General features: G+C 67.6%; 53 protein-coding genes and 1 tRNA gene (1 of these 54 only partly in view). 22 read left to right on the top strand and 32 right to left on the bottom strand.

Annotation, left to right across the window (positions count from 1 at the left end; genetic code table 11):
- Positions 1–29: 29 nt before the first annotated feature.
- The 3 genes from CGK74_RS07535 to CGK74_RS07525 all read left to right on the top strand — a co-directional run bounded on the left by CGK74_RS07535 (position 30) and on the right by CGK74_RS07525 (position 2,541).
- Positions 30–530, top strand: a complete 501-nt coding sequence (locus tag CGK74_RS07535) for a hypothetical protein (RefSeq protein WP_094267858.1) — start codon at positions 30–32, stop codon at positions 528–530.
- 87 nt (positions 531–617) lie between these two features.
- Entirely contained in the window at positions 618–1,403 is a 786-nt protein-coding gene (gene yaaA / locus CGK74_RS07530; protein ID WP_094267857.1) for a peroxide stress protein YaaA, read from the top strand.
- 4 nt (positions 1,404–1,407) lie between these two features.
- Entirely contained in the window at positions 1,408–2,541 is a 1,134-nt protein-coding gene (locus CGK74_RS07525) for a M14 family metallopeptidase (protein ID WP_094267856.1), read from the top strand.
- A gap of 27 nt (positions 2,542–2,568) precedes the next feature.
- Here CGK74_RS07525 and hpnE read toward each other — a convergent pair whose 3' ends face one another.
- The 3 genes from hpnE to hpnC are packed head-to-tail and all read right to left on the bottom strand — an operon-like array spanning position 2,569 to position 5,562.
- A complete protein-coding gene (hpnE, locus tag CGK74_RS07520) occupies positions 2,569–3,894 on the bottom strand; it encodes a hydroxysqualene dehydroxylase HpnE (RefSeq protein ID WP_094267855.1) in 1,326 nt (441 codons plus the stop codon).
- A 4-nt stretch (positions 3,895–3,898) separates the two neighbouring features.
- On the bottom strand, positions 3,899–4,732 hold the full coding sequence (gene hpnD, locus CGK74_RS07515) for a presqualene diphosphate synthase HpnD (RefSeq protein WP_094267854.1): 834 nt from the start codon (positions 4,730–4,732) through the stop codon (positions 3,899–3,901).
- Positions 4,729–5,562 (bottom strand): squalene synthase HpnC, encoded by an 834-nt coding sequence (hpnC, locus tag CGK74_RS07510; RefSeq protein WP_094267853.1) that lies wholly within the window; start codon positions 5,560–5,562, stop codon positions 4,729–4,731. The genes hpnD and hpnC overlap by 4 nt, the downstream gene beginning before the upstream one ends.
- Positions 5,563–5,817: 255 nt before the next feature.
- Between hpnC and CGK74_RS07505 the strand changes: the two genes are divergently transcribed.
- The 6 genes from CGK74_RS07505 (at position 5,818) to CGK74_RS07480 (ending at position 13,774) form a co-directional block, all read left to right on the top strand.
- Positions 5,818–6,495: an ABC transporter ATP-binding protein gene (locus CGK74_RS07505; RefSeq protein WP_094267852.1), complete on the top strand. Its 678-nt coding sequence runs from the start codon at positions 5,818–5,820 to the stop codon at positions 6,493–6,495.
- Complete coding sequence (locus CGK74_RS07500; protein ID WP_094267851.1) at positions 6,492–9,044, top strand: ABC transporter permease; 2,553 nt, start codon at positions 6,492–6,494, stop codon at positions 9,042–9,044. Before CGK74_RS07505 ends, CGK74_RS07500 begins: the two co-directional genes overlap by 4 nt.
- A gap of 112 nt (positions 9,045–9,156) precedes the next feature.
- A complete protein-coding gene (locus CGK74_RS07495; protein WP_094267850.1) occupies positions 9,157–10,236 on the top strand; it encodes a lipocalin-like domain-containing protein in 1,080 nt (359 codons plus the stop codon).
- Between the two features lie 69 nt (positions 10,237–10,305).
- Entirely contained in the window at positions 10,306–11,376 is a 1,071-nt protein-coding gene (rfbB, locus tag CGK74_RS07490) for a dTDP-glucose 4,6-dehydratase (RefSeq protein ID WP_094267849.1), read from the top strand.
- Entirely contained in the window at positions 11,373–12,260 is an 888-nt protein-coding gene (gene rfbD / locus CGK74_RS07485) for a dTDP-4-dehydrorhamnose reductase (protein WP_094267848.1), read from the top strand. Before rfbB ends, rfbD begins: the two co-directional genes overlap by 4 nt.
- A 68-nt stretch (positions 12,261–12,328) precedes the next feature.
- Complete coding sequence (locus tag CGK74_RS07480) at positions 12,329–13,774, top strand: mannose-1-phosphate guanylyltransferase/mannose-6-phosphate isomerase (protein ID WP_094267847.1); 1,446 nt, start codon at positions 12,329–12,331, stop codon at positions 13,772–13,774.
- 123 nt (positions 13,775–13,897) lie between these two features.
- Here CGK74_RS07480 and CGK74_RS07475 read toward each other — a convergent pair.
- The 4 genes from CGK74_RS07475 to CGK74_RS07460 all read right to left on the bottom strand — a co-directional run bounded on the left by CGK74_RS07475 (position 13,898) and on the right by CGK74_RS07460 (position 17,281).
- Positions 13,898–13,982, bottom strand: a tRNA-Leu gene (locus tag CGK74_RS07475).
- Between the two features lie 317 nt (positions 13,983–14,299).
- Entirely contained in the window at positions 14,300–14,821 is a 522-nt protein-coding gene (def, locus tag CGK74_RS07470; RefSeq protein WP_094267846.1) for a peptide deformylase, read from the bottom strand.
- Complete coding sequence (locus CGK74_RS07465; protein WP_094267845.1) at positions 14,818–15,168, bottom strand: hypothetical protein; 351 nt, start codon at positions 15,166–15,168, stop codon at positions 14,818–14,820. Before CGK74_RS07465 ends, def begins: the two co-directional genes overlap by 4 nt.
- Positions 15,169–15,247: 79 nt before the next feature.
- Positions 15,248–17,281: a sigma-54-dependent Fis family transcriptional regulator gene (locus tag CGK74_RS07460; protein ID WP_094267844.1), complete on the bottom strand. Its 2,034-nt coding sequence runs from the start codon at positions 17,279–17,281 to the stop codon at positions 15,248–15,250.
- Positions 17,282–17,502: 221 nt separating this feature from the next.
- On the opposite strand from CGK74_RS07460, the gene CGK74_RS07455 reads away from it, so the two are divergent.
- Positions 17,503–17,820: a hypothetical protein gene (locus CGK74_RS07455; protein WP_094267843.1), complete on the top strand. Its 318-nt coding sequence runs from the start codon at positions 17,503–17,505 to the stop codon at positions 17,818–17,820.
- A gap of 90 nt (positions 17,821–17,910) precedes the next feature.
- Here the strand turns inward: CGK74_RS07455 and CGK74_RS07450 are convergent, their stop codons facing one another.
- From CGK74_RS07450 to CGK74_RS07415, 8 genes are all read right to left on the bottom strand, one after another.
- Complete coding sequence (locus CGK74_RS07450) at positions 17,911–18,615, bottom strand: HAD family hydrolase (RefSeq protein WP_094267842.1); 705 nt, start codon at positions 18,613–18,615, stop codon at positions 17,911–17,913.
- Positions 18,612–20,513 (bottom strand): aminodeoxychorismate synthase component I, encoded by a 1,902-nt coding sequence (pabB, locus tag CGK74_RS07445; protein WP_094267841.1) that lies wholly within the window; start codon positions 20,511–20,513, stop codon positions 18,612–18,614. The genes CGK74_RS07450 and pabB overlap by 4 nt, the downstream gene beginning before the upstream one ends.
- A 19-nt stretch (positions 20,514–20,532) precedes the next feature.
- Entirely contained in the window at positions 20,533–21,066 is a 534-nt protein-coding gene (gene fae, locus CGK74_RS07440; RefSeq protein WP_094267840.1) for a formaldehyde-activating enzyme, read from the bottom strand.
- A 37-nt stretch (positions 21,067–21,103) separates the two neighbouring features.
- On the bottom strand, positions 21,104–21,931 hold the full coding sequence (locus CGK74_RS07435) for a formylmethanofuran dehydrogenase subunit C (RefSeq protein WP_094267839.1): 828 nt from the start codon (positions 21,929–21,931) through the stop codon (positions 21,104–21,106).
- Positions 21,928–22,869, bottom strand: a complete 942-nt coding sequence (gene fhcD, locus CGK74_RS07430; RefSeq protein WP_240498661.1) for a formylmethanofuran--tetrahydromethanopterin N-formyltransferase — start codon at positions 22,867–22,869, stop codon at positions 21,928–21,930. The genes CGK74_RS07435 and fhcD overlap by 4 nt, the downstream gene beginning before the upstream one ends.
- A complete protein-coding gene (locus CGK74_RS07425) occupies positions 22,866–24,539 on the bottom strand; it encodes a formylmethanofuran dehydrogenase subunit A (RefSeq protein ID WP_094267838.1) in 1,674 nt (557 codons plus the stop codon). The genes fhcD and CGK74_RS07425 overlap by 4 nt, the downstream gene beginning before the upstream one ends.
- Positions 24,536–25,831: a molybdopterin-binding domain-containing protein gene (locus CGK74_RS07420; protein ID WP_094267837.1), complete on the bottom strand. Its 1,296-nt coding sequence runs from the start codon at positions 25,829–25,831 to the stop codon at positions 24,536–24,538. Before CGK74_RS07420 ends, CGK74_RS07425 begins: the two co-directional genes overlap by 4 nt.
- A 133-nt stretch (positions 25,832–25,964) precedes the next feature.
- Positions 25,965–26,678 carry a HisA/HisF-related TIM barrel protein gene (locus CGK74_RS07415; RefSeq protein ID WP_094267836.1) on the bottom strand — a complete coding sequence of 238 codons (714 nt, stop codon included), beginning with the start codon at positions 26,676–26,678 and terminating at the stop codon, positions 25,965–25,967.
- Here CGK74_RS07415 and CGK74_RS07410 point away from each other — a divergent pair.
- The 3 genes from CGK74_RS07410 to CGK74_RS07400 are packed head-to-tail and all read left to right on the top strand — an operon-like array spanning position 26,659 to position 29,470.
- The gene (locus CGK74_RS07410) at positions 26,659–27,762 is read left to right on the top strand and encodes an ATP-grasp domain-containing protein (RefSeq protein ID WP_240498660.1); all 1,104 of its coding nucleotides are present in this window, start codon (positions 26,659–26,661) and stop codon (positions 27,760–27,762) included. The two genes, CGK74_RS07415 and CGK74_RS07410, sit on opposite strands and share 20 nt — an antisense overlap.
- Before the next feature lie 14 nt (positions 27,763–27,776).
- Positions 27,777–28,892 carry a hydantoinase/oxoprolinase family protein gene (locus CGK74_RS07405; RefSeq protein WP_240498659.1) on the top strand — a complete coding sequence of 372 codons (1,116 nt, stop codon included), beginning with the start codon at positions 27,777–27,779 and terminating at the stop codon, positions 28,890–28,892.
- Positions 28,892–29,470 carry an amino acid kinase family protein gene (locus tag CGK74_RS07400; RefSeq protein WP_094267833.1) on the top strand — a complete coding sequence of 193 codons (579 nt, stop codon included), beginning with the start codon at positions 28,892–28,894 and terminating at the stop codon, positions 29,468–29,470. The genes CGK74_RS07405 and CGK74_RS07400 overlap by 1 nt, the downstream gene beginning before the upstream one ends.
- 50 nt (positions 29,471–29,520) lie before the next feature.
- Here CGK74_RS07400 and CGK74_RS07395 read toward each other — a convergent pair whose 3' ends face one another.
- Genes CGK74_RS07395 through CGK74_RS07380 form a run of 4 tightly spaced genes read right to left on the bottom strand, consistent with a single transcriptional unit; the run spans position 29,521 to position 32,972 of the window.
- A complete protein-coding gene (locus tag CGK74_RS07395) occupies positions 29,521–30,237 on the bottom strand; it encodes a (5-formylfuran-3-yl)methyl phosphate synthase (RefSeq protein ID WP_240498658.1) in 717 nt (238 codons plus the stop codon).
- Positions 30,234–30,803: a DUF447 domain-containing protein gene (locus tag CGK74_RS07390; protein ID WP_094267832.1), complete on the bottom strand. Its 570-nt coding sequence runs from the start codon at positions 30,801–30,803 to the stop codon at positions 30,234–30,236. Before CGK74_RS07390 ends, CGK74_RS07395 begins: the two co-directional genes overlap by 4 nt.
- Positions 30,793–32,229: a DUF6513 domain-containing protein gene (locus CGK74_RS07385; protein ID WP_094267831.1), complete on the bottom strand. Its 1,437-nt coding sequence runs from the start codon at positions 32,227–32,229 to the stop codon at positions 30,793–30,795. Before CGK74_RS07385 ends, CGK74_RS07390 begins: the two co-directional genes overlap by 11 nt.
- Positions 32,208–32,972, bottom strand: coding sequence for a flavoprotein (locus tag CGK74_RS07380; RefSeq protein WP_240498657.1), 765 nt, complete (start codon positions 32,970–32,972; stop codon positions 32,208–32,210). The genes CGK74_RS07385 and CGK74_RS07380 overlap by 22 nt, the downstream gene beginning before the upstream one ends.
- 165 nt (positions 32,973–33,137) lie before the next feature.
- Here CGK74_RS07380 and CGK74_RS07375 point away from each other — a divergent pair, with 165 nt between their 5' ends.
- Positions 33,138–33,647, top strand: a complete 510-nt coding sequence (locus CGK74_RS07375) for a dihydroneopterin aldolase (protein WP_206186207.1) — start codon at positions 33,138–33,140, stop codon at positions 33,645–33,647.
- A 120-nt stretch (positions 33,648–33,767) separates the two neighbouring features.
- Here CGK74_RS07375 and fae (CGK74_RS07370) read toward each other — a convergent pair whose 3' ends face one another.
- The 7 genes from fae (CGK74_RS07370) to CGK74_RS07340 form a co-directional block, all read right to left on the bottom strand.
- Positions 33,768–34,277, bottom strand: coding sequence for a formaldehyde-activating enzyme (fae, locus tag CGK74_RS07370; protein ID WP_094267829.1), 510 nt, complete (start codon positions 34,275–34,277; stop codon positions 33,768–33,770).
- A 213-nt stretch (positions 34,278–34,490) separates the two neighbouring features.
- Entirely contained in the window at positions 34,491–35,540 is a 1,050-nt protein-coding gene (locus tag CGK74_RS07365; RefSeq protein ID WP_094267828.1) for an ATP-grasp domain-containing protein, read from the bottom strand.
- Entirely contained in the window at positions 35,537–36,544 is a 1,008-nt protein-coding gene (gene mch, locus CGK74_RS07360) for a methenyltetrahydromethanopterin cyclohydrolase (RefSeq protein WP_094267827.1), read from the bottom strand. The genes CGK74_RS07365 and mch overlap by 4 nt, the downstream gene beginning before the upstream one ends.
- Before the next feature lie 10 nt (positions 36,545–36,554).
- Positions 36,555–37,472 carry an NAD(P)-dependent methylenetetrahydromethanopterin dehydrogenase gene (locus CGK74_RS07355; RefSeq protein WP_094267826.1) on the bottom strand — a complete coding sequence of 306 codons (918 nt, stop codon included), beginning with the start codon at positions 37,470–37,472 and terminating at the stop codon, positions 36,555–36,557.
- A gap of 58 nt (positions 37,473–37,530) precedes the next feature.
- Positions 37,531–38,538, bottom strand: coding sequence for a beta-ribofuranosylaminobenzene 5'-phosphate synthase family protein (locus CGK74_RS07350; protein WP_094267975.1), 1,008 nt, complete (start codon positions 38,536–38,538; stop codon positions 37,531–37,533).
- 148 nt (positions 38,539–38,686) lie between these two features.
- A complete protein-coding gene (locus tag CGK74_RS07345; protein WP_276206047.1) occupies positions 38,687–39,634 on the bottom strand; it encodes a triphosphoribosyl-dephospho-CoA synthase in 948 nt (315 codons plus the stop codon).
- 82 nt (positions 39,635–39,716) lie between these two features.
- Entirely contained in the window at positions 39,717–40,928 is a 1,212-nt protein-coding gene (locus CGK74_RS07340; RefSeq protein WP_094267824.1) for an ATP-grasp domain-containing protein, read from the bottom strand.
- Positions 40,929–41,277: 349 nt separating this feature from the next.
- Between CGK74_RS07340 and CGK74_RS07335 the strand changes: the two genes are divergently transcribed.
- The 7 genes from CGK74_RS07335 (at position 41,278) to CGK74_RS07305 (ending at position 47,514) form a co-directional block, all read left to right on the top strand.
- Positions 41,278–43,050 (top strand): methanol/ethanol family PQQ-dependent dehydrogenase, encoded by a 1,773-nt coding sequence (locus tag CGK74_RS07335; RefSeq protein ID WP_206186212.1) that lies wholly within the window; start codon positions 41,278–41,280, stop codon positions 43,048–43,050.
- Positions 43,051–43,164: 114 nt separating this feature from the next.
- On the top strand, positions 43,165–43,572 hold the full coding sequence (locus CGK74_RS07330) for a c-type cytochrome (RefSeq protein ID WP_094267822.1): 408 nt from the start codon (positions 43,165–43,167) through the stop codon (positions 43,570–43,572).
- Positions 43,573–43,597: 25 nt separating this feature from the next.
- Positions 43,598–44,497, top strand: a complete 900-nt coding sequence (locus CGK74_RS07325; protein ID WP_094267821.1) for a substrate-binding domain-containing protein — start codon at positions 43,598–43,600, stop codon at positions 44,495–44,497.
- Positions 44,498–44,566: 69 nt separating this feature from the next.
- On the top strand, positions 44,567–45,295 hold the full coding sequence (locus CGK74_RS07320) for a hypothetical protein (RefSeq protein ID WP_094267820.1): 729 nt from the start codon (positions 44,567–44,569) through the stop codon (positions 45,293–45,295).
- Positions 45,295–45,651 carry a hypothetical protein gene (locus tag CGK74_RS07315; RefSeq protein WP_240498655.1) on the top strand — a complete coding sequence of 119 codons (357 nt, stop codon included), beginning with the start codon at positions 45,295–45,297 and terminating at the stop codon, positions 45,649–45,651. The genes CGK74_RS07320 and CGK74_RS07315 overlap by 1 nt, the downstream gene beginning before the upstream one ends.
- A gap of 69 nt (positions 45,652–45,720) precedes the next feature.
- Positions 45,721–46,617: a quinoprotein relay system zinc metallohydrolase 2 gene (locus tag CGK74_RS07310; protein WP_240498654.1), complete on the top strand. Its 897-nt coding sequence runs from the start codon at positions 45,721–45,723 to the stop codon at positions 46,615–46,617.
- Between the two features lie 12 nt (positions 46,618–46,629).
- Entirely contained in the window at positions 46,630–47,514 is an 885-nt protein-coding gene (locus tag CGK74_RS07305; protein WP_206186206.1) for a quinoprotein dehydrogenase-associated SoxYZ-like carrier, read from the top strand.
- 27 nt (positions 47,515–47,541) lie between these two features.
- On the opposite strand, the gene CGK74_RS07300 is transcribed toward CGK74_RS07305, so the two are convergent.
- On the bottom strand, positions 47,542–48,087 hold the full coding sequence (locus CGK74_RS07300) for a DUF3280 domain-containing protein (protein ID WP_094267817.1): 546 nt from the start codon (positions 48,085–48,087) through the stop codon (positions 47,542–47,544).
- Between CGK74_RS07300 and CGK74_RS07295 the strand changes: the two genes are divergently transcribed.
- Positions 48,067–49,089: an MBL fold metallo-hydrolase gene (locus CGK74_RS07295; protein WP_165770053.1), complete on the top strand. Its 1,023-nt coding sequence runs from the start codon at positions 48,067–48,069 to the stop codon at positions 49,087–49,089. The genes CGK74_RS07300 and CGK74_RS07295 overlap by 21 nt on opposite strands.
- A gap of 30 nt (positions 49,090–49,119) precedes the next feature.
- Here CGK74_RS07295 and CGK74_RS07290 read toward each other — a convergent pair whose 3' ends face one another.
- From CGK74_RS07290 to CGK74_RS07270, 5 genes are all read right to left on the bottom strand, one after another.
- Positions 49,120–52,284 carry a bifunctional diguanylate cyclase/phosphodiesterase gene (locus tag CGK74_RS07290; RefSeq protein ID WP_094267815.1) on the bottom strand — a complete coding sequence of 1,055 codons (3,165 nt, stop codon included), beginning with the start codon at positions 52,282–52,284 and terminating at the stop codon, positions 49,120–49,122.
- Positions 52,285–52,395: 111 nt separating this feature from the next.
- Entirely contained in the window at positions 52,396–53,301 is a 906-nt protein-coding gene (locus CGK74_RS07285) for a beta-propeller fold lactonase family protein (protein WP_094267814.1), read from the bottom strand.
- Positions 53,302–53,461: 160 nt separating this feature from the next.
- Positions 53,462–54,010: an SRPBCC family protein gene (locus CGK74_RS07280; protein WP_094267813.1), complete on the bottom strand. Its 549-nt coding sequence runs from the start codon at positions 54,008–54,010 to the stop codon at positions 53,462–53,464.
- 131 nt (positions 54,011–54,141) lie between these two features.
- Entirely contained in the window at positions 54,142–54,954 is an 813-nt protein-coding gene (locus CGK74_RS07275) for an ABC transporter permease (RefSeq protein WP_094267812.1), read from the bottom strand.
- 61 nt (positions 54,955–55,015) lie between these two features.
- A protein-coding gene (locus CGK74_RS07270; RefSeq protein ID WP_094267811.1) for an ABC transporter substrate-binding protein crosses the window boundary here: on the bottom strand, positions 55,016–55,793 show its 3' portion. 404 nt of this gene lie beyond the right edge of the window; the window shows 778 of its 1,182 coding nt (coding positions 405–1,182); its start codon lies off the right edge, out of view — the gene reads right to left on this strand; it ends in the stop codon at positions 55,016–55,018.

Here is a 55,793-nt window from a genome sequence, read left to right as displayed (position 1 = left end):
CACGCCGCAAGCGCCGAGGAGACAAGAGAATGACGGTTTTCACCAAGACCCCGAAAGGGCAGGAAGAGATCACCCATCGCACCGGTATCGTCGGCCAGCGTGCGCGCCGGCTCCTGATCCTGATCGACGGACACCGGGGTGCCGACGAACTGGCCGCCATGTCCGCCGACGATGACATTGCGACCACGCTGTCGCAACTCGAGGAGGCAGGGCTCATCGAGGCCGTTGCGAATGCAGCGCCGGTGGCTGTCGTCCCCGCGGCAGCGGCGGCTCCTGCTCAGGTCGCTGTTGAGGATGGACAGGCGCCCAAGACGGGTGACCTCCAGCTGGCGCGTGACTTCATGATGAACACCCTGCGCACCTTCCATGGCCCGTACGCCAAGCTCGGCCTGATGAAGCGCATCCAGTCCGCGTCCGACCGCGACGGACTGATGGCGCTCTATGAGGAATGGCTGGCTTCGATCACCGAGACGCGCATCGGACGCAAGCGCGCCGAGGAGCTGACCGGACGCCTGATGGCGGTGATCTGACGGCACGCACCGGACCGGTTACAGGGCGGCCGCCAAGGGTCCCGAGTTTGTTACCATCGGGGCCTTCTGCCGCTCGAAACCCGTTCCATGATCATCGTCATTTCGCCCGCCAAGGCGCTCGACTACGAGACGCCGCCGAGCACTGCCCACTTCTCCCAACCGGATTTCCTCGATCAAGCTGCCGAGCTGATCGAGATCCTGCGTCAGCGCTCGCCGGCCGAGATTGCCGAGCTGATGTCCTTGTCGGATCCGCTCGCCACGCTCAACGTCGCCCGTTATGTACAGTGGTCGCGTCCGTTTTCGCCCGACAACGCCAAGCAGGCGGTGCTGGCATTCGATGGCGACGTCTATGAGGGGCTGGATGCCCGGTCGTTGAGCGAGGAACAGCTGCAGTGGGCCCAGGATCACCTGCGCATCCTCTCCGGCCTCTATGGTGTGCTGCGGCCGCTCGACCTGATGCAGCCCTACCGGCTCGAGATGGGAACCCGGCTCGAAAACGCGCGGGGCAGGAACCTCTACGCCTTCTGGGGCGAACGCATCACCGACGAGCTGAACCACATGCTTGCAGCGGAGAAGGACGCCGGCCGCGAGCCGATCCTGTTCAACCTTGCCTCGGACGAGTACTTCAAGTCGGTCAAGCCCGCCAAGCTCAAGGGCCGGCTGGTCACCGCCGTGTTCGAGGACTGGAAGGGCGGTCGCTACAAGATCATCAGCTTCTACGCCAAGCGTGCACGCGGCCTGATGAGCCGCTACGTCATCCAGAACGGTATCGACGACGTCGAGGGGCTGAAGGGCTTCGACAGCGAAGGCTATGCCTTCGCCGCCGATGCGTCGGATGCCGACACCCTGGTGTTCCGCCGCCGCGAGGCCTGAAACCATGCGCATCAGCTCGAGCTTCGATGCAGGCGCGGTCGAGGTTCTCAGCCTCGACGATCCGCAAGACATCCGGCTGCGGCTGCGTGCCGACAATGCCGCCGACTTCCGCCAGTGGTTCCATTTCCGTCTGATGGACGCCGCCGGCAAGCCGCTGCGACTGGTGTTCGAGAACGCGGCCGAGGCAGCGTATCCGGACGGCTGGCCCGACTATCGTTGCGTGGCCTCCTACGACCGCCAGAATTGGTTCCGGGTTGCGGCCACGCGCTACGAGGACGGCCAGCTGATCGTCGAGCACACGCCCGAGCGCGACAGCGTCTACTACGCCTACTTCGAGCCCTACTCGCATGAGCGCCATCTCGACCTGCTGGCGTGGGCGGAGATGTCGCCCTTTGCCAGCGTGCGCAATCTCGGCGCGACGGTAGACGGTCGGGATCTGGATGTGGTGGTCGTGGGACGTCCAGGCCCCGCACGCCGGCCGGTGTGGATCATTGCCCGCCAGCATCCGGGCGAGACGATGGCCGAATGGTTTGTCGAGGGGCTGCTCGAGCGCCTGCTCGACGGAGCGGACGCCGTCGCCCGCAAGGTGCGCGAGCACGCCGTGCTGTACATCGTGCCCAACATGAACCCGGATGGCGCGGTGCGCGGCAACCTGCGCACCAACGCCGCCGGTCGCAACCTGAACCGCGAGTGGCGCGAGCCCGACCTGACGGCGAGTCCCGAGGTCTTCCTCGTGCGCGAGGAGATGCAGCGCACCGGCTGCGACCTCTTCCTCGATATCCATGGTGACGAGGCGCTGCCCTACGTGTTCTTCTCCACGGCGGAGGAGGTGCCCGGCTTCACCGCGGCGTCCGCGCGTCGGCAAGCGCGTTTCATCGAAGCCTTTGCCGCCGTGGCGCCGGATTTCCAGACCGAGGAGGGCTACAAGCCAGGCCGCTTCGGCGAGGAACTGCTGACGCTGGCGAGCAAGTGGGTCGCCAACCACTTCGGCTGCGTGTCGCTGACGCTCGAGATGCCGTTCAAGGACAACGCGAACCTGCCCGACGAACTGATGGGCTGGAACGGGGCGCGCAGCAAGCGCCTCGGGGCCGCCATGCTCGATCCGATCCGCACCCACCTGGCCGATACGTCGGCCTGAGCGCGGCCATTGCGCGCCCGGCGCGGGTCAGCCCGTGTAGCCGAGTTCGGCGAGGATGGACTGCGCACAGGCCACGCCGGAGCGCACCGCGGATTCGAGCGTGGCCGGATAGTCCGATTCGAGGTAATCGCCTGCCAGCCACAAGCCACGCATCGGTGTGCGGATGCCCGGGCGGAAGATGCCGGGTCGGCACGCGATGGTCGCACGCTTCTCGACAATGACCTGCGACCACTCGGGCGAGGGCAGGCGCCGGCCGAGATGGCGTTCGAGCTGGGCATGGGTCTGCAGGATCAGCTCGTCGCGCGGCAAGGCCTCGTGCGGGCCGCTGGCGCTGATCACGCAGGCCATCAGACCTTCCGGGCCGCCCAGTTGGCCGCGGTCGAAAGCCCACTGCGCGGGGCCGGCGGTGGCACCGTTCACGAGGCCAATCATCGGTTCGGGCAGCTTCTGATCCTTGCCCAGGGCGAGGTACACCGACACGATCGGTTCGTGCGGCAGCGCGTCGATCTGCGCCGCCAGGCGGTCGCAGTGGCCGGTCGAGGCGAGCAGCGTGTCCGCATGGTAGGGCGCGGTGGCCACCACGACGTGCGGCCAGGGCTGGCTGCCCGGATCGCCCTCGAGGCGGAAGCCGCCCTCGACCGGATGGAGCGCGTCGATGGCGTTGCCGGTGCGCAGCTTGCCGCGGCGCGTGGCGAGATAGCGTGCCGCCGGCACCGGAAAGAGTTCGGACAAATCGACGCGCGGGATCAGCAGTTCGCTGGCGCTGGCCGAAGCCGCCAGGCTGTCGCGCAACACGTTGGCAAAGATCTGCGCGGACGCGTCCTCGGCTGGCGTGTTGAGCGCCGCGACGCACAGCGGCACCCACACGAGCTCGATCATTGCCGGGGTCTGGCGCGTCTCGCGCAGCAGGCCTGAGACCGTCATCTCGGGCGGCAAGCGGAAGTCGCGTTTCTTCAGCCAGCGCATCATGCCGACCATCGCCACCTTGTCAGCCCATGACAGACCCTTTGCCCACAGCAGGCCCGTGGCCAGATGGAAGGGCGCGGGCAGCGCGGCGGCGGCCTTCAGGTGCAGGCGGCCGGGCACGTGCAGGGTCAGCGGCAGATGGGCGAGCTGCTTGGGCGAACCGCCGGTCAGACGCAGCAGTCGGGTGAGTTCGGTGTAGGCGCCGATCAGGATGTGCTGGCCGTTGTCGACCCGCCAGTGGTGGTCCTTGTGCACCACGCGTGCACGGCCGCCGAGGGTGTGCGAGCGCTCGAACACCGTTACGTGCACACCGGCACGAGCGAGTTCCACCGCGCAGGCCAGGCCGGCATAGCCGGCGCCGATCACCGCGACCACAGGCACGCTCATCGGATCAGCCCTTGAACCACGTCGTACCCGCCAGCCACACCTTGCGCAGTGGCGTCAGTGAGGTACGGCGGTCCAGCACCTGGAAGCCGTCGGCCGCGATCTCGCGCAGCAGCGTGCGGTAGATGGCCGCCATCACCAGGCCGGGGCGCTGCGCCTTGCGGTCGACCTGCGGCAGTTGGGCGAAGGCCTGCTCGTAGAACTGCTCGGCGCGATCGGCCTGGAACTTCATCAACGCGCGAAAGGCGTCGGAATAGCGCGCCTCGAGGATGTCCTTGGCCGGCACATTGAAGCGTTGCAGGTCCTCGATCGGCAGGTAGATGCGCCCGCGACGGGCGTCCTCGCCGACGTCGCGGATGATGTTGGTGAGCTGGAAGGCGAGGCCCAGGTCGTGGGCGTATTTCAGCGTCTGGCGGTCCTGGTGGCCGAAGATCTCCGCTGCGAGCAGCCCCACGACGCTGGCAACGCGGTAGCAATAGAGCTGCAGGCCCTTGAAGTCGAGGTAGCGGGTCTGCGAAAGGTCCATCGCCATGCCGTCGATGATCTCGAGCAGTTGTTCCTGCGGCAGGTTGAAGCGCGTCAGCACGTCCATCAAGGCGTGGCCGACCGGATGGGTGGGCGTCCCGGCGTAGGTCCGCGCCACTTCCTTGCGCCACCATTCGAGCTTGGCCTGGGCCAGCGAGACGTCATGGCACTCGTCCACCACGTCGTCCACCTCGCGACAGAACGCGTACAGCGCGGTGATCGCCTGGCGTCGCTCGGGCGGCAGGAACATGAAGCTGTAGTAGAAACTCGAGCCGCTCTTGGCAGCCTTGTCCTGGCAGTAGTCGTGCGGATTCATGCGATGTTCCGGTAGTTCAGGGCGCGCCAGGCCAGGCGCAGCCAGTCGCCCTTGGCGAGCACGGGGCGGTGGCGGAAGACGTCGTATGCAGTGGCTTCGATGCACTCGAGGATGCGCAGTCCGCCCAGCACGATCAGGCGCAGCTCCCAGCCAATGCGGCCGGGCAGGGCGCAGGCGAGCGGGGCACCGTCGAGCATCATGCGGCGCGCGCGTTGCACTTCGAAGTCCATCAGCGCGCGCCAGGCGTCGTTGCTGCGGCCAGCGGCGATGTCGTCCTCGGTGACGCCGAAGCGCGCCATGTCGTCCAGCGGCAGGTAGATGCGTTCCTTCTGCCAGTCGACGGCGACGTCCTGCCAGAAGTTGATGAGCTGCAGGCTGGTGCAGATGGCGTCCGAGCGGCGCAGGTTGTCCGGCGTAGCGGCATCGTACAGGCACAGGAGCAGGCGGCCGACCGGGTCGGCGGAGCGCCGGCAGTAGTCCTGCAGTTCGGCGAAGTCGCGATAGCGTGTCTTGCCCACGTCCTGTGCAAAGGCGTCGAGCAGGTTGCGAAAGGGCTGCAGGGGCAATCTGTGCGCGCGGATCGTGTCGCCGAGACGGGCAAACATCGGCGCCAGGATCTCGTCCCTGACCGCGACGCCACGGGCACAGGCCTCCAGCGCGAGCCGGTAGTCGTGCAGCCGCGCCAGTCTCGCGACCGCCGGGGCATCGCCTTCGTCGGCGACATCGTCAGCGCTGCGGGCGAAGGCATAGATCGCCTCGACTGGCTCGCGCAGGCGGGCCGGCAGCAGCAGGGAGGCGACAGGAAAGTTCTCGTAGTGATTGACCGGCATGCGGGGCGTGGGACGGGGAGGGGCGCCGTGGCCCAGGGCGCGCGCGGGCAGGCGGGCGGAGTATATACGCGAAACGGCGTCGGCCCGGGATTCGCGTCGCTTGCGGCCTGTCGCGCGCGTCGAGGCGTTCCGCTGCGCTCGATGGGCACGCCCGATGCAACCAATTCGCGTGCGGGATGACAAAATCGCGTTCCTCGCGGTCGAATTGCCGCCTTTGTTTCGTACCGGCGTGCCGCCGTCTCCGAGATCGCCCTCATGCTCAGCGTCCAGTCCCTCCGCAAGACCCTTCCCGGTGCTCCGCCGCGCCCGCTGTTCGACGACCTGATGCTGGAGGTGGCAGAGGGCGAATGCGTCGCGATCGTCGGCGAGTCGGGCACGGGCAAGTCGACGCTGCTCAACTGCATCGCCGGCCTCGAGCCGGTCGATGGCGGTCGCATCGTGATCGGTGGTCAGCGCATCGATGATCTCGACGATGACGCGCTTGCGCGGCTGCGGCGCGGTGCGTTCGGCTTCGTGTTCCAGGCCTTCCACATCCTGCCCCATCTCAGCCTGGTGCAGAACGTTGCCCTGCCGCTGTGGCTGCTGAAGGTGGCCGAGACCGAAGCCAGGGTGAAGGCGCGTGAGCTGCTGGTGCGGATCGGTCTTGGCGAACGGGCCGACGATGCGCCGCATACGCTGTCGGGGGGCGAATTACAGCGGGTGGCGATTGCGCGTGCGCTGGTGCATGCACCCCGCGTGGTGCTGGCCGACGAGCCGACCGGCAACCTCGACCCCGGTCGCGCGACCGAGGTGCTCGACCTGCTGCTGGCGCAGATCCGCGAGCAGGGGGCGGCGGGCGTGCTCGTGACGCACTCGCGCGCCGCTGCCCGACGGGCGGATCGGGTGCTCGAGCTCGCTGCCGGCGGGCTCGTCGACATCACGGGCCGCGCATGAGCGCACTGCTGGGGCGCCTGTTCCTCGCCAGCCTGCTGCGCCGGCGACTGGCGACGGCGTTGTCGCTGCTCGCCATTGCGCTCGGGGTGGCGCTTGGGTTGGCGGTGCAGCTGATCCATGCCGCGGCGCTGGACGAGTTCGGACGCGGGATGCGGCTGATTGCCGGCGAAGCCGACCTGCAACTGATCGGGCCGCGAGAGGGCTTCGATGAATCGATCTACCCGGTGCTGGCCTTGCGGCCGGAGGTGGCGGAGGCCAGTCCGCTGCTGGTCGTCGAGGCCCGCTTGCCCGGGCGCGAGGACAGCCTCGAGATCCTCGGCGTGGACCTGTTCCGCATTGCGCGGGTGCAGCCGGGGCTCTTGCCGCTGGCTTCCCGCGCTGGGGACGAGGACGGGCGCTTTGCGGCGCTGCAGCCGCACAATGTCTTCCTGTCGGCCGAGGCGCGGACGCGGCTTGGCGAGCCGCAGCTGCGCAGCGACGGCCAGTCCGCGCCGCCCGCCATACGCGAAGGCATGCTGTGGGTGCAATCAGGGGTGCGCAGCTTCGCCCTGCAGGTGGCCGGCGAGCTGCCGGGCGCGACTGGCCGGCTGGCAGTGATGGATCTTGGTGCGGCGCAGCAACACTTCGACCGCGTGGGCGTGTTGAGCCGGATCGACCTCAAGCTGGCCGAAGGTGTCAGCCCCGATGCAGCGCGAATGGCGCTGGCGCCGCTGCTGCCGCCCGGCCTCGCCCTGCGGGTGCCCGAGGCTGCGGCGAGCGAGGTCGGCGCGCTGTCGCGTGCCTATCGGGTCAATCTGACCATGCTTGCCGCGATTGCGCTGATCACCGGCGGTTTCCTGGTGTTCTCGACCCAGCTGCTGTCGGTGGCCCGCCGCAGGCGGGAATTCGCTTTGCTGCGCGCACTCGGGCTGGAACGCCGCGAACTGTTGCGCGGGCTGCTCGCCGAAGGGGCCGTGGTCGGACTGGCCGGTGGCGTGCTGGGCGTGGTGCTGGGCCACGGCCTGGCCATGGCGGCGTTCCAAATGGTGGGGGGCGACCTCGGGGCGGGATTCTTCCGCGGTACCCGGCCGCAGCTGCACTTCGACGGGATGCTGATCGTCGGCTATCTCTTCCTCGGTGTCGCCGCCGGTGTCGCAGGAACATGGCTGCCGGCCCGCGAGGCCTCGCGGGTGGCGCCAGCGCGCGCACTTAAGGCGGGGGAGGCGGCGCATGCGGGCTTGCCGCAGGCGCGCGGTCGGCCCGCAGTCGGTCTGAGCCTGCTGGCACTGGCTGCCATGGCCTGCCTGATGCCACCGGTGGAGGGCATTCCCGTCGGCGGCTATGCCGCTGTGGCGTGCCTGCTGACGGCCGCCGTGCTGCTTTTGCCTCAGCTGGCGCGTGCGCTGTTGCCGCTGCTGGGGAGGGGGCAGGGCGTGAGCTGGCGCCTGGCGCATGCGCGCCTGTCGGCCACGCCAGCGCAGGCAGTGGTGGCGGGCGCGGGCGTCATCGCCAGTGTGGCGCTGGCCTCGGCGATGGCGATCATGGTCAGCAGTTTTCGCGTCTCGGTCGACGACTGGCTGACGCAGGTGCTGCCGGCGGACCTTTACGTGCGTGCATCGTCGTCCTCCGGCAGCGGTTATCTGGATGATGCGGCGTTGGCCCGAATCGCATCCGTTCCCGGTGTGGCATCGGTCGACACGACGCGCCTCGTCAATCTGCGTGTCTCGGACGAGGAGCCGCTGTTCAGCGTGCTGGCGCGCCCGGTGCGGGGCAACTGGGGCCTGCCGCTTATCGCGGGTTCGACCGCGCGGCCCGCGGCGAGCGATGTGCCGCCGGCCTGGATCTCCGAAGCGGCGGCGGATCGCCTGCGCATCGGCGTGGGCGACCGCCTGAGACTGCCGCTGGGTGGGCAGATGCGCGAGTTCGTCGTCGCCGGCATCTGGCGCGACTATGCGCGCCAGCACGGCGCGGCGCTGATTGCGAGTGAGGACTACGTGGCGCTGACCGGCGACCGTCGCATCAACGATGCGGCGATCGAGGTCACGCCGGGTGCGGCGGTCGGCCAGGTGGCAGCGGCGCTGCGCGCGGCCTTCGGTGCAGAACATGTGACGATCGCGCTGCCGGGCGAGATCCGCGCGATCAGCCTGGAGATCTTCGACCGTACTTTCCTGATCACCTACCTGATGGAAGCAGTCACGATCATGATCGGCCTGTTCGGCGTCGCGACCACCTCTGCGGCGCTGGCGACGACCCGCGAGGGGGAGTTCGGCATGTTGCGCCACCTGGGCTTCACGCGAAGCGACGTGGGCCGCCTGATTGCCATGGAAGGCGCGCTGACGACAGGGCTGGGCGTGGTGTCCGGCCTGCTCGCCGGCGGCGCGATCGCGTGGATCCTGATCGAGATCATCAACCGCCAGAGCTTTCACTGGAGCATGGAGCTCGCGGTGCCGTGGGCTGCGCTGGCGAGTTTCGCGATCGGCTTGGTGCTGCTGGCGGCATTGGTCGCCAGGCTGGCCGGGGCGAGGGCGATGCGGCGGTCGGCAGTGCTGGCGGTGAAGGCGGACTGGTGAGGGCAGGGTGATGAGGACAGCCAGGCTGGGGTGGGGGGGGATGGCGTACCTGTGCAGGATGGTGCAGCGGGCTCGGCAGCTTTCGTGGGCTGCTGCGTCGGTCGGGGCGCTGATGATGGTCTTCACGGGCCCTGCCGTGGGGCAGATCGCGGCCCCCGCGGCGCCCTATCCCGCGGTCGTGCCCGATCAGCCACTGCAGTTTCCGCAGGACTTCGGCGCCCATCCGGACTATCGCACCGAGTGGTGGTACATCACCGGCTGGCTGAGGGATGAGGTGGGTGTAGAGCGCGGCTTCCAGCTCACCTTCTTCCGCGTGCGGACGCGGATTGGCGAGGACAACCCGAGCCGCTTTGCGCCGCGCCAGCTGGTGCTCGCGCACGCGGCCGTGGCCGACCCGGCGACGGGCCGGCTGCGCCATGCGGAGCGCGCCGCGCGCGCCTATCCTGGGCTGGCCGAGGCGGTGGAGGGCAGGACTGCCGTCCGGGTCGGCGACTGGTTCTTGGCGGGCGGCGAGGCAGCGCTTGCCGGCTATCGCAGCCGCATCGAAGCGGAGGATTTCGGCTTCGAGCTGGCGTTCGACCCGGGGCGCGCGCCCGTGCTGAACGGCAGCGCGGGGTTCAGCCAGAAGGCGCCGGATCCGCTCAACGCCAGCTACTACTATAGTCGCCCGCAGTTGAAGGTGTCGGGCACGCTGAAGCTGGACGGCAGGACCTTGGCCGTAACCGGGCACGCCTGGCTCGACCACGAGTGGTCGAGCGAGATCCTGCCCGAGGGTGCGCGTGGCTGGGACTGGATCGGCATCAACCTGCACGACGGCGGCTCGCTGATGCTGTTCCAGATGCGCGACGGCGAGGGGCGCGCGATGTGGGCAGCGGGCACGCTGGCCGATGCGCGGGGCGAGGCGCGACGCTTGCGACCCGACGAGGTCCGCTTCGAGCCGCTGCGGTATTGGCAGTCGCCGCGCACCGGTGCGCGCTACCCGGTCGAATGGCGCCTGCACCTGGCCGATGGCCGCATCCTGCATCTGGCGCCGCTGATGGACGACCAGGAACTCGACAGCCGCGCATCCACCGGTGCGGTGTATTGGGAAGGGGCCGTACGTCTGCGCGAGGCGTCGTCGGATGGCCAGGAACGTGAAACCGGACAGGGCTATCTGGAGATGACCGGCTATGCCGATCGCCTGAGGATGTAGCGCAAGGTGTAGACGATTCGCGCGGCAATGCGATAATCCCGCGCATTGCCATCGGGCGGAGCTTTCAACTTGATCCTCGTGACCGGCGGCGCCGGCTTCATCGGCGCCAATTTCGTCCTCGACTGGCTCGCCCGCAGCGACGAGCCCATCCTCAACCTTGACCTGCTGACCTACGCCGGCAACCTCGAAACGCTGGCCATGCTGCGGGGCGATGCGCGCCACGTCTTCGTACAGGGCGACATCTGCGATCGTGCCCTGGTCGAGCGCCTGCTGGCCGAGTACAAGCCGCGCGCGATCGTGCATTTCGCCGCAGAAAGCCACGTCGACCGCTCCATCCACGGTCCGGCCGCCTTCGTTCGCACCAACGTTGAAGGCACGTTCACGCTGCTCGAGGCCGCGCGCACCTATCGCTCGACGCTGGAGGCCGGGATACAGGCCGCGTTCCGCTTCCTGCACATCAGCACGGACGAGGTCTATGGCTCGCTCGGCCCGCAGGATCCGCCCTTCGCCGAGACCAAGACCTACGAGCCGAACAGCCCGTACTCGGCGAGCAAGGCGGCCAGCGACCACCTTGTGCGCGCCTGGCACCACACCTACGGCCTGCCGGTGCTGACGACGAACTGCTCGAACAACTACGGCCCCTGGCAGTTCCCGGAGAAGCTGATTCCGCTGATGATCGTCAATGCCCTGGCCGGCAAGCCGCTGCCGGTGTATGGCGATGGCCTGAACGTACGCGACTGGCTGTACGTCACCGACCACTGCAGCGCGATCCGCGAGGTGCTGGCGCGCGGCACGCCGGGCGAGACCTACAACGTCGGCGGCTGGAACGAGAAGGCCAACATCGACATCGTGCGTACGATCTGCGCGTTGCTCGACGAACTGCGGCCATCGCCCGAGGGCAGCTACGCACGCCTGATCACCCATGTCACGGACCGCCCGGGCCATGACCGCCGCTACGCCATCGATGCGCGCAAGATCGAACGTGAGCTGGGTTGGCGACCGGCAGAGACCTTCGAGACCGGCATCCGCAAGACGGTGCAGTGGTATCTCGACAACCCGCAGTGGATCGCCGACGTGCAGAGCGGGGCGTATCGCGACTGGGTGGCCGCCAATTACGGCGACCGGGGGCAGGGCGCATGAGGTTCCTGCTGCTGGGGAAGAACGGGCAGGTCGGCTGGGAGGCGCAGCGCGCGCTGGCGCCGTTGGGCGAGGTGGTGGCGCTGGACCGCAATGGTCACGACGGGCTGTGCGGCGATCTCGGTCAGCCCGATGCCCTCGCCGCCACGGTGCGCGCGCTCGCGCCCGCCGTGATCGTGAATGCTGCCGCCTACACGGCGGTCGACAAGGCCGAGAGCGAGCCCGAGCTGGCACAACGCATCAACGCCGATGCCGTGGGCGTGCTCGCGCGCGAGGCGGCTGCCCTGGGGGCACTGCTCGTGCATTACTCGACCGACTACGTGTTCGACGGCAGTGGTGAGCGGCCATGGCGCGAGGATGACGCCACCGGCCCCTTGTCGGTCTATGGCGCCACCAAGCTTGCCGGTGAGGACACGATCCGCGACAGCGGCTGCAGTCACCTGATCTTCCGCGCCTCCTGGGTGCATGCGGCACGCGGCGGCAACTTTGCCCGCACGATGCTGCGCCTGGCGGCCGAGCGCGAGCGGCTCACCGTCATCGACGACCAGATCGGCGCGCCGACCGGAGCCGACCTGATCGCCGACGTCAGTGCCCACGCCATCCGCAGCACGCTGGCGGACCGCAGCCTGTGCGGCACGTATCATCTGGCGACAGCCGGCCAGACGAGCTGGCATGGCTACGCCAGCTTCGTCATCGAGACGGCCCTTGCTGCCGGCAAGACCCTGGCTGTGCGTGAGATCGCACCGATTGCCACATCAAGTTATCCGACGCCGGCAGTGCGCCCGCTGAATTCCCGACTGGACACGAGCCGGCTGCGCACGCGCTTCGGACTGCATCTGCCGGACTGGCGTGAGGGCGTGAGCCGCATGCTGGCCGAGATCTGCTGACCGCGGGCCACCACTTCTTTCAAGACTTCAAGTAAAACACCTCGACGACAGCACAGGATCTTCCCGACATGATCATCAAGAGCGTCATCCTTTCCGGCGGTTCGGGCACGCGGCTGTGGCCGGCCTCGCGCGAAAGCTATCCGAAACAGCTCCTGCCGCTGACCGGCGAGCGTTCGCTGCTGCAGGAAACAGGCTTGCGGCTGAAGGACTTCGGTGCGCGCGAGGTCGATCCGCGTCCGCTCGTCGTCACCAATGAGGAATACCGCTTCATCATCGCCGAGCAGCTGCGCCAGATTGGCGTGCGCTCGCCCCAGATCGTGCTCGAGCCGTTCGGGCGCAACACCGCGCCAGCCCTGACGCTGGCCGCGCTGGCAGCGCAGGAGGAGGGCGATCCGATCCTGCTGGTGATGCCGGCCGACCATGTCATCACCGACGTCGCCGCCTTCCAGCGGTCGATCGCGGACGGCAGCGCCTTCGCCGCCGACGGCGCGCTGGTCACCTTCGGCATCGTGCCGGACCGGCCCGAAACGGGTTACGGCTACATCCGCAGCGGCGACGCGCTCGCCGAGGGCCGGCTTGGTCGAGCCCTGCTTGAATTCGTCGAGAAGCCCGACCGCGATACCGCGCAGCGTTACGTCGATAGCGGCGAGTACTTCTGGAATAGCGGCATCTTCATGATGAAGGCCTCGGTTTGGATGCGCGCGATCCGGCGCTTCAGCCCGGACATCGCGAGCGCCTGCGAGGCCGCCTATGCGGGTCGCAAGCCCGACGCCGATTTCATCCGCCTGGAGCAGGGCGCCTTCGAACGTTGTCCGAGCGACTCGATCGACTACGCGGTGATGGAGCGGCTCGCTGACGCGCCTGAGCTTGGTACGGGCGTGGTGGTACCGATGGCGGCCGGCTGGTCGGACGTCGGCGCCTGGGATGCGCTGTGGGCCGTGTCGGAGAAGGATGCTGCCGGCAACGCAGGGCGCGGTCAGGTGCTGTTCGAGGACTGCCGCAACACGCTGGTGCATTCGGGCAGCCGCCTGGTGGCGGCGGTCGGCTGCGACGACATGGTCGTGGTAGAGACGCCGGACGCGGTGATGGTGGCGCACAAGGATCACACGCAGGACGTGAAGAAGGTCGTCGCGCGCCTGAAGGCCGAAGGCCGCAGCCTGACCAAGAGCCACCGCAAGGTGTATCGCCCGTGGGGTTGGTACGACTCGATTGACGCCGGCGAGCGTTTCCAGGTGAAGCGCATCGTCGTCAATCCGGGCGCCAAGCTCAGCCTGCAGATGCATCACCATCGTGCCGAGCATTGGGTCGTGGTCAAGGGCACGGCCGAAGTCACCTGCGGCGAGCGGACCTTCCTGCTGGGCGAGAACGAGTCGACCTACATTCCGCTCGGCCATACGCACCGGCTTGCGAATCCCGGCAAGGTGCCGCTGGAGATCATCGAGGTGCAGTCGGGCAGCTACCTTGGCGAGGACGACATCGTGCGCTTCGAGGACACCTACGGCCGCAGCAGCTGATTCTCGGGCGGGTGCTGGCGAGAACCGGGTCGGCGTCGACCCGGTGTGCCAGATTTGCCCCGCAGGATCCTGCCTGGGCGTTGTGCGGCTGTACCGAATGCCTGGAAGCCTTGCGCTTTCAGGTGGTGCGGGGGAAGAGACTCGAACTCTCACGCCTTGCGGCGCTGGAACCTAAATCCAGTGCGTCTACCAATTCCGCCACCCCCGCATCGTTGGTGGGCCGAAGCGGGCAGCATTATACACAGCCCGGTGCGGCAGGACCGTGTCGCATCATTGCATGACCCAGTTCGATGGTGGGCGGTGGAGTTCGGTGGACGCAAGTGGCGCTTCGCAGGCCTGCCAATACCGATACCTGAAACAACGATAATTTGTGTTATGTGAACTACGAGATTGGATTAGATCTGGACAACTGTCGCCTCCAGGCGATGCGGGAATGCGGGATTCCGCCAGGACGCTATCGGTCGTTGCACTCTGGCTGCGCCCGCCATGCCCTTCAGAGCGCACACGAACCGGCACATCGGAGACTCACGACAGTTCCGGAAACAGCACCTCCGTGTAGCCAAAGCGTCGAAAGTCCTTGATTCGCATAGGATAGAGCACGCCAAGAAGGTGGTCGCATTCGTGCTGCACCACGCGCGCATGAAAGCCTTCGGCGATGCGGTCGATGGGTTGCCCCTGTGGGTCGAAGCCCTGATAACGGATCTTCACGCTGCGAGGGACCATACCCCGCAGGCCCGGTACGGACAGGCAGCCTTCCCAGCCCTCTTCCGTGACGTCGTCGAGAGGTGTGATGACCGGATTCAGCAAGACTGTCTGCGGTACGGGCGGCGCGTCGGGGTAACGCTCGCTGCGTTCAAACCCGAAGACAACGACCTGCAGGCCGACACCGATCTGCGGGGCGGCCAGCCCGACACCGCCACTGACGGTCATGGTGTCGAACATGTCCGCGATCAGCGCCTCGAGTTCGGGGGTATCAAACGCGGTCACAGGGGCGGCCGGCGCGAGCAGGCGCGGGTCGCCCATCTTCAGAAGGGCACGGACGGTCATGCCTGCGAACGCCCCTCGCCCGCCGGCTTGTCGGCGTCCACCAGCGCATAGGCGTCGGCGACATAGGCCGGTCCCTTCATAACGAAGACGATGAACGCGAAGATGGCGGCAGTGAACACGACCGTCCAGTGCAGCACGACGACGCCGGTGACGTAGATGTCGACCATGCCGATGCGCGTGAGCGCGGCGTGCGAAACGTCGCCCCAATCCAGAAGGCGAACGACGATCGAAGGCAGGATAAGCGCGATCGTTCCAAAGAGGGCGATGGCAGGCAGTTTCCGCAGGACGCGGGTCTCGAGGCCGGCCGGTGTGCGGGTGAAGCCGGGCAGTTTCCTGAAGCAGTTCATGGCGCCAATTCCTTTCAATGGATGCGTGTGGGGCATCCAGGGCCGAATTTTGCGCCAAGTCGTTCTGGAGCGCCCGGATTCAGCCGATCTTTCCGAGTTTTCGGTACAAGGTGTTGCGACTGATGCCAAGCCGGCGTGCGGCTGCTGACACATTGCCACCGACTTCGCGCATGACCGCCGCAATCGCTTCGAGCTCGATCTCGTCGAGACTGCGGGGGGCCGCGTTCGGTGCCGGCGACGTGTCCATGAGCGGCGGGACATTAGTTTCCTTGTGGACCTGCAGCGGCCGGATCGGTTCTGCGTCGTCCCGATGCGGATCGGCACCGAAGAGTTCCTCCGGCAGATGCACGGCTTCGATGACGTTCTCGTCGTCATCCAGCAGGGCAACGGCAACCCGGATCACACTCTGCAACTGGCGGATGTTGCCTGGCCAGGCGTACTGCTCGAAAAAGTGCATGACGTCGGCACCAATGGTGATCGGTGTGTCACGCAGCGACGCAGTCTCGGCCTTGAGGATGCGCTCGACGAGGCAGGCCACGTCGGTACGTTCGCGCAAGGCGGGCAAGGTGACGGTCAGACCGTTCACGCGATAGTAGAGGTCCTCGCGGAACTCGCCGCTGGCCACCGCCTCGCGCAGCACGCGGTGGGTCGCGCAAACGAGCGATATATCGACCGGAATCGTCTTCATCGAGCCAACAGGCGTAACACAGCGCTCCTGCAGCACCCGCAGCAGGCGGGTCTGCATCGGCAATGGCATGTCACCGATTTCGTCGAGGAACAGCGTTCCGCCGTGTGCCTGCTGCACCTTGCCGATGGCGCCTTCCTTCCGCGCGCCGGTGAATGCGCCGCCGGCATAGCCGAAGAGTTCGGATTCGATCAGGTTCTCGGGGATCGCCGCGCAGTTGAGTGCGATGAATGGGCCGTCCGCCCGCGGTCCGCTGTTGTGGAACGCCTGGGCAAAGATCTCCTTGCCCACGCCCGACTCGCCCTGGACGAGCAGGGGAATATCCTTGCCGGCAATGCGCCTGGCGCGTTGCAAGGCGCGCTGCATGCGCTCGTCGCCGGTGCACAGCGAGTCGAGATTGGGCTCGCGTGCCGCAGTGTGGCTGCCCTGGCGTACAGGATGGGGTAGCGATCCCCCCTGCTCTACCACGACCTGTGGGTTGGCCAGTGCAAGCGGGCGTTGCGAGCGCGCCTGAACGTAGATCTCGCCGCCCTTGCGCAGGTCCAGCCTGACCATCGAGTTGGGCGCCGCCTTGCAGCGATCGAGGATCACGCCCAGGCTGGGGCGGAAAATGTCAGACAGGTCGGCCGCCTCGAGCGACAGGCCCATGCCAGCAAACCAGTCTCGCGCGACAGGGTTCAGCCCCAGTACGGCCCCGTCCGGGCTGACGGCAATCATGCCTTCCTGCAGGCTGCCGATGTACTCGGGGCGCGAGTGGAAGGCCAGCAGGATGTCGTTGGAGAACTCCCCCTCGAAGAGGCGTTTCTCCAGCAGCTGCACCGACAGGCGTACGAGGCCCAGCGTGTGACGCTGCGGGTTGCGGTAGTCGCCCGAGATGTCGAACACACCCGCGAGCTTGCCGCGGGCGTCGAAGATCGGTGCCGCATTGCAGGCAAGAAAGATGTTCTTGTCCAGATAGTGTTCCGCGCCGAGCACCTCGATGGGCAAGCGTTCCGCGATAGCGGTGCCGATGCCATTCGTGCCGCGCACATCTTCGCTCCAGCATGCACCGGGTTGCAGTGAGACGCGTTCCGCGCGATCGACAAAACCCGCATCGCCCAGGCTGTGGATGATCATGCCGTCCGTATCTGCCAGCAGCACCATGCTGCCCGAGGCGCGGATCTGGTCGAACACGTGTTCCATGACGCCGCTGCCGAGTTCCAGCAGGCGGGCGCTGCGCTCACGGGACTCGGACAGGCGGCTGCGGCCGGCCGGATCGATCGCTTGAGATATGCGGTGATCGAGACCAGAGTCCCGGCAGCGCTCCCAGGAGCGCAGGATCAGCGGCGAGAGCTCATCGTCTTCGGGCATCTCGTCACGGAAGAAACGCTCGCGAGCAAGGGCCAGCCGCTCCTCGCGAGCGTCCCTGAGTTTGGGAAAACTCGTCATCTCCAGAATCTCCTCCGCGGGCTGTTTGCCAGCCTCATATGACTACGTCGAGCGTGTGTGCCAAAAAGTAGCACCTGCATTGCATTGACGCAAACCCTTGGGCATTGCGCCGGCGGGGGCGCCCGTTTTCCGGGTTGTCGATGCCTTGACAGCGGCCGTCCTGCCTGGAGGCACGACTGTTGCTTTCGACTCGCTACCTTCAGCGTATCGGGAGTCCAGCCATGACCGCCCTGTTTCCGCCCACCGATTCCATCCTGCGTCGGCACTTTGACCAGATCGCCGCCAGCGCAGGGCTTCCTCCCTTGCCGGAGGACTCCGTTCTGCGTCGGCATCACGCGCAATTGCTCGAAAGCCGCCTGAGCGCTCGGCGGGCGCCGGTGGTGCAGCAGACGCTTGTCCGTGAGGTGGAGAGAAAGACGCCCGAACCGGCCATCCAGCGCGTCGCTCAACCGAGCCTGCGACCGATCCCGGCCTCGTCGGCTGAACCGGCCCAATCAAAGGGGTGGCTTGGTCGCGTGCTCGACAAGTTGTTCGGTTGACCTGCCGAGGGGCCTTAGGGTTCGCCCGGAGGCTGCATCAGAAGCGTCCCTTGCGGTCCGTGAGCCAGAGCGCGCTGGCCCGTGCGGGTTTCAAAGAGGGGCGAGGCGCAGGTGTTCCAGCGTATCCGCCATGCGCCAGCCGTGTGTCAGCGCGTGGTCGCGAAGCCGTGCGTCGGGGCGTACGACCACGGGCTCGCGCACTTTCTGCAACAGGGGCAGATCGCTTGCCGAGTCGGAATAGAAGACGCTGTGGCCAAGGGTCTCCCACTGCAGCTCCTGGCCATGCAGCCAGCGCTCGACGCGGGCGATCTTCTCCCCGCCGTGGCAGACGGGGCCGGCCAGCCGTCCGGTGAAGCGGCCATCGTCTGTTTCGAACTCGGTCGCAAGCAGTCCGCCGACGCCCAGGGCCTGGGCGAGAGCCGACGCGACGAAACGGTTGGTCGCGGTGACGATGCAGCAGCGATGCCCCTGCCCCACGTGGTGCGCGACCAGCCGATGCGCCGCCGACGGGATCTCCGTGGCCACCTCGGCTGCGAAACTGCGCCGCAGTGCGTGCAGCCGAGCCGGGGCGAGGTCGCGGAAGGTCTGCGCGACGAAGTCATGCAGTTCGCCGGCCGTGGTCCTGCCCGCGACGTATTCCTGGCAGCGCGCGAGGTAATCGTCCACCAGGGCAGGCCGGGCTTCGCCGCGGCCGACGAGAAAGCGAAACCACGCCATGCCGCTATCGAACGGCACCAACGTATGGTCGAGGTCGAACAGCGCGATGGCGGGCGGCTGTCGAGACGGTGGACTCACGCGCTGTCCTCGCCGGCTTCGTCGTGCAGGACGGCGTCAACGGCGCCCCGCAGCGCATTGCAGACGACAATGCGCTCGGCACGGCGCAAGGCTTCCAGGGTGAGCGGCGCCTCGCGGGCACTCCACGCCGGATCGTCCAGCAGCACGCTGCGCATCACGCCGGGCAGCAGCCCAGCGCCCAGCGGCGGCGTGATCCACTGGCCGTCGACAAGTGCGAACACGTTGCTGCGCCCGCCTTCGGTCATCTCGCCGCGCTCGTTGTGGAAGATCATGTCGAAGGCGTTCTGGCGCACTGCTTCCGCGACGGCCGCATCGTAGACGCCGCGCATGGTCGTCTTGTGGCCGACGAAAGGATCGTTCGCACGCATCGGTGTCTTCGTCAGCAGGAGTCGGACCGGTCCCTCGGGCAAGGGGTCAAGGGCGGCGATCGCGAGCTCGGTGCTGCCATCCTTGTGCAGGGCGAGGCGGATGCGATGACACGTGTCCGGCGCCAGGCCGGCACACTGATCGGCCAGTGCCTCGATGATCGCCGCGCGCCGGCATGCGAAACCGAGCGCCGCCGCGCTGCGCTGCAGGCGGTCGAGGTGGCGGTCGAGGTGGCGGATGCCCTTCCCGCCTACGCCCAGCATGGTCTCGAACAGGCTGAAGCCCGGATCCAGACCGGTGAGGAAGCGGGCTTTCAGCAGGCACTCCTCGAATTCCTCGTCGGCCCGGCTGTCGATCACGATCCCTGCCCCCACCCCCATGCGCCCCGCACGCAGACCGGAAGCGTCGGGCGGATCGAGCGCCAGCGTGCGGATGGCGACTGACAGGCAGAAGTCGCCACAAGCCTGCTCGGACGAGGCTGGCGGCTCGATCCACCCGATGCTGCCGGTGTACAGGCCGCGCGGGGTGTTCTCCAGCTCGGCGATGAGCTGCATCGTGCGGTGCTTGGGCGCACCGGTGATCGAGCCGCAGGGGAACAACGCGCGCAGCAGATCGGGGAAGTTCGTGCCCTCGGCCAGCTCCGCGTCGACGGTCGAGGTCATCTGGAACACCGTCGAGTAAGGCTCGATGGCGAACAGCTTGGGCACCTTCACCGAGCCGGTGCGTGCGATGCGGCCGAGGTCGTTGCGCAGCAGGTCGACGATCATCAGGTTCTCGGCGCGGTTCTTGACGTCCTCGCCGAGCATGCGCGCGATTTCGCTGTCACCCTCGGGTACGCGAGCGCGCGAGGCCGTGCCCTTCATCGGTCGCGCTTCCAGCCTACCACCGCTGTTGCGCAGGAAGAGCTCGGGCGAGCACGAGAGGATATGGCCGCCACCGGACTCCACCGGCAGCGCGATGAAGGCACCGAAGGCCACCGGCTGGCGCGCGCGCAGCCTGCGATAGAGGCTGGTCGGCGCGCCGAAGCAGCGGAATCCGAGCCGGTAGGTGTAGTTGACCTGGTAGGTCTCGCCCTCGCCGACGTAGGCGTGGATGCGGTGGATTGCGTCGGTGAATGCATCGCGGTCGACGCTCGGGACGATGTCGATGACGCCGGCCGGCGCTGGCTGTCCCGCATCGATCTTCAGTTCGTCCGCTTCCCGCCGGGCAAGCCAGCCGCTGACGTCCTCGGCCGACAGGCGCGCCATGTGCTCGAACATCAGCACGCGCAGTGCGCCCGCAGCCCCAGGCGCGATCCGCTCGTGGCCGGCCTTCATCAGGCGTGCGCCCCATTCGTAATCGGCAAGTATCACGGCCTGCAGCCCATCTCGCATGTCGGCAGCCACTGCCGGCCACATCGTGTCCAGGCTGGCGGGGTCGTCGCAGCGGTGCTCGCGCACGAAGCCGGTGTAGAGCCTGCTGGTCGGCTGCGCCGCCGTGGCGTGGCAGTCGTCGAGCAGGGCGAAGCAGTCGGTGCCGGGGTGGGACGTCATCGGCAAGCTCCGTGCGCGGTCAGCTCCAGTCGTCGTAGTCGTGCTTGATCGTGTGGCGGTTCGCGATCAGCTCGTCGAAGCTGGGTTCGTTGTTCAGCGCGCGCTTGATTGCCAGCTTGGTCGCCTCGTAGTTGGTACGGTACATGTCCTTCTTGTCGAGGTTCGGGTCGGTCGCGCAGCGCGGGTCGATCCACACCAGGCTGATGATGCACAGGTCGTCGGCCACGTCGCGCGGGATGATGCCTTCGATGACGCAATCGAGCACCGCATCGGCGGTGGCCGATTGCACGACGCCACCGAACAGCTCGATGTTGGCGGTGTCCTTCAGCGTGACCTTGGGCACGGTGATCGTCGCCGGGCGCACCATCTGGTTGCAGGCGCGGATCGCGAACATGGCGGTGTGGCCCTTGCTCTGCGCCATCATGTTGGCGAAGGCCTGGCCGACCGGGCCGTCGGTGCGGCCGATCAGGATCTCGGGCATCGCGTCGGTGAACTGGCCCTCGGCAGCGAGGACGGTGGCTTCGCCGGCGTGGAATATGTAGTTCTTGCTCATGAAGGCTCCGTGGGGGTCTGAGTCAATCTGCATCGGGTCAATCCATCTGCGGCAGCAGCCATTCGCCCTTGCCGCCGGCCGCGAGGTCGCCGACCAGCCGGCGCGGCGTGCGTGCAGGCAGGGCCGCGAAAGGGCCGCCATGATAAGCCAGGCTGCGGCGCAGCAAGGCCCAGAAAACGGTGATGTCGTGTCGCGTCTCGACGAAGGTGGGCGGCGTCTCGGGCGCCGGGCCGGCGAACACCAGCGTGCCGCGGCGCATGCCGTAACCACAGTGCGCACCCGCCCTGCCCGCCAGTGCCACCGTGCCGGCCACCATGCGTGCGGCGAGGAAGTCGCCCGCATCGCCGTGGATGAGCAGCATGCCGCGACGCATGCGGTCGGCGCAACGCGCGCCGACATTGCCGCGCACGACCAGCGTGCCACCGCGCATTCCGTCCATGCCGCCGGGCAAGGCCCCGGCGGCGAAGTCCCCAAGACCGCCGCCGATCTCGATGCGACCGCCCCGCAGCTCGCAGGCGGCCAGGTCGCCAGCGTTGCCGCCGACGATGATCTCGCCTGCCAGCATCTCCGCACCGAGGTAGTCGCCGGCGTTGCCTTCAACTCGCAGCGTGCCGCCGTTCATGCCGCGGCCGATGTCGTCGATGCGGCGGCAGTCGCCCTCGATGACGAGTTCGGGCGTGGCATCGCCTGCGAGCGCCTGGGCGCTCACATCGAAGAGTTCGCCCAGCTCGACAGCCTCGCGGCCAAGCCAAAGCGGGCGTCGGGCGACCTCGGTGGCATCGGCGCCGGTCTCGGGCACGATGTCGTCCAGCGACACGCGCAAGGCCGGCGGCTGGCGCAGGCGAAGGTGCAGTCGCGTGCTCATGCCGCGCCCTCCCCGCCCAGGATTCGGCGCAGATGGAAGTGGAAGGGGCCGAGCTTGCCGCCATAGTTGCCGGCCGACAGGCGTGAGACGCCGGCCTCGGCGCCGCGTGCGACGATGGCGTCCATGCCGGCGCGCATCGCCGCGGACACGTCGGCCTCGGTCAGGCCATCGATGACGATCTCCATCACGCAGTTCACCCCGGGGTCGAGTTCGGTCTTGCGCGCGAGCGGTGTCAGCGCCGGGCAGAAGGCGTCGTTGGTCGAGGCGGACAGGCTGGCGTACTTGCTGCCGACCTTGGACCCCGAGCGCACCACGCCACCCGGAAACGGCATGATCACGCCCGGCACGGCGCGCATCGCCGCCACACCGGCTTCGGCCGCGGCCAGCGCGGCCTCGGTGTCGCGCGCGAGGATCAGCAGGTTGCCACCCCCGACCGCCTTGACCACGAAGGTCGTCTCCTCGCCGACGAACTCGCCGTCCATGGTGGGCACCCGCCAGTAGCGTGTGCCGTCGATCATCTTGGAGATCTGCCAGCCGTCGCCGAAGAAGCGCAGGTTCTTCGCCAGTGCGATCGGCTCGCCGTCCTTCAGGCCGGCATACACCGCAGTGGTCGGGCAGGTCAGCACGCACTGGCCGACGCGGCGCTCGACCTGCTTGGCGAGCTCCTTGCCGGACATCGAGAACAGCAGCACCGCCACGCCGGGCCGCCCGTCGGGCGTCTCGTCCGGCGACAGCGGGCGTTCGATGGCCGCCTCGCAGCCGCAGGCGATCACCGAGGTGGCGAAGCCGGTGGCGGCGATGGCGGCATGCTGCGCCCAGGTGTCGTTGTGGGCGGTGATGATCAGTCGCGTCGCCTTCATGGGGAAGGCTTCGGCGAAGGTGTCGTCGATGTCGATGCCGTTGCGTTGCATGCGGGTGGTCGTTTCCGTGGCGCTCATGTCCGCCCCCCGCCGTGCAGCTTGCAGGGCAGCAGGCTGCCGTGGTTTGAGCAGGAGCACAGTTCGTCCTTGCTGATCCTGGCGTGACGCCAGTCGATGGACATGTGCTCGCGGTAGTGGCGCTCGAGCGTTTTTTCGATGGCCGGGTCGTAGTCGGGCTCGACGAAATGGGTGCCACCGGTGGGCACCGCCTCCAGCCGGCCGCGGCGGGCGACCAGCGTGCCGTCCTTGAAGACGTATTCCGGCGTGGCGAACATCGCCTCGCGGTCGGCCTGCTCGCGATACACCGCGATGTCGGCTGCCGCGCCGACGCCGAGCTGGCCGCGGTCGGTGAGCCCCAGCAGCTTCGCCGGACCGGCGCGGGTCATGATGGCGATGTCGTACAGGCTGAGTTCGCGTCCGATCTCGCGCAGGTCGGCCATGGCCGCCACGTCGGGGTGCAGCCGAGCGAGCTGTTCGTCGCGGAAGGACTTGTCCATCAGCAGCTTGATGAGGTGCGGATAGCTGGTGAAGGGGCCGCCATTTGGGTGGTCGGTGGTCAGCACCACGCGCCAGGGATCGTCCATGCGCAGGAAGATCTCCAGCCCGATCGCCCACTGCAACGCGTTGACGTAGCTCTGCTCGCGGTAGCGGAAGGGCACGACGCCGCAGCCGGCATCGCACTCGATGTCGCCGCCGACGTACTTGCGCGGGCTGCCCAGGTCGGCATTGGCGAGCTGGCGCATGGTGTCGCCCGAGGCGGTGACGGTCTGGCCGAAGATGATCTGGCCGACGTCGATGCTGACGTTGGGCGCGGCCTTGAGTTTCTCGATCAGTTGTCGGGTGGCCGAGGAGAATTTCTTCGGCCCCTCGGTGCCGTAGGCGTGGAACTGGATGTGCGTGAGGTGGCCGGGCAGGCCCTCCAGCGCGTCGATGGTAGCGAGCGTGGATTCGATGTTGCCGGCCACGCCGAGGTTGCTGGCGTGGATGTGCAGCGGATGCGGCACGCCCAGCTCGCGCAGCGCGCGCGCCAGCGTATGCACCACCCGGCGCGGCGTGACCTGCCAGTGCACATGGTTCTCGTCGACGTCGAGCTTGCGCTGGTTGAACTTGAAGGCGGAGATGCCGCCGGGGTTCACCACCTTCACGCCCATCGCCTTGCTGGCGTTGATCGACCAGCCGACGTAGTCGCGGATGCGCTCGAAGTCCTCGCCGCGCGCCAGCATCTCGAGGAAGACCTCCTCGTTGCCCAGCATCACGTAGGCCCCGTGGTCGAGGATGGGGGTATCGCCCATCTCCATGTGCGCCTGACGCGCGTTGGCGGCCAGCATCGCTGGCTCGAAGGCCGCGGTGTAGCCCATCTCGGCGTAGCGGTAGCCGGTCTGCAGCGTGCCGGGCGTGCAGCAGCCGCCGGAGGCGAGTTCGAGCAGGTTGTCGCGCTCGCGCCGGGCGCGGTGGTCCTCGGGCAGCAACATGCGGGCGAGGTTCACCTTGCCGCCGCCGATGTGGGTGTGCAGGTCGATGCCGCCAGCCATGACGACGCAGCCAGCGAGGTCGTAGTCGTGGTCCACCTTCTCCTGTGGGTGGAGCTCGACGATGCGGCCATCGCGGATGCCGATGTCGCGCAGCTCGCCGTCGATGCCGTTGGTGGGGTCGTAGACCTGGCCGCCGCGCAGTCGGATCGTGCTCATCGTGCGTCCTCCGCGACCAGGGCGAGTCGCGCGTCGAGGGCGCGGGCGACGTCGGCGACGCCCGGCAGGCCGTCGTCGCGGATCGCATGCAGCGGCAGCGCCACTACGCCGTCGGCACGCAGCAGATGGCCGCTGGCATTGACGCCCGGGGTGGCGACCGGGATGAAGATCGTGCCCTTCTCCGCGCAGTGCGGCGCCTGCGTGGGGTGGCCAAGGACGATGCGGGGCACACCTGTGGGCGGTGGCGGCAGGTTTGGCCCGAAGCTGGCGACCCAGAGCAGCAGATCCACCTCATCACCGGCAAGGAGACGGCCGGTCGCGTACTGCAGCGGCTGGTGCTCGAGGCCCCGCGGACCGACACGGCTGCGCAGCGGCAGGCCGGACAGCCAGGTCATGGCGGCGTTGGCGGTCTGCGCGCCATCCAGTCCGCCCAGCGCGAACATGCCGGCGCGCGTGCTGCGGTTCAGGCTCATCACCAGACGCAGCAGGGTCTCGCCGATCAGGGCGCCGTGTGCGGGCAGTTGCGCCGGTTCCCAGACCAGCACGGCATAGCGTGCTGCGCGCAGGGCATCGGCTAGTTCCGCCAGTTCGGGCGCCGGCCGGGACACACGGCGCTGCTCGACGAGGGCGGCGAGTGTCGCCGCCGTGTCGAACAGGTCGCCCTGCCCCGTCACGGTCTCGACGCTGCTGCCTTCGATGGCCTGTGCTGGCGGGACGGTACTGACGAATACGGTGCGGCGCTGCAGTTCGCTGTTGGCCGTCGGCGCGCAGCGACGGAAAAACTCGGGATAGTTCGACGCGTCCGTGCCGAAGCACACCACCAGGTCGGCGCGCGTGCGGATCTCGGCAAGCGTGGTGAACATCTGGCCGCGGTCCTGCAGCGGGCGCAGCGCGTGCATCAGGGCGTCGCCGTGCGCGTGGTCGAGAATGGCGCCGCAGGCGTTGGCCAGGCGGTAGAGCTGGCGCATGCCGGCGACGTCGGTCGCCAATCCCCCGAACAGCGGCTGGCGCGCGCCCGCCAGACGGGCAGCGGCGGCATCCAGCGTGGCCTCCAGCGTCGCGGGCGCACCGTCGATGCTGGGAGTGACCGGCGCGGCGGGCCGGGCGAAGGCAGCAAGCGCCTTCGTGGCGCGAGGGCAGTCCGAACCGAGCAGCTGCGGCGGATCGCCATCCTGCAGGCCGAACCCGTCGCACAGCAGCGAACAGAAGGGACAGGTCCAGGGCGCGCAGGCGGCAAGCGGCGCCGCGGCGGACGATGGGTCGGGGGCGGGCGCGAGGGTGGTCGTATTCATGCGGGGCCTCTATGCAAGCCATGTGCCAAGGCTTGGAACGGAGAGACGGATGTGCCCCCTGTGCCGGCCCTTGTGGCCCGTCGTTCCGATCCGATACACCCGGCGCCGGGCGTGTGCCAAAAAGCCACGCTCGTCACCCTTGGGCACGCGGGATGCGGCGGTCGTGCAGGGCCGATGCGACCAGCCAGGCGTCGGCGCCGGCTGCCGCGGCGCCGGTGAGGTCGTCTGCATGGCGGATGCCGCCGGCGCCGATCAGGCGGGTGCCACCGGGAGCCTGCGCCCTCACCGACTGCAGCAGCTCGAGCGCCGGGCCGTCGTAGGCGCCGACGCGCTCCAGTGCCATCAGGATCAGGCGCTGCGGCCACAGTGCCGTCGCGCGCCACAGCCCGGCGGGGTCGAGCGTCTCCTCGCCGTGACGGTCGAGCGACAGGATGCTGCGGGTCCGATCGCGCAGCGCAGCGGCGGCCTGAGCTGGACTGGCGAGCGATTCGCTGGCGAACACCGGTACGACGCGCTCAGCGTCCGCGCCGAGCCGGGCGAGTTCCCCGCACAGCGCGTCGAACGCGGTCGCGTCGGCGAAGCCGGCATCCAGCCACAACGTGAGGCCCGGATCGTGCTTGAGCAGGCGCGACAGCAGCGCTGCCTGTACGGCCCCGCCCGTCAGTGCGTCGAGGTCGGCCACATACAGCGTGTCGGCCGCGGCGTAATCGAGCAGAATCGGCACCACCTCGCGCGGGTCGCTGCTGCCGCACAGCGGCGATTCGATGGGGGCGTAGTGCTGGCGCTCGCCGCGGATACCGCGAACGACCTGCCCGCGCAGGAGATCGATGACCGGAATGATGTGCATGGAACGGAAAACGAAGGTCCTGTTGTACGAATTAATCAGCGCCGGCGGGTTGGGCGCGGCGACCACGGCCCAAGCCTCGCTGCTGGCGCAGGGTATCAGCATGCGTGATGCCGTGCTGGCCGACCTGATGGCGCTTGCGGAGGTGGAAACGACCGCGGTGGATTGTGCGTTTGCGCCGCTTGAAGGCAAGCGAACGCTCCGGGTGCCGGCCGGGGCGCATGCGGTGGACTTTCTGCGCAGCGTTGCAGGGGATTTCGACCGCATTTGGGTCATCGCCCCGGAGAGCGACGGGATCCTGCTGCAACTGTGCGAAGCGATTGGCGCTGCGCGCTGGGTCGGCTGCGACGCGGACAGCATCCGTGTCGCCAGCAGCAAGCAGGCGACCTGCGCCAGGCTGGCGGCAGCCGGTATTGCCGTGCCCTGGGGCTGGACGCCCGGAGGGGAGGAGCCGTCCGCAGCCCTGCGGGCCGGACCCTGGATCGTGAAGCCCGACGATGGTGCCGGCGCCGAGCAGACGCGGGTTTTCGCGAGTTTTGCGCCGGCGCGGGACGAGGCCTTGCGACGGATCTCGTGCGGACAGCCGACGCGGCTGGAGGCCTGGGTGGGCGGGAATCTCAAGGACGCTCGCGACCACGGTGATGCGTTGAGCCTGTCACTGCTGTGCCGGCCGGATCGCACCGAACTGCTGAGCATCAACCGACAGCGCATAGTGCTGGCAGACGACGGCGCGGTGCAGTATCGCGGCGTCGACATCGACGCCATTCCGCTCGACTCCGCCCTCGGGGACGAACTGCGCCAGCTCGCCCAACGCGTCGGCGCTGCCCTGCCCGGCCTGGCCGGCTTCGTCGGCGTGGACCTCGTGCTGGCGGGCGAGCGTCGGGGCGGGTCAGACTCGGCGCCTTGTGATCCGGTGGTGATCGAGGTGAATCCGCGCGTGACCTGTGCCTATGTCGGGCAATCGGTGCGGCACGGGCGTAATCTCGCGGCTGAGATCCTCAGCGTCGCGCCCGCACCCACCCTGCTACCGCATGCGGCGCTCGAGCGGGCGCACGAAGCGTCCGTCGGTGCCCTGTCCGTCCAATGAACCCTGAAGTCTTCATGTCCAGCATGCCGCCTGCCAGTCCACTCGCCGCCGCCACACCGCTGGCCGTGGCGGGCAGCGCATCCCTGCCCGTCATCGGCTGGGACATCGGCGGCGCGCACGTCAAGGCCGCACTGGTGCTCGATGGCCGGGTGCGCGAAGTGCGGCAGTGCGCAGCGCCGCTCTGGCAAGGCCTGTCGCACCTCGATGCTGCAATCGACGAGATCCGCGCGCAGTGGCCGCTGTGCGACACCGCGCGCCACGCGGTGACGATGACGGCCGAGATGACCGATGGCTTCGCCAACCGCGAGGCCGGCGTGCGCGGGTTGGCGGCGCATTTATGTGCGCGTCTCGGCGACGGCGTGCGTTTCTTCGCAGGCAGCGAGGGCTGGGTCGAGGCCGCGACCATCGGCGAGCACTGGTCATCGATCGCCTCGGCCAACTGGCTCGCGACCGCATGGTGGGTGGGCGAGCGCATGCCGGAGGCGGTGCTGGTGGATATCGGCAGTACCACGACCGACCTGATTCCGCTGCGCGAGGGGCAGCCCGTGCCGCTGGGGCGCAACGATGCGGATCGCCTGTCGAGCGGCGAGTTGGTGTATCTCGGCGCAGTGCGCACCCCGCTGTGCGCCCTGGCGCGGCGCATCGCATTCGAGGGCCGCGAATACAACGTGATGAACGAATTCTTCGCGACTACGGCCGACGTCTTCCGCCTCACGGGCGAACTGGCGCCCGAACACGACCAGTACCCTGCAGCCGATGGGGCGGGCAAGGACGCCGAAGCCACCCGCCAGCGCATCGCCCGCATGATCGGTCGCGATGCCGGTGACGTCGATGCAGCCGCGTGGTTGCGCTTCGCGTCCGCTTGGCGCGAGGCGATGCTCGCCGAGATCGAGCGTAACCTGGCCAGCGTGCTGTCCGGGTTCTCCAGTCCGACGCCGGTGGCCCCCCGGCCGACCGTGGTCGGTGCCGGCTGCGGCCTCTTCCTCGGCGAGGAACTCGCCCGGCGCCACGACCTGCCCTTTGCGCATTTCGCTGGCCTGGTGCCGGCCGACGAGGCCTGTCGCGCCTGGGTCGATACCTGCGCGCCGAGCGTGGCGGTGGCGCTGCTGTTTGCACGGGCGGTGGGCTGATGTGGGTCGTCAAGCTCGGCGGCAGCCTCGATCGCAATCCCTTGTTGCGCGACTGGCTCGAGATGCTGGCGCTCGAGGGACGGGGCCGCGTGGTGATCGTGCCCGGCGGCGGCCGTTTTGCCGATGTCGCGCGCGAGGCGCAGCAGCACTGGGGTTTCGACGATCTGGCCGGACACAACCTGGCCGTGCTCGGGATGGCGCAGATGGCGCAGATGCTGAAGGGGCTCTGCCCCGCCCTGCGCTGCGCGCGCGATGAAACGGAAATTCGCGCCCAGCTTGCGGCGGGGGCCGTGCCGGTGTGGATGCCGCTCGATCTGCTGCGTGAGGCACCGGATGAACTGACCAACTGGGGCGTGACGTCCGACAGCCTCGCGCTGCGGCTCGCCGCGCGGCTTCAGGCCGAGGGCGTGATCATGGTGAAGTCCTGCGCCGTGCCGGCCGGGGCGGACGAGGATGAGTTCGTTCAGGCCGGCATCGTCGATACCGAGTTCGCCGCCTATCGCGCGCAGCTCGAGTGTCCGGTGCGGGTGGTTTCGGCAACTGACTGGGAGACGCTGCCCCGCTTGATGACGCCCTGAGACCGGGGCTGTGTCAGGCCGTCCTGTTGCCTCGTCCCGCTTTCCAGGTCTTACTCCGCGATCGCTTCGCAGAAGGCGGTGCGGTCCGCAGCCAGTCCGTCATGCACCGCCTTCAGGCGTGCGGGAACGAGGCTGCCGCTGCGTTCGCCCTCGCACACTGCGCTGCGAAACCCGGCAAAGGCCGGCTTCAGTTCGCGCAGCGCGGGCAGGTCGCGCAGTTGCAACGCCCCGGCGAGGCCGAAAGGCTTGCCATGCGCGCGGGCGGTGGCGACGAGCCGGGCGAGTCGCGCCGGCCCCATGCGCTCGACGAGGCTGCCGCCGAGCTTGGCCTGGGTGTCGACCATCAGCGCGGGGAATGGCAGCGTGCAGGCGATAGCGAACAGGCCCTCGTCGATGCCGTCGTCGGCGATCAGCACCGGCACGATCGGGCGTCCGCACAAGGCCACGCGTCCGAGCAGCGCATCGGCGGCCGCCCCGCCCTGCCCCGGAACGCCGACCTTCACCAGGTCCACGCCGGCATCGGCGACTTCGCGGATGGCGTGTTCGATCGCAGTCAGTTCGATGGCCTGCAGGTCGCCAATCGTGGCGCTGATCATCAGGCTCGGGTGCCGTGGCCGAACGGCGGCGAGGATGTCCTTGATCCGCGCAGTGTCGAGCCCGCCGAGCGCGCCGGCGGCCGGCTCCTTGAGGTCAAGGTAATCGACACCGAAGCCCGCGGCCTGCAGCGCCTCTTCGACAGAGCGCACGCTGACCAGCATCCGGATCATGCGCGCGTCTCCTGTTCGGCATGGAAGCGGTCGGCGGCGTCGGTCAGCCATTCCCAAGCCTCGAGTTCGTGCGGGCCGGCGGTCTTGTCGATGGCGATCTGCAGGTAGAGCATCTCCGACTCGACTTTCTCGCGTGGCAGCATGGACAGCCGGCTGACGAGCACCGCGCCTTCGATGACGGCGGCCTGGGCGCGGTTGAAGCCGGGGAAGGCGGCGTGGGCATGCTCGCCGACGCGCTGCATGTGCAGGATGGGACGCACATCGTGGTCCTGCGGCTTGACCAACTCCAGTTCGACGTGGGTCAGCGCGCTCGCCAGCCGGCGGCCGGCGAAACCCTCGAGTGCGATCGTGGGCCATTCGCGGCGGCCGGTGACGCAGCCGGCAAACACGCGCACGTCGGTGGTGAGGTTGAGCACCGCCTTGCCGGTCGCGAGCACGTTGTCGAGCGTGCGCGAGGGCTTGAACGGCATCATCAGCACCTCGTCGCCTTCGTAGCGGATGCCCATCGGCGCGAGATGCAGTTCGCCTTCCGGCGAGAGCGTGGTGACGATGGTTTCAAAGATCATGGGCTTGCGCCTGCAAGGGGGTTGGGGAGGCGTCGGGCCTGGGTGCCCGCTTCGTCTTCGTCGGGCCGGGCGCGCAGTGCGCCAGCAGGTCCTGCGGTGCACGCTCGACCGCGCAGCCCCAGTCGAGCGGCTGGTCCTGCATGTAGCGCTTGCCCAGCGACCAGGCGATCTCCGCGCGAGCGAGCTCGACGCCCATGTAGAAGGCGTGGCCGCCATCGTGCTGCAGGCCCAGCCTGGGCCAGAACGCGAAGGGATCGCGCGCGACGTGGTGACCGTCGCGGTTGTAGACGTGCAGGCCCTGCTCCGAGATCTGCACGCGGAAGTTCGGGTCGCGCACCGCCGCCGCGATCTCGGCGATCTCGGCCGGGCTGTCGGGGAAAGGCCGCTTGGCATGGACCGTCATCAGGTCGTCGCTCAGGCCCTTGGGCAGCGAATGCGTCTCGCGCGCGGCGTACATCACCCGCCGCGCCACGTCGGCCTCCTTGACCGCGCGGCGGGCGTGGCCGCTGACCTGGGTCGTGAGCACCGCGGCGATGCCGAGTTCGGCGCCGATGCCGAACAGCACGGCGTTGATGCCGCTGGTGTCGGCTTCGGTGAGTTCGGTGACGTTGCCGACGCCCATCATGATGTCGATGTCCGGGAAGCGCTCGCGCAGGCGCTGGTAACGGCACAGCGAGGCGAGCAGGCCATACGGGATCGGGTCGAGGATGGCGTCGGCCAGAAAGGGCTTGCCGCGCTTCAGCATGTGTTCCACCGCGCCGTGCAGCGAGGCTTCGTCCGCGGGCTCGCGCGGGATCAGCACCGGGATGGCGTCGGTCTCGTCCGCCAGCCAGAGGTGGTCGGGCGTCAGGCTAAGGAGGTAGTCGGCCCCCGCCCCTGCGCCGCGGCGCAGTTCGGTGAGGTCCAGCGAATCGACGCTGACTCGTAGGCCCTCGCCTTTCAGGGCTCGCACCGCGTCCTCCAGGTGGTCGAAGGGCGTCGCCGGCAGGCAGCCGAGGTCGATCACGTCGGCGCCGTCGGTGCGCAGCGCATGGGCGCGGGCGACGATGGCGTCGATGTCTAGCCGGGCGGCATCGACGATCTCGGCGAAGATCAGCGTGTCGTGGCGGCTGAGATCGACCGTGCGCGCGGCGCGGTTGAAATGGCGCGGGATGTCCTTGAGTTCTTCCGGGCCGCGCTCGACCGGGATGCCGTAGTGGCGCGACAGTTCGTCGAGGTCGCCGCGGCAGCGGCCGGGCACGAGGATACGGTCGGCGCGCACAGGGGCTTCTACGCGGCGGCGGATCATGTCGGCGGTCATCAGCCCTGCGACCTGCAGGCCGATTTCGCGCACCTCCCAGGTGAAGGGCGCGGGCTCCATGCCGTGCAGCACCTTCTCGAGGTTGCGCTGGGCGAGCCGGCCGGTCAGGAAGACGAGGTGTTCCATGTCAGCGCAAGTTCCCTAAGACGGGCGTCGAGCAGCGCCTCGAGTTCGTCGGGCGATTCGACGACGCGGCAGAAGTCGACCCGACGCAGGCGCTCGACGTTCTCGAGGTCGATGTTGCGCGGCTTGAGTTCCACCCATTCCCGCGGCGCCTTGGTGATGACCACCGGCTTGGTGTCGCAGGCCAGCACGATGCCGGGGATTTCAAGTTTTCCTGCCTGGGCGAAGATGTTGGTCGGCAGCGTGTCCGAGATGCCGAGCGCGCACTTGGCCACGGTATTGCTGGTGGCGGGCGCGACGATCACCGTGTGATAGACGTCGTCGTAGAGCAGGCCCACGGGAACCGAGCTGGCCGTCTTGTCGCGGAACACGCGACAGCGATCCTTCAGCTCGGAGAGCCCGAAGTCGTACATCGGCAGCACTTCCTCGGCCGCGGCGGACAGGAAGAGATCCACATTCGGCAGGCGCAGTGCCAGCGCCATGCATTCGTCAAGATAGTGGCCCGAGCCGGTGATCGCCCAGGCAAAGCGGCTGCGGCGTTCAGGGGTGCCCGCGGTGCCGCCGGTGGGCAGCAGGTCGTCGTGTGCGTCGGTGTATGGCAATTCGTTCGAGTGTTCCAGAAGGGCGCAGCCCTGTGGTTTGCTGCGCGAATGCATCGATGATAACGGCTGTCGCATGGCGCGGGCGGTCTCGCGCAGCCAGGTTTCTCGGTTAGCCAGCAGGATACGTGCCGACTGGCGTATCATCGCGCCCGCTCGCGCTGTCTGCGGTCGCCTGGCAGGGTCCCGTGGTCCCTGGGCCCTTCTGCTGCCCATGGTCCGTTTCTCGCTTTGGTCCGGTCGAGGTCCTGCCGCGCTCGACCGCAACGGGCGATTCCGCCCGCCCCGTCCTTCCCAGGAGAATTCGCGACGATGCATTCCGACCCGCTCGCCCGCCTGATGTCCCAGCCGCTGCCCACCGATGGCAGCACCGCCACCACAGCCGCGCTCGACATCATCTTCATCCATGGTTTCGTCGGTGAAACCGTGATCGGCATCCACGACAACGAACTCGACGTCACCCAGCCGATCCGCATCGACCTCGCCGCCGGCCTGCCGCGCAGCCTGGCTTGTAATACCGACCGCATCGGCGACACGATCGACTACAGCGTGGTGCGCAGCGCCCTGCTCGACATGCTGCAGAACCACCGCTACCAGCTGCTGGAGGCTTTCGCCGAAGGCGTGGCGGCGATGCTGCTGAACGATTTCGGCGCACATTGGGCGCGCGTCGGGGTGACCAAGCCGCGCAAGTTCGACGACGTCGATGGCGTTGGCGTGCTGATCGAGCGCAGCCGTCCGCCACGTGCGCGGCGCGAACATGGTCCCGGCGCGGAAGTATTGAGCCTGCTGGGCGCCGGCATGGTGCCGGGCGGCCAAGGCTGACGCCGGTGCGGGTCGGCGGGCCGCGGCCCTGGGTGAGATTCGCCGCGCCGGTGAACGAAAAATGCCGAGGCGAACCTCGGCATTTTTCTTTCCGGCCCCCAATGGGGCTGGACGGGACGATCAGTTCGCCGCGAACGGGTGGGCGGCGGTGCTCTTCTTCGACACGACCTCGGCCGCTGTGGGCTGGCCGGAGACGGCGCGCTTGATGGACTCGCGCGTGGCCTGGTAGTTGTATTCCTGGATCTTCTTGTCGTCTTCGGCCAGCCAGTGGATGAAGACGCCAACGCAGATGAAGATGTTGTCGGCTTCATCGGCCGGGATGGTGCCGTCCTCGACGCTGTCGGCGACCGCCATCGCGACCGCACGCTGGGCCGGGCCGAACATCTGCACGGCCTGCTTGGCACCCTTGATCGTGACCTTGTTGAACATCACGGTGGCGGGCTTGCACAGCAGGTTGGGTGCAACCACGGCCAGCAGCGAAGTGAAGCCGTCCTTGTTGTTGGTCAGTGCGGTGGCGAAGGCGGTTTCTGCGGCGCTACCACGAGGGCCAAGGATCAGGTCGATGTGCGCAACTTCGTTGCCATCGCCAACCAGCGACTCCCCCACCATCATGCGATCGATCTTTGCCATGCTTTCTTCTCCGGTTTGATGTGTTGTGGCCACCCCGCAGGGGGAGCCCAGCCGTCCGACGATCCCTGAATCGCCGATACGCGACGGGTAACTCATGATTCGTGCCAGCTTCGATATCGGCGGCGAAAACCCGGTTTTGCGCGCCTGCCGATCGTCATTTCGCGCTTCCGCGCAGGCTGGCAGGTCGCTGCGCAGGGCGGCGGTGTTCAATCCTCACGCGGAGCGCGTGACACCTGACCCAATTTGACACACCTGCCCCGCGCCGCCGGCCAGCAGTGGCACGCCCAGACGGCGCCGCAACAGGTCATCCACGATGGCCTGGCCGATGTCGAAGGGCGTGACCTTCTGCAGGCCGCGCCAGGCGGCTACGCCATTGACCTCGATGACCTGCGCGCCTTGCGGACTGGCCGGGTCGGGCACGAGGTCCACTCCCGCGTAGTCCATGTCCAGCGCCGCGGCGGCGGCTTCGGCCAGTTGCGCGAGTCCGGGCAGCAGCGGTGAGGCCACGCTGCGCGCACCTTGGGCGACATTGCGCACCCAGTGCGGGCTGACGCGCTTCATCGCCGCGACAGCGCGACCGCCGATGACCATCACCCGCCAGTCGAAACCCGGTGCCGCGTCGGATTCCGGCTGCGGGACGAAACGTTGCAGGTAGGCGAGCCCTCCGACCGACTTCAGGTCCGGCAGTGGCACGGCCCGGCCGCCATCGGCGTCTCCGTCTTCCCAATCGCTGCCTTCCTCACCCTTGACCCAGCCCACCTTCCGCAACCCCTTGCCCTGCGAGCCGAACATCGGTTTCAGCACCAGGCAGCGACCAGCGGCGGTTTCGCGCATCAGCAGGCGCCGCGCCTGCGCCTCGTCCTCGATCGCCCAGGCCTGCGGCGTGGCAACACCGGCCTTGTGCAGCAGGAAGCTCGTCATCGACTTGTCGACGCTGCGCTCTATCGCGCGGGCGTCGTTGTAGATTGGCACACCGAGTTCGCGCAGCGCATGCAGGATGCCGAGGCGTTTGGTGATCTGCTCAAGGCTGCCGCCGGCGATGCCGCGCACGATGCCGGCCAGCGGCAGCGTGCGGCCGAACCCGGGAATGACCAGCCCGGACGGGCTCGCGCCGGTGTCGAAACGGCAGTGTTCCAGATCGACGCAGCGCCCCTCGAAGCCTCGTCGCGCAAGGGCTTCCCTCAGCTTGCGCGTATGCCAGCCGGTCTCGTCGGTGAAGATCGCGACGCGTCGCCGGGCGTCGCCGCCTGACTCACGCGTCATGCATCTACCTCGAGCCACAGGCTGCGCAGTAGCGCCATGTCGATCGCGCCCGCGTGCCAGCTGCGGCCCGAGTCGAGGTTGCTGACCCACACCTCGGCCGGGGCGAACAGCGCCGGATCGATCTTGTAGAAGTCGTACTCGTAGTCGCGAAAGATGTCGGCGAAGGAGCGGCCGTAGTCGCGGGAGTTCGAGGACGGCAGCGCCTTTGCCAGCCGCTGCGCGCCCTCGTCGCTACCGGTGACGGCGAGCTGGACGCGTCCGCCATAGAGGATGGCGTCGTTGGTGCGGCCCATGGCGATGCCGCCATCGGGGCTGGGTGCCGGCAGGGGCGCGCAGGCACTGCCTTCGACGATGTCGCCGAGCGCAAAACCGAGTTCATGGGCCTTGTGCATTGCCACTTCCAGCACGCGGGCGACGACCTGGGTGGTGCCGGCCAGGCTGGTGGTGGGCGTCAGGATCAGCGTCAGCGCCTCGGGCACGAGGCCGCAGTCGCGCAGGATCTTGTCGATGACGACCTGTGGCGGTCGGCGGTCGACCTCCAGCACCAGTACGCCACGGTCGGCACGGTCGCGGTAGCCGAGTTCGGCGAACAGGTCTTCGCGGCAGGCCAGCGCCCGCGCCGGGCCGGAACCGAGCGAGAAGAACTTCCGCCCGCCCGCCTCTTCCTTGCTTGCCGAAAGGCTCCAGCCCGCGTACTGGCTGCCGAGGCAGGCCAGCACCGGTTGCACGCTCGACACCTCGATCCAGGTCGGCCAATCTGCTTCCGGTCGTGCGGAAAGGCGGACCTCACCGAGGCCGCCCATGCAGATGGCGCCGATGGCGACGCCGGCCGCGGCACTGCCGCGCACGTCGATGCCACCGTCGATCAGGGTGACACCGCTGTCGAGGCGCTCGACCGCGATGCCGAGTGAGTCGGCGCGGGCCAGCAGGTCGTCGACCTGGGCAGCGGCCAGGGTGTTGATGCTGAAGGGGCTGTCGGCCAGCACGGGCGCATGTTCGCTCATGGCGCCCTCCTCAGGCCTTGGCCCGCTTTTCGGCGATGATCACGCGCGCCTTGTCGAAGGCTTCGCGGAAACCGAGGTAGAGCGGCTTGTCGGCATTGCGCATGGCGACCAGCAGGCGGTGCTCGACCTGGTACTTGACGTTGCCCACCGCCAGGGCGCCGATGCCGACGCCCTTGCCTTCGGGCAGCGGCTTGCCGTCGTCCATGACGCCCACGCCGGCGATGCCCTCGGGTGGCACGGCATTGACGTCGGCGGCCACCAGCAGGCGCCCTGCCCCGGCGCGTTCGTCCGCACTGACGACCTGTACGCCGGCGGCCGCGGTGGCGAGCACGACATCGGCCTGTGCCAGCGCGGCTGCGCGGGCCGCGGCATCGGCCAGTCCGGCGCCATGCAGGCTGCAGCCGAAGCGTTGTCGGGTCTCCGCGGCCGCCTTCGCAGCGGCGGCGGCGTCGCGGTGGCTGGCGAGGGTGACCTCCGCACCCAGCCCGGCGGCGAGCACGCCGGCGATGCGGCCGACGGTGCCGGTACCACCAAGGATCAGCACGCGCTTGCCGGCGAAGTCGGTGCCGTGTGCCTTGCGCAGTTGTTCATCCACGCAGGCAACGAGTGCCGCGGCAGTCGTGTAGGACCCACTCGGATCGGCGATCACCGACACCTCGAACGGCGGCACCATCGCCTTGCGCGCCGTGTCCAGCATGTCGGCGGCGAGCATCACGTCGCGCCCGCCGATGAAGATGCCGGTGGCCTTCACGCCCTTGGGGCCGCGCGAGAAGATCGTGTCCTGCGTCAGGCCGGTGATCTCCCCGGCCGTGACGCCGCAGTACGGCACGACCACGTTGTAGCCGGCGTCGACCGCCATGTTGATGTCGAACGGACTCATCTGCTTGCCGGGGGTGAACATGTGCAGGATGTAGGGGCGTTGTTCCATGAGGTCTCGCGTCCTGAAAGGGAGGGATAAGGAGGGAGGGCGATGGGCGCGCCTGGACTCAGGGGCGGCGGATGGTGGCGCCGCGATTGCGGGCGCGCACCACCACTGCCCGCAGCGCGGGATCGAGTACGCCGGCGGCGCGCAGACCGCCGAGGATGGATTCGGCCTCGTCCGCAGTGCGCACGATCGCGAAGCCGGTCGGCCCCCAAGAGCTCTGGCCAATGCCGGCCTGGTGGTTGGCGCGCACCCATTCCAGCGCGCGACCGACCGCCGCGCTGGTGTACATCGATCCGCCCTGGGCGGGTGCGAAGTAATCACCGATCAGCCGTTGCAGCGCGGAAACGCCTTCGGCGAAGGGCTCGAAGTCGCCTTCCAGCGCCCCGGGCAGCACGCGCATCAGGACCTGATGGCAAAGATCGGCAGCGAGGCTGCGAGGAAACGGCGGCAGGCGCTCCATGGCCACGCGCTCGGCCTTGCCCGACAGGCCGTCAATGCGATCGTCGAGCAGCAGCAGGACCCGCCAGGCATCGGGAAAGCCAATGCGCGAGATCAGCGGGGCGACCGTGCCATCGGCGCCCGGGCCGCCATCGAGCAGGAGCCCGCCCTGATCGAAGCCGGCCAGTCCGACACCGGAGCGTTCGCCGCGGCCCAGCATCGCCGCCAGTGCGCGGGTGCTCAGATCGAGACCGTGGAACTGACAGAACGCGCGGCCGCAGGCCAGTGCAAGCTGGGTGCCCGAGCCAAAACCCGAATGCGCGGGCGGTGCGGCCTGCAGTTGCAGCGACGCGGGTGCGTGCAGCCCCGTTTCGCGCTGCAATACCTCCAGGTAGCGTGCCATGCGCTCCTGCGCCGGGCGGGCAACATTAGCCGCGAGGCAGGATGCTACGCTGGCCCCGCTCCGCTCCGCGGCCCGCATCTCGATACGGGTGTCGAAACCCTCGATCACCATGCCGAGACTGGCGAAGCGTCGCCCCAGACTGCCGCTTGGATCGAGGAAGCCGAGGTGCAGCCGCGAAGGCGCATCGACGGTGACGGAGGGGGTCGCATCGGACTGGGAAGACGTCATGCGGAGATCGGGGGCGGAGAACACATCGGCTAGATTGGACATCGCTCGCTGGTCACGCATCTGTGATTGATGAGGGCGTGCGTCGCCGACGATGGTACGTCGCAATGGCAGACGCACATTACCGCCCGGGCACGCGGGATGCCAGCTTCTAGCAAGCTCCGGGCCACCGGGGCGTCGCGCCCTGCGCCTCCGATGCCGGGCGCATGAGCGATGGCTCGAGCAAGGCGGCGATGAACAGGACGCACACGGTGAGGTCTGCCGTGGTGCCCGGGTTCAGGCCCGCGGCCTTCAGGCTCGCGTCCCACGCCTGCAGCATGGCGTCGAGCTCAGCCTGATCGCTGCCATCGTCGCCGGACTCTCCTGCATCGAGACGGGCGAGCACGGCGGCGGCCGAAACGCTGACGTCGGCCGCCGTCTCGCTGCCGTACTTGCGGGCGATGTGCGAATCGTGGTGTTGGGCCAGCAGCGAAAGATAGAGGCGCTGGATGCGGCGCGAGAGGTCGGGATCGCGCTGCGGCTGGCGGAAATCGTCCAGCGCACGCCAGATGTCGCGGTAGCCGTCCGCAAACTGCATCGCGATGCGGTCGCGATGCGCGGCGAGGCCCATCGCGGCCCGCAGATCGACGCTGGGCGGTGCGTGGACATCCTGCGCGCTGGCCTCACCCAATCCGCCGGGACTGGCGTGCGCGATCGCGGCGAAGGCTGCGCGCGCATCGTCGAGATCGAGCGCGGCGAGCGTCTCCTCCAGGGCGGCCCTGAGCGCCGCCTCGCACCCTTCTCTGGCGCGCTGCGCTGCGTGTGCCAGCGGTGCGCACAGCAACAGGATGCCGAGGTTGGTGTTGCACCCCGCCACGGCGCGCGTGGCCCGCACGGCGGTGTGCACCCTCGCGCCGACACCGGCGTTCTCGGCAAACAGCCCCGCCGCGCTGGCGCGCGCACTGTCGAGGAACTGCTGCGCCTGCATGTCGTGTCCGGCCGATTGCAGGCTGACGTTGCCGGGCTTGAAGGTGGCGACGTCCATGAAGCAGGCCCACAGGAAGGCGTCGGCCGCGTGCGGGAATGCGGTTGGGTTCGGCGGAGTCGTCGTGCTGCTCAAATCCTGTCTCGCTGCGGTGATGAGGTGATGTGCGCAAGCGGCACGCATGCAGCTTCGATGCCAGACGTGATGTCCCTGATGTCTACCTGGGTTCGGCGTCGCCCAGTTGCGACAGGATCGCCTCGCATCGCCTGCTCAGTCTTGTCTCGACCTCGGCGGGAGTCTTCCCTTCGCAGGTGATCGAGCACAACGGGTCGTGGCGCGCGAAGGGCGTGCCTGCGGCCGGCAGGTCGTGGCAGTCCGGTTGTGCCGCGAGCCAGTCCGCCAGCGCGGGCGTGACCGTTCCCCGTGCCGGAGCGAAGACGACTTCGCTGCCACGCACATTCGCCGATGGCGGGATGTCCCCGGGGTCGGGCAGACGTCCGTCGGCGCAGGCATCGACATGCGCGGCCAGCAGGCCAGCTGCGATCACATCGTGGAACAGGGCGAGGCTGGCCGTGGGCCGCGGGTTGAGTTCCAGTACCTGGATGCCGTCCGTTCCAAAAAGAAAATCGATGCCATTGAGTCCGCGCAGGCCGTAGTGGCGGGTCAGCGCGCCCACGGCGTCGGCGACCTCGGCGGCTTGCGGCGACGGGAGTGTCACCGGGCCGACGCAACCCCGATAGACGTAAGGGCGTCGCCCGAGCGGGGCGACGATCTGGCGGGCAAAGCCGACGATGACGGCAGATGCGCCGTTCGCTAGGAAGAGCGCGGACATCGCGCCGCCCGCCTCCTCGCGCTGGAAATAGGCTCCGGGGCCCGGCTCGGCGGGCGTCCGCGCCGCAGGACGGATATGCCAGCCACCGCAGGCGTGTGCGTCCTTGAACAGCCAGCCGTTCGAAGCCACAGGCGGTTCGAGTGAGATCTCGGGCGCCGGAATCCCGAGTCGTGTCAGCGTCGCGAAGAAGTCGCCCGGTGTGCGCACCTGTGCCACCGTGCGCGGCAGGTTGCCGAGCAGCGGCAGCACGTCGGCCCCGGCGGCGAGCAGCGCGGGTGCAGATTCGAAGCCGCTGCCGGCTATCCATCCGACCAGGTGCGGCAGCGTAGCGCACCGGCGCAGCGCGGCGACAAGCCTGCCCTCCTCCGGCGCCAGGCGGCCCGGCATGCCGAGCGGCATCCATGCCTGTGCCGCCGCGCGCGTGTCGACGTCGCCGAAGACGTCGATGGCGATCACGTCGAATCCCGAGGCCCGTGCCGCTTCCGCCAGCAACCTTGCCGACGTCGCAGCGATGGCGAGCGCAGGTCGTCCGGGCGCGCCGCGCGTGATGCGGGCGGGTGACTCGACCTTCGAGGGGGCTTGCCGTGGCGCGGGCATCGTGACTCCTGTGTCAAAACGAAGCACTTGAACCGTATTGCAACACGCATGACCGGCATTGCCAGTCCGTGCAAAAAATCACATCCCTTTTCGGGGCTCCGGTGGGGTTGCGGAGTTCCTCGAACCGCCCGGCGGGCAAGCATCTTACTGCTTCGTGACAGTTGGCACGTGCTTTGCATTGATCGGGGCACGCCGGATTTCCTGGTCACACCGGCCCCGCATGCGCGGCGGGTTTCGGGCTTTGAAGGTGGCGAGCGCAAAACGTCAAACAAACGAGGAGACAAAGATGAAGCAACAAGGGATTCCTGCCCGGCGCAGTCCGGCGCTGATCGCTGCACTTCTGCTCGCAATGCCGGGACTCGCACTGGCGAACGCCGACCTCGAAAGCAAGATGGCCAACCCGAAGAACTGGGCAGCGCAAGCCGGCGACATGTTCAACCAGCGCTACAGCAAGCTCAACCAGATCAACAAGGACAACGTCGGCAAGATGCAGGTCGCGTGGATGTTCTCCACCGGCGTGCTGCGGGGCCATGAAGGCTCGCCGCTCGTCATCGACGGCATGATGTACGTGCACTCGCCCTTCCCCAACAAGGTCTTCGCGATCGACCTCGATACGCAGAAGATCGTATGGAGGCACGAGCCCAAGCAGGATCCGTTCGTGATCTCGCAGATGTGCTGCGACACGGTCTATCGCGGCCTGGCCTACGCCGAAGGGAAGATCTTCCTGCAGCAGGCCGACTCGACCCTGGTTGCGCTCGATGCCAAGTCGGGCAAGGTGCTGTGGAGCGTGGTCAATGGCGATCCGAAGCTCGGCGCCGTGAATACCCAGGCGCCGCACGTGTTCGGCAACAAGGTCATCACCGGCATCTCGGGTGGCGAATGGGGCGTACGTGGCTTCCTTGCAGCCTACGACATCAACACCGGCAAGCAGGTGTGGAAGGGCTACAGCACCGGCCCCGACAACGAGATGTTGATGGACCCCGAAAAGACGATGACCTGGACGGACGGCAAGATGGCGCCGGTCGGCAAGGATTCGTCGCTGAAGACCTGGCAGGGCGACCAGTGGAAGACCGGTGGTGGCACGACCTGGGGCTGGTTCAGCTACGACAAGGCCACCAACATGGTCTATTACGGCACCGGCAACCCCTCGACCTGGAACCCGACGCAGCGTCCGGGTGACAACAAGTGGTCGATGACCATCTTCGCCCGCGACCTCGACACCGGCGTGGCGAAGTGGGTCTATCAGATGACGCCGCACGACGAGTGGGACTTCGACGGCGTGAACGAAATGATCCTTGCCGACATCGACGTCAAGGGCAAGCCCACCAAGGCGCTGGTGCACTTCGACCGTAACGGCTTCGCCTACACGCTCGACCGCGTGACCGGCGAACTGCTGGTGGCCGAAAAGTACGACCCGAAGGTGAACTGGGCCTCGCACGTCGACATGAAGACCGGTCGGCCGCAGGTGGTCGCCAAGTACTCCACGTCCAAGCACACCAACCCCGAGCACGGCCCGGACGTGAACGTGAAGGGCATCTGTCCCGCTGCGCTGGGCACCAAGGACCAGCAGCCCGCAGCCTTCGACCCGAACACCAAGCTCTTCTACGTGCCGACCAACCACGTCTGCATGGACTACGAGCCGTTCGAAGTCGATTACGTCGCCGGTCAGCCCTATGTCGGCGCCACGCTGTCGATGTATCCCGCACCGGACAGTCACGGCGGCATGGGCAACTTCATCACCTGGGATGCGAGCGCGGGCAAGATCGTGCAGTCCAAGTCCGAGAAGTTCTCGGTGTGGAGCGGCGTACTCAACACCGCGGGCGGCATCTCGTGCTACGGCACACTGGAAGGCTACCTGAAGTGCGTCGATGCCAAGGACATCACGAAGGAGCTGTTCAAGTTCAAGACCCCGTCCGGGATCATCGGCAACGTGTTCAGCTATGAGCACAAGGGCAAGCAGTATCTCGGCGTGTTCTCGGGCATCGGCGGCTGGGCCGGCATCGGCATGGCCGCCGGTCTCGAGAAGGACACCGACGGTCTGGGCGCCGTGGGTGGCTATCGCGAACTGAGCCAATACACGGAACTGGGCGGTTCGCTGACCGTCTTTGCGCTGCCCGACTGACCCGTAGGTGCGGCGGGCTCGGTGCCCGCCGCAGCGCCCGCGGGGGCGCCCTTCCCCGCTTGCATGCCGGCGGGACCCGTGCGGGCCCCGGCCGGATACCCGGAGGAATACCGTATGCGTTTCATCAATACCCTTGCCCTTGTCACCCTCGCCCTCGCCGTACCGCTGCACGCAGCGGATGCCAAGCCGGCCGACGATGGCAAGCCGCTGTACACGGTCGTCGACGGCAACAAGGTCGACCCCGATACGCTGAAGGGTTTCCGAGCCTGGCGGGCTGCCGCCTGCGATCGCTGCCACGGCGCGAACCAGGAAGGCATGGTCGGCCCGTCGCTGATCGAGAGCCTGAAGAGGCTGACAAAGGAGGAGTTCGTCACGACCGTCACCGAAGGTCGCCTCGACAAGGGCATGCAGAGCTTCAAGAACGACGCGCGGGTGATGGACAACATCGATCACCTCTACGCCTATCTCAAGGGGCGCTCCGACGGCGCGATCACCTCGGCCCGCGTCCAGGCGATCGAATGATGAGCGTCGACAAGGAGATCGCCGAATGAGGACTCTTGCACAAACTGGCGTGCCGGCATCCCGCCGCAGCCTGCGTGCCTTGCTGGTCGCGCTCGGCACCGGCGCCGCACTGCTTGGCGCTGGCGCGGTCTCGGCCAACGAAGGGGCGCCGCCGCTGAAGGAACTCAAGGTCTGTCAGGACCCCGCAAACATGCCCTTCTCCAACGACAAGGGAGAAGGTCTCGAGAACCGCATCGCCGAACTGTTCGCCGGCAGCCTCGGTGTACCGGTGAAGTATTACTCCTATCCGCAGCGCTTCGCTTTCGTGCGCAACACCTTGCGCTACAAGTTGCCCGGCGAGGACTTCCGTTGCGATGTGATGCTCGGCGTGCCGGCGGGTTTCGACCAGGTATCGGGCACAAAACCCTACTACCGCTCGACCTATGCGCTTGTGTTTCCGAAAGGCAAGGGGCTGGATGGCGTGAAGACCGGCGAGGACTTCCTGCGCCTCGATCCCGCAACGCTCAAGGCGCTGAAGATCGGCCTGTACGACAAGTCGCCGGCGTCGAAGTGGCTGGCCCGTCATGACCTGGTGGACCAGGGCGTGCCCTACGCAACGGTGGATGTCGTGGCCGAACACTATCCTGGCTGGATGATCGACAACGACCTCGTCAAGGGCAGGATCGATGTCGCGATTCTGTGGGGGCCGGTCGCAGCGTACTACGCCAGCAAGATCAAGGACATGGAGCTTGTCGTGGTGCCGCTGAAGTCGGAGCCGGGCATCAAGTTCGATTTCGAGATCGCGATGGGGGTGCGTTACGGCGAACCCGAGTGGAAGAAGCAGATCGAGACCCTGATCGACCGGCACAAGGATGACCTCGATCGGATTCTCAAGGCGTATCACGTGCCCTTGGTCGACGAGCAGCTGAATCCGATTGTCTACTGAGCCGGGGCCTGCCGCTGGCGGGCCCTTGTTGCCGATCAGCAGCGCTGAAACAAAGAGGTTCGACCCACGATGCCATTTCCCGCTTTCAGACACCTTGGCGCGCTCGCGCTGTGTGCGGCACTGGGCTTAGGCCAGGCCAGCTTCGTCCGCGCTGCGGATGCGCAGGACTACTCGGAGGCCGAACGAAGCCTGTTCATGACCAACCATCTGGCCAATGTGTCGCCGCCTTCCACCCTGAACTACCGTTTCCACAAGGGTGGAACGGCGGAAGCGGGATTCGACGACAAGGTGGCGATTCATCTGGATCGGGAGCCCAACGGCGACTGCTGCGCAGGACGCGGTGAATTCCTGAGCGCCGAGCGCCGGGTGGTGCTGCCCGAAATCGAGCACGCTGAAGGCAACCCGGTCATCCTGTATTTCCTCGAGCGCGACGTGCGCGACATGCAGCGGCTGACCAAGGGTCAGCCCAACCACTTCCGCAAGCGAATCCGTATGGCCATCTACAACGATGCCCGGGTGCGGGATGCGCAGTTCGACTATCAGGGCCGGCGTGTCGAAGGCCGTGAGATCATCATTTCTCCTTACATTTCGGACCCGAGTCGCGACCGCTTCAAGCAGTATGCGGGTAAGGAGTACGTCTTCCTGTTGTCCGACGCCGTGCCCGGCGGGGTGTTCGGCATCCGCACGCTTAGCGGACCAGCCGGATCGACCGCCGAGCCGCTGATCCTCGAGGAAATGGTCATCGACGGCGGCACCCTGCCCGCCGTTACCGCCAACCCTGCTGCAAAGGCCAGCTGATGAAACGACTTCTTTCCCTGATGGCGCTGGCCGGCATGACGCTGCCGGCCGCCGCGGCCCAGACCAACGATTTCCCGACGCTCGATCGCGTGTTGTGGGTGCACGAATGCATGCGCGAGCATCCCGACGGCGGGCATTACGAGATGGTGAGCAAGTGTTCGTGTGCGCTTGATCGTATCGCCGGACAGATGAACCACGAGCAGTACATGGCCATGAAGACCTCGAGCGACGCGCGCTCGATCGGCGGCGAGCGTGGCGGCTACATTCGCGCCAACAAGCAGGAGCAGAAGGTTGCGCGCGAATTTGGGGCAATCCAGAAGGCGGCCATGAAAGCGTGCTTCATCAAGGTCGACTAGGCATGAAGAGCCGGTAGCGAAGTCATGGGTGCGCGCGACGGAACATACCTTCGGTGCCTTGTAGCGGGTGTGTTCCTCGCGTCTGCGCTGGCGCAGGCGGCGGACAGCGATCTGCCGATGCACGAGATCGCCCCAGGCGTGTTCGTCCACGAGGGCCGACATGCCCCTTGGGGCGAAGCGGCGAACGGCGACGTCGCCAACCTGGGCTTCATCGTCGGCGAGCGCTGTGTCGCAGTCATCGACAGTGGCGGTTCGCCGGGCCTTGGCGAGGCGCTCCGGCGGGCGGTTGCGCAACGAACGGCGCGGCCCGTGTGCTACGTCATCAACACCCATGTGCATCCCGATCACGTGCTTGGCAATCGCGCCTTCGAGGCAAACGGAGCCGATCGGCCTCAGTTCGTGGGCCATGTGCGGCTCACCGCGGCGCTGACGGCACGCGCGCCCGCCTACCTTGCCGCGCTGGAGCGCGAATTCGGCGTGACGCGCGACGCTGCCCTGATCGTCTATCCGGACCTGCAGGTTGCCGACCGCCTGCAGCTCGATCTCGGCAATCGGACCATCGAGCTGCGCGCCTGGCCGACCGCGCATACGGACAACGACCTGACGGTGTTCGATACGGCCACCGCCACCCTGTTTGCGGGTGATCTGGTGTTCGCCGCTCACCTTCCGGTCGTGGACGGCAAATTGCTTGGTTGGCTGGAGGTGCTCTCCGTACTCGAAGGCCTGACGGTAGACCGTGTCGTGCCGGGTCATGGTGCCATCAGTGCGGCGTGGCCCGCGGCGGTCGCGCCGCAGCGGAAATATCTCGAGTCGCTGAGAGACCAGGTGCGGGCGGCGATCCGCGCCGGGCGCACTATCGGCGAGGCGGTGGCGTCGATTCCATCCCCCGACAACTGGCTGCTGGTCGATGAGTTCCACAGACGTAACGTCACCGCCAGCTTCGCCGAGCTCGAGTGGGAAGACTGATCAGGAGGTCACATGAACGCCCTCACCCCCTTTGGCCCGCTCCGCGCGCGCGCGACGGTGCGGTCGTTTTCGCTTGCCACGGCAGCTCTGCTGCTCGGCCTGCTCCTGCTCGCGGTGCTGCCGCGCACGGTTGTCGCCCAAGGCGCGAATGCGGAGGACCCGGAAGCGAGCCCGGTCTGGCAGCAATTGCGGGCCAGCCTGTTCCAGCAGCGGCCGATCGCGACCGGCGACGATTCCCAGATTGGCCTCGAAGCACCTGTGCGGGCGGAGGATGCGGCCATCGTGCCCATCTCGGTATCGACGCGCTTCGAGCAGACGCCCGAGCGCCACGTGCGCAAGCTGTGGCTGGTGATCGACAACAACCCGTCGCCCGTCGGTGCCGTATTTACCTTCACCCCGGACAGCGGCAAGGCCGACATCGAGACTCGCGTGCGGGTGGATGCCTATACGCACGTGCGCGCCATCGCGGAACTGAACACCGGCGAACTGATGATGAGCACCCGCTTCGTCAAGGCATCTGGCGGCTGCTCGGCGCCGCCGGGCAAGGATCAGGCTGCGGCCATGGCGACGCTGGGCAAGATGCGCTTCCGCGTGGATGGGGACGTACGCGCACGGCAGCCGGTGCTGGCGCAACTGATGATCAGCCACCCGAACAACTCGGGGCTGGTCATGGACCAGCTGACCCGCCACTTCACGCCGGCGCATTTCGTGCGCCGGATCGAGGTGAGCTACGCCGGCAAGCCCATCCTTACGGCAGAGGTGGACTTTTCGATCAGCGAGAACCCCAATTTCCGCTTCTACTTCGTGCCCGAGGGCGAAGGCGAGCTACGTGCCGAGGTTGTCGATACCAACGATCTGCGCTTTGATACCGCGGTTCGGCTGCAGCCGGGATCATGAGCGCACCGGCATGAAGCGCGGCACCGGCTACAGTCCGTAGGCGGGGTTGGCTGCACGCTTTTCCGCGAAATCGCGCAGCAGGAAACGCATGCCATGCTCCCAGGCGCGGTCGTTGTTGCCGCGGATGTCGACCGACTTGTTCAGCACCACACGATCGCTTTCGACCTCGCGCAGTTCGATGTTGATGTTGAGGATCAGGTTGCTTACCTTCTGTACCCAGCCGGCGACGACGTACTTCGTTCCCACCGCCCTGCCCATCTCGACCTGACAGGCGCCGCACCGATGCATGTGTTCCTGCTGCCGACGCAGTTCCTCCAGGCGCGTGCGCGCGTCGCCAAGCTCGACCACACGATACAGGCCGCGCTCGGCCAGCCCCTGCGCCAGCATCTCCTCCATGCGCAGGATTCGGCGACGCATGTCGGCGGCCTGGGCGGGGTCGACATGCTCCTCGATGAGGTCGAAGTCGAGCACGGCGAGCGTTGCACCCACGGGCTGGGCGCTGGCGGCGGCCGGCAAGGCCAGGGCCAGGCTGGCGAGCCAGGGAAGCAGGCGATGGATGGCGGGGCTTGGCATGGGATGAAGGCTCCGTTTCAAAGGCGGGCTGATGTGTCTGGCTTGATGCGCATGCGGCGCGGATTGGGACGTTGGCTGAGCGGAACACTGCTCGCGCTCCTCGCCACGGCCGCATCGGCGGACCCCATGCGTTCGGTCGAAGTCGCGCCCGGCAACCAGGTCCTGATCGGTAGCAGGAATGAGGCCAGCCGGCAGAACCGCGGAGAGGTCGGTAACCTAGGCTTCATCGTCGGCGACGAAGCGGTGCTCGTGGTGAATGCCGGCACCTCGTATGCCCATGGCCGGCAGTTGCTCGCTCAGGTGGCGGGAGAGGCCCCGGGCAGGCGCATGACCATGCTCGTACTGACCCAGCCGGTGCCGGAGTTCGTGCTCGGTGCTGCTGTGTTTGCCGATCTGAGGGTTCCGGTCGTGGCGCACGAGGCGGCAGCGAGGCTGCTCGCGCAGCGGTGCGAACAGTGCCTGGAGAACCTGCACGCGCTGCTCGGTGACGAGGCGATGACCGGCACGCGGGTCGTCGCGCCAGATCGATCGATCAGTGGCGACATGCTGATCGATCTCGGCCGGCGCGAGGTCGAACTGATCGTCCCGGGCTGGAACAGCGCGCCGGGCGACCTGATGGTGTTCGATCGCCGTGCCAGGGTGCTCTTTTCCGGCACAGTCGTCACCGAACGGCGCATCCCAGAAGTGCGCGATGCCCGTATCGAAGCATGGCGGGAAACGCTCGCCCGGATTGCCGCCCTGTCACCCCGCATCATCGTGCCCGGCCACGGGGCGCCGGGCGACAAACGCCTGCTGGATGCGCTCGACGGCTACCTCGTGGCGCTCGAGCGTTTCGTCGTCGGCCGGCTGAACGGCGGCGCATCGCTGCAGGAGACGATCAATGCCGCCGAAACGGATGTGGCCTTCCTGCCCTACCGTGACTGGGCTGGCTACCCTGCCATTCATCGGCGCAATGTCCATCACCGCTACCTTGAGCTCGAGGCGCGCAGTTTCCGCAACTGAGGCCGCAGCCGGTCAGCTGCGCTCGTCTCCTCAGGCAGTGGCCACGGACGCAGCGAAGCGCTCGAACTCGTCCACCGGCATGGGTTTGCCGAACAGGTAGCCCTGGTAGGCGTCGCAGCCGCAGGCCTGCAGGAAGTCGAGCTGCGCCTCCGTCTCCACGCCTTCGGCGATGATCGAGATACCGAGCACGTGACCGAGGGTCACGATGGTCCGGGCGATGGCGGCATCGCCCGCGTCCTCGCAGACGTCGCGGACGAAGGCCTTGTCGATCTTTACCTGGTCGACCGGCAGGCGCTTCAGGTAGGAGAGCGACGAGTAGCCTGTGCCGAAATCGTCCAGCGCGAACAGCAGCCCAATCTCCCTGAGCTGTTCCATGCGCTGTACGGCTTCGTCGACATGCTCCAGCACCACGCTTTCGGTCAGCTCGAGCTTCAGACGGCCCGCGGGGACGTGATGGTCGACCAGCATGGTCCGTAGTTCGCTGACGAAATCCGGTTCCGCGAACTGGCGGGCGCTGATATTGATCGCCAGCACGAGCCCGGCTAGCCTTGGCTCGCTGGCCCAGGCAGCGAGCTGCTCGCAGGTCGCCTGCAGGACGAAGCGGCCGATCGGATGGATCAGGCCGGTTTCCTCGGCCAGCGGAATGAAACGGTCGGTCGGGACGATCCGGCCGTCCTTGTCGATCCAGCGCAGCAGTGCCTCGGCACCGAGCGTAGTGCCGGTAGCGTCCACCTGTGGCTGGTACCACAGCGTCAGGCGCCGCTGTTCGATGGCTTCGCGCAACGCAGCCTCGAGTGCGAGTCGTTCGTTGATCTGGTGCTGCATCGCGGGGTCGAAGAAGCGCGCCGTATTGCGCCCGGCGGCCTTCGCCTCGTACAGGGCCACGTCCGCCTGCTTGAGCAGGGCGTCGACCGGCTGCCCCTCGCCCTGGAAGATCGTGACACCGATGCTGGACGTCGTCAGGTGGCGATAGCCGTCGAGATCGTAGGGCTCGGCGATGACCGCGCGCAGCTTCTCCGCGACCAGGGCCGCGGACGCGGCGGCGAGCGCCGGGTCGGTGCTCAGGCGCTCGAGCATCACGACGAACTCGTCGCCGCCGAGCCGCGCCACCGTGTCCTCGTGGCGCAGTGCAGCCGTGAGGCGCAGTGCAACGTCGGCCAGCAGGCGGTCGCCGACGTCGTGCCCCTTGGTGTCGTTGAGCAGCTTGAAATGGTCGATGTCGAGGAAGAACAGGGCGCAGCATTCGTGGCTGCGCTGGCTCGACACGATGGCGTGCTGGATGCGGTCTCCCAGCAGTCGCCGGTTGGGCAGGTTCGTCAGCGGGTCGAAGTAGGCGAGGCGGTAGATGCGCTCCTCGGTCTCCTTGCGCTCGGTGATGTCGCGGAACGCCGCGACGTAGTGGCTGATCATGCCGTCGGCGTCCCTGACGGCCGAGATCGTTACCCACTCCGGGTACACCTCGCCTGACTTGCGCTTGTTCCAGATCTCGCCCGACCAAACGCCCTCTTCGGCCAGGCGCTGCCACAACTGGGTGTAGAACGACGCGTCATGGCGGCCCGAGCGCAGGATCGATGGCGTGTGTCCGATCACCTCGTGTTCGGCGTAACCGGTGATCTCGCTGAAGGCGCGGTTCACACGCAGGATCACGCCCTGCGTGTCCGTGATGAACAGACCCTCGTGGCTCTGGAAGGTGGCCGCGGCAATGCGCAGCTCGGCTTCCATCTGCTTGGTGGCCGTAATGTCGGTGACGACGCCGAACCAGATCACCACACCTTCGGGATCGCGTTCGGGCAAGGCATCGACGCGCAGCCAGCGGATGCGGCCGTCCTCGCGCCGGATGCGGTAATCCACCTGCCAACGGGTCATGTTCTCGGCAGAGCGTCGCATCGAACCGAACAGGCGCTCGCTGTCCTCCTCAAGCATCAGGTCGCGGATCAGCAGCGCATCGGCCATCACCGCGTCGGCGGGCAGTCCGTAGATCGCCAGCGCGCCTTCGCTGGCGAACAGGAAGTCGCCGCCGTCGCCCGCGTGGCTGCGGTACTGGAACACCATGCCCGGCACGTTGTGCAGGATCTTGCGCAGGCGCCGGTTCGACACGATCTCGATGGCCTGGGCTTCCTGCTGTTCGATCTTGGCGAGCAGGTCGTTGAAGGCCTGGGTCAGTTGTCCGATCTCGTCGTTGTCACGCACCGGCAGCGCCAGCCGAGGCAAGGTGCCCTGCCCCATGTCGCCAAGCCTCGCGGCCGCATCCTGCAGGGGGCGCAGCTGGCCCCGCACCCAAAGCCACGCGAGCCCGCCGACGATCAGCATGATGAAGGCAGAGCTGAGCGCGATGCGCCGCTGCAGCGCGTGGATGGGGGCGAAGGCCTCGCTTGTCGGCAAGACGGCCTGCATCAGCCACCCGGTCGCAGGGATGCGACGCGAAGAGCTGAGCTCCTCCACACCACGCGAGCTCACCGCGATGCCCGAGCCGTCGAAGCCGTCGATGTAGCGGTCGTAGATCGGGTTGATGCCGCGTTCGGGGCCGGGCTTGAGGGTGCGGCGGCGGTCGGACGATGCGATGGTGACGCGCGATACCGGTGCCGTCAGCACGAAGTCCCCGGTCAGGCCGTACTTGGCCGTGCTGATCTCGTCGAGGAAATTCGGTTGTTCGAGGTTGATGACGCCGACCAAGGCACCCGGCACCGTGCCGTCGGCCTCGGTGATCGGTACAGCCATCGCCACCACGATGACGCCGGTGCTGTTTCCGCGCAGCGGCTCGGTAACGACGCTGTGGCCGCGCTGCAGAACCTCCGCCGTGTAAGCCAATGCACTGTAGTCAGTGCCGACCCGGATACGCTCCTCGGGAACGCTGGCGACGGCGATGCCGTGGGCGTCGGTGACGAACACCCCCAGGTTGAACAGCCGCAGCAGCGGCCCCTGGGCCTCCATAAGGCGTTTCTGGACGCCATTGCCGTCCTCGCCATTGCGGGTGAGCGTGCGCGACAACTCGTGCAACAGGTCGACACGCTCGCGCACCGAGCGGTCGATCTCGGCCGCGAGAAGCGACACGGTCGAGTACTGCTGTGCCGAGATCGCAGCCTCCATGTCGACGCGCAGGTCGCGACTGACAACCCAGGTCATCGCCAGCAGCGAGAACGCCACGGCGCTGAGTACGCCCAAGGTCAGGCGCGTCCTGAGTGACTTCCGCTCCATCGAGCCTGTTCCATGTTCGCTTCAAAGGGCCGCGATTATCCCACACGCCCTGACAGGGTACGTGCGGTGTTCCGCTGTCGGGAGTGAGGGAGGTCTCCCTTTGTTGCCGATTTACTGCATTGGCGTCGTGCACGGCAGGACGAAACGGCCAAAAGCACGCGGACCGCTGCCGGTTCGCGCCTCGCCGACCGCCTTCAGGGTGTCGACGTCGATGCGGCTCAGGGTGTTGTCGAACCAATTTGCCACCAGCACCGATCTGCCGTCCGGGGCGACGTCGACGCCTTCGGGGTACTCGCCGGTTTCGATCGTGGCGAGCGGTGCGAACGTGTCCAGATCGAACACCGATACAGTGCCCGCGTACTGGTTGGTGACGAAGATGCGCCGACCGGCTACGGCGACCCCATAGGGGCGTTCGCCGGCCTGCAGGCGGTGGGCCGCCCTTTCGGTCGCGACCTCGATGACGGTGGCGCTGTCGGAGGCAACGTCCGCAGTGATCAGCCAGCGCCCGTCCGGCGAGAACCCCAGCCCGAAGGGGCGTTGGCCGGTCGAGATGACCGCACGGCGTTCCAGACTGCCTGTGTCGAACAGCGACACCTGGTCACTGTCGCGGTCGGCGCTGGCGAGCAACCGACCGTCGGGTGAAACCGCCAGCCCCGAGGGCGAAAGCCCGGTCGGAATCGTCTGTCGCACTTGCAGCACGCCCGTATCGATCACGTGGATGCGGTGGCCGTGCCAGTCGGCCACGTACAGTGTGCGGCCATCGGGCGCGAGCGCAATGCCCAGCGGTCCGCCGCCCAGTTGCAGGCGTGAATCCAAGGCTGCTTGTTCGAGATCGAGGACCGACACGTAGCCCCCTTCGGGACTGCTCACGTAGGCGCGCCGGCGTATGCAGTCGACCGCCACGCCCGCAGGCTTGCCGCCGACCGTCACGGTCGCAAGCGTGCGCATCTCGTCCAGCGACACGAGGGAGACCGCATCGTCGGACTGGGTGGTCACGACGGCGATGGGGCGGTCCATCGCGTGGAGGGTGGGTGCGGCGGCGGACGGGCCGCCACACGCAAGCAGCAGCAGAGCAATCCATGTCCGCCCTTTCCGCGATGCCATCCGATGACAAACGGTGCCACTCAGGGCGGACTGAGCAGTCATGCCGCCCTCCCCTATTTCTGGCGCGTTCCGTTCACTTGGCGCCACCCTCGAACTCCGCCTTCAGTGCATCCAGTCCGCTCTGGTAAACGCCGGTGACGGCCTTGATCGCGGCATCGTCGTTCTGTTCGGGCGGCGGGTCGTTGTTGGGATAGCCGCGGTAGAAGGCGCCTTTCCACGAGACCCGGCTCTTGCCCTCGCCCACCGACTCCACCGACAGCGTCGAGGCGTAGTTATTGACCGGCAGCACCGCGGGATCGACCTTGGTGATCTTGTACGCGTAGCTCATCCCGGCGGCGTCGTGCCGACGCAGTGCCTCCTCGATCGTCGGATTGCCCTCGCCCTTCAGAACCAGCACGCGCGTGGCCTCGGCTGCGTTGCCGCCGTTGCCGCTGGAGCTGGCCACCGCCGGATGCCAGGACATGTCCTGGAAGTTACCGATGCGGGCCCAGATCCTGTCGGCCGGCGCGGCGATGTCGATGCCGAGTTCGACCTTGAGCCGCGACGGCCCGTGTGCGGATGCCGTGCCGGCCAGCGCTGTGCCCAGTACCAGCAGCAGGAATTGCCTCTTGCTTACGCCCATTGCTCCTCCGTTCTGATTGTGTGTCCTCGGGGTGTCGACCGCGCCGACGGTGGATGCGATGCAAGCGGCGTGCCATTCGGGCTGCGGACGGGGACCGAGTGTCGGGTTGGAATGGTGGGTCCGAACGGCACCTAGCCGGGCTTGCCGCCACTGCGCTTGAGCATGCCGCGCTGCGGGTCGTAGCCCCAGGCAGCAAGCGTGAAGAAGGCCGCGAGGCAGCCGGCGACGATTGCCAGCGATTGCGGCGACCACTGGCCGTAGAGCGCGAAGCGCACGGCTTCGACGGCGTGGGTGAAAGGGTTCCAGGTGGCGAGGAAATGGATCACCGTGGCGCCGGACTCCTCGAGCTTCCACAGCGGGTACAGCGCAGGCGACAGGAAGAACATCGGGAAGATCACGAAGTTCATGGTGCCGGCGAAGTTCTCCAGTTGCTTCACATGCACGGACAGCAGCAGGCCGAGCGCACCCAGCATCATCCCCGCAAGTACGAGCACCGGCAGCGCGTACAGCCAGCCCGACAGCGGTACGCCGACATCGAACAGCGCGGCGATGATCAGGAAAACGTAGGCCTGCAGCACCGACAGCAGCGTGCCGGCCAGCAGCTTGCAGAACAGCAGGTACCAGCGCGGCAGCGGCGCCGTCAGCAGCAGGCGCATCACGCCCATCTCGCGGTCGTAGACCATGGCCAGCGAGGACTGCATGCCGTTGAACAGCAGCACCATGCCGAGCAGGCCCGGAACGATGTAGGTCTGGTACGGGATGTAGGTCTCGTACGGCGGGATGATCGACACGCCGAACACGTTCTGGAAACCTGCGGCGAACACAACCAGCCACAGCAGCGGTCGCACCAGCGCAGACGCCAGCCGCCCGCCCTGGCGGACGAATTTGGCAACTTCGCGGCTGGTGACGGCCTGCAGGGCGAGCAGCGCATGGCGCAGGTTCATCGGGTGGCTCCGGCGGATTCGATGGACGGGGTATGACTGCGTATATGACGCTGCTTGCGAGTCAGGGCTTGCACTGGCTGTCGCGCTGGTCGAAGCCGAGGGTGTCCATGTTGTTGGTCTGGTGCAGGAAGCCCTGGATCGGCGCACGCTCCACGACGGCGTTGTGGGTCGCAATCAGGAGCGGTTGACGCAGCTGGCGATCCCAGGGCCGGAACCCCAGCTTGTTGCCCTTGAAGCCGTCGATGGTGATCTCCTCGCCGGCCAGGTACGCGACCTGCTGCGCAAAGGGGGCATTGTTCGTCCGCACCACGGATTCGACGACGGCCTTCACCGCGACCCACGCCGCCCAGTCCCTGCTCGAAGGGTGGCGATCGCCCTGCTTCACCATGCGGCTGGTGAGTTGCGGCGCGCCGTGGCGTTCCCAGGCCCAGTGCCAGGCTTCCGCCACAAGGCCTTCGGCGCCCACCACCGGGCGCGGCAGCACGGCGCGGTAAGGCACGGTGCGGGCGAATTCGCCATCCGAATCGGCGACGAAGATGGCGTCGTAGTCCTTGCCGGCGGTCAGCAGCGCCACGTTGCCCTGCTCGCGCTGGCGCGGATCGTTGCTCAGGACGAATTGCCGCTTGTCGACGATCTTGATGCCGAGCCGCTTGGCCGAGTTCTCGAACGCGGCCGAGATCAGCTTGTCGTCGGCCAGCGGGCCTTCGAGCAGCAGCACCGAACGCCACTTGCGCGACACCAGGTACTGCGCCATCGCGTCGGTCTGCATGGCGTGGTTCGGCAAGGTGTGGAACAGATGGGGCTGGCATTGAGCCTGGCGCAGTGCGTCGTCGGCCGCC

Origin of the sequence: Thauera propionica (assembly GCF_002245655.1) — a bacterium.
Taxonomy (GTDB): Bacteria; Pseudomonadota; Gammaproteobacteria; order Burkholderiales; family Rhodocyclaceae; genus Thauera; species Thauera propionica.
This window is presented reverse-complemented; position numbering and strand designations above follow the sequence as displayed.

Coding starts and splice junctions, on each gene's coding strand:
- CGK74_RS07535 (WP_094267858.1), top strand. CDS start 30: ATGACGGTTTTCACCAAGACCCCGAAAGGGCAGGAAGAGATCACCCAT.
- yaaA (WP_094267857.1), top strand. CDS start 618: ATGATCATCGTCATTTCGCCCGCCAAGGCGCTCGACTACGAGACGCCG.
- CGK74_RS07525 (WP_094267856.1), top strand. CDS start 1,408: ATGCGCATCAGCTCGAGCTTCGATGCAGGCGCGGTCGAGGTTCTCAGC.
- hpnE (WP_094267855.1), bottom strand. CDS start 3,894: ATGAGCGTGCCTGTGGTCGCGGTGATCGGCGCCGGCTATGCCGGCCTG.
- hpnD (WP_094267854.1), bottom strand. CDS start 4,732: ATGAATCCGCACGACTACTGCCAGGACAAGGCTGCCAAGAGCGGCTCG.
- hpnC (WP_094267853.1), bottom strand. CDS start 5,562: ATGCCGGTCAATCACTACGAGAACTTTCCTGTCGCCTCCCTGCTGCTG.
- CGK74_RS07505 (WP_094267852.1), top strand. CDS start 5,818: ATGCTCAGCGTCCAGTCCCTCCGCAAGACCCTTCCCGGTGCTCCGCCG.
- CGK74_RS07500 (WP_094267851.1), top strand. CDS start 6,492: ATGAGCGCACTGCTGGGGCGCCTGTTCCTCGCCAGCCTGCTGCGCCGG.
- CGK74_RS07495 (WP_094267850.1), top strand. CDS start 9,157: ATGATGGTCTTCACGGGCCCTGCCGTGGGGCAGATCGCGGCCCCCGCG.
- rfbD (WP_094267848.1), top strand. CDS start 11,373: ATGAGGTTCCTGCTGCTGGGGAAGAACGGGCAGGTCGGCTGGGAGGCG.
- CGK74_RS07480 (WP_094267847.1), top strand. CDS start 12,329: ATGATCATCAAGAGCGTCATCCTTTCCGGCGGTTCGGGCACGCGGCTG.
- def (WP_094267846.1), bottom strand. CDS start 14,821: ATGACCGTCCGTGCCCTTCTGAAGATGGGCGACCCGCGCCTGCTCGCG.
- CGK74_RS07465 (WP_094267845.1), bottom strand. CDS start 15,168: ATGAACTGCTTCAGGAAACTGCCCGGCTTCACCCGCACACCGGCCGGC.
- CGK74_RS07460 (WP_094267844.1), bottom strand. CDS start 17,281: ATGACGAGTTTTCCCAAACTCAGGGACGCTCGCGAGGAGCGGCTGGCC.
- CGK74_RS07455 (WP_094267843.1), top strand. CDS start 17,503: ATGACCGCCCTGTTTCCGCCCACCGATTCCATCCTGCGTCGGCACTTT.
- pabB (WP_094267841.1), bottom strand. CDS start 20,513: ATGACGTCCCACCCCGGCACCGACTGCTTCGCCCTGCTCGACGACTGC.
- fae (WP_094267840.1), bottom strand. CDS start 21,066: ATGAGCAAGAACTACATATTCCACGCCGGCGAAGCCACCGTCCTCGCT.
- CGK74_RS07435 (WP_094267839.1), bottom strand. CDS start 21,931: ATGAGCACGCGACTGCACCTTCGCCTGCGCCAGCCGCCGGCCTTGCGC.
- fhcD (WP_240498661.1), bottom strand. CDS start 22,869: ATGAGCGCCACGGAAACGACCACCCGCATGCAACGCAACGGCATCGAC.
- CGK74_RS07425 (WP_094267838.1), bottom strand. CDS start 24,539: ATGAGCACGATCCGACTGCGCGGCGGCCAGGTCTACGACCCCACCAAC.
- CGK74_RS07420 (WP_094267837.1), bottom strand. CDS start 25,831: ATGAATACGACCACCCTCGCGCCCGCCCCCGACCCATCGTCCGCCGCG.
- CGK74_RS07410 (WP_240498660.1), top strand. CDS start 26,659: ATGACCGGAATGATGTGCATGGAACGGAAAACGAAGGTCCTGTTGTAC.
- CGK74_RS07415 (WP_094267836.1), bottom strand. CDS start 26,678: ATGCACATCATTCCGGTCATCGATCTCCTGCGCGGGCAGGTCGTTCGC.
- CGK74_RS07405 (WP_240498659.1), top strand. CDS start 27,777: ATGTCCAGCATGCCGCCTGCCAGTCCACTCGCCGCCGCCACACCGCTG.
- CGK74_RS07400 (WP_094267833.1), top strand. CDS start 28,892: ATGTGGGTCGTCAAGCTCGGCGGCAGCCTCGATCGCAATCCCTTGTTG.
- CGK74_RS07395 (WP_240498658.1), bottom strand. CDS start 30,237: ATGATCCGGATGCTGGTCAGCGTGCGCTCTGTCGAAGAGGCGCTGCAG.
- CGK74_RS07390 (WP_094267832.1), bottom strand. CDS start 30,803: ATGATCTTTGAAACCATCGTCACCACGCTCTCGCCGGAAGGCGAACTG.
- CGK74_RS07385 (WP_094267831.1), bottom strand. CDS start 32,229: ATGGAACACCTCGTCTTCCTGACCGGCCGGCTCGCCCAGCGCAACCTC.
- CGK74_RS07380 (WP_240498657.1), bottom strand. CDS start 32,972: ATGATACGCCAGTCGGCACGTATCCTGCTGGCTAACCGAGAAACCTGG.
- CGK74_RS07375 (WP_206186207.1), top strand. CDS start 33,138: ATGCATTCCGACCCGCTCGCCCGCCTGATGTCCCAGCCGCTGCCCACC.
- fae (WP_094267829.1), bottom strand. CDS start 34,277: ATGGCAAAGATCGATCGCATGATGGTGGGGGAGTCGCTGGTTGGCGAT.
- CGK74_RS07365 (WP_094267828.1), bottom strand. CDS start 35,540: ATGACGCGTGAGTCAGGCGGCGACGCCCGGCGACGCGTCGCGATCTTC.
- mch (WP_094267827.1), bottom strand. CDS start 36,544: ATGAGCGAACATGCGCCCGTGCTGGCCGACAGCCCCTTCAGCATCAAC.
- CGK74_RS07355 (WP_094267826.1), bottom strand. CDS start 37,472: ATGGAACAACGCCCCTACATCCTGCACATGTTCACCCCCGGCAAGCAG.
- CGK74_RS07350 (WP_094267975.1), bottom strand. CDS start 38,538: ATGACGTCTTCCCAGTCCGATGCGACCCCCTCCGTCACCGTCGATGCG.
- CGK74_RS07340 (WP_094267824.1), bottom strand. CDS start 40,928: ATGCCCGCGCCACGGCAAGCCCCCTCGAAGGTCGAGTCACCCGCCCGC.
- CGK74_RS07335 (WP_206186212.1), top strand. CDS start 41,278: ATGCCGGGACTCGCACTGGCGAACGCCGACCTCGAAAGCAAGATGGCC.
- CGK74_RS07330 (WP_094267822.1), top strand. CDS start 43,165: ATGCGTTTCATCAATACCCTTGCCCTTGTCACCCTCGCCCTCGCCGTA.
- CGK74_RS07325 (WP_094267821.1), top strand. CDS start 43,598: ATGAGGACTCTTGCACAAACTGGCGTGCCGGCATCCCGCCGCAGCCTG.
- CGK74_RS07320 (WP_094267820.1), top strand. CDS start 44,567: ATGCCATTTCCCGCTTTCAGACACCTTGGCGCGCTCGCGCTGTGTGCG.
- CGK74_RS07315 (WP_240498655.1), top strand. CDS start 45,295: ATGAAACGACTTCTTTCCCTGATGGCGCTGGCCGGCATGACGCTGCCG.
- CGK74_RS07305 (WP_206186206.1), top strand. CDS start 46,630: ATGAACGCCCTCACCCCCTTTGGCCCGCTCCGCGCGCGCGCGACGGTG.
- CGK74_RS07295 (WP_165770053.1), top strand. CDS start 48,067: ATGGATGGCGGGGCTTGGCATGGGATGAAGGCTCCGTTTCAAAGGCGG.
- CGK74_RS07300 (WP_094267817.1), bottom strand. CDS start 48,087: ATGCCAAGCCCCGCCATCCATCGCCTGCTTCCCTGGCTCGCCAGCCTG.
- CGK74_RS07290 (WP_094267815.1), bottom strand. CDS start 52,284: ATGGAGCGGAAGTCACTCAGGACGCGCCTGACCTTGGGCGTACTCAGC.
- CGK74_RS07285 (WP_094267814.1), bottom strand. CDS start 53,301: ATGGACCGCCCCATCGCCGTCGTGACCACCCAGTCCGACGATGCGGTC.
- CGK74_RS07280 (WP_094267813.1), bottom strand. CDS start 54,010: ATGGGCGTAAGCAAGAGGCAATTCCTGCTGCTGGTACTGGGCACAGCG.
- CGK74_RS07275 (WP_094267812.1), bottom strand. CDS start 54,954: ATGAACCTGCGCCATGCGCTGCTCGCCCTGCAGGCCGTCACCAGCCGC.